The 57,047-nt window shown below is 38.9% G+C and carries 57 protein-coding genes, 1 tRNA gene, 1 other RNA gene and 1 pseudogene (1 of these 60 running past the window's edge); 32 read left to right on the top strand and 28 right to left on the bottom strand.

Features of this window, described 5'->3' with window-relative positions:
- The 4 genes from GSQ84_RS21595 to GSQ84_RS21580 all read left to right on the top strand — a co-directional run.
- Positions 1-160, top strand: partial view of a hypothetical protein gene (locus GSQ84_RS21595; protein ID WP_158799453.1) — the 3' portion only. 56 nt of this gene lie to the left of the window's left edge; the window shows 160 of its 216 coding nt (coding positions 57-216); its start codon lies beyond the left edge, outside the window; it ends in the stop codon at positions 158-160.
- Between the two features lie 70 nt (positions 161-230).
- Positions 231-671, top strand: a complete 441-nt coding sequence (locus GSQ84_RS21590) for a DoxX family protein (protein ID WP_158799452.1) — start codon at positions 231-233, stop codon at positions 669-671.
- Between the two features lie 148 nt (positions 672-819).
- Positions 820-1,242 carry a YtxH domain-containing protein gene (locus tag GSQ84_RS21585; protein WP_158799451.1) on the top strand — a complete coding sequence of 141 codons (423 nt, stop codon included), beginning with the start codon at positions 820-822 and terminating at the stop codon, positions 1,240-1,242.
- Positions 1,243-1,308: 66 nt separating this feature from the next.
- Positions 1,309-1,674 carry a MauE/DoxX family redox-associated membrane protein gene (locus GSQ84_RS21580; RefSeq protein ID WP_158799450.1) on the top strand — a complete coding sequence of 122 codons (366 nt, stop codon included), beginning with the start codon at positions 1,309-1,311 and terminating at the stop codon, positions 1,672-1,674.
- Here the strand turns inward: GSQ84_RS21580 and GSQ84_RS21575 are convergent.
- The 7 genes from GSQ84_RS21575 to GSQ84_RS21545 form a co-directional block, all read right to left on the bottom strand.
- Positions 1,638-1,958, bottom strand: coding sequence for a hypothetical protein (locus GSQ84_RS21575; protein ID WP_158799449.1), 321 nt, complete (start codon positions 1,956-1,958; stop codon positions 1,638-1,640). The genes GSQ84_RS21580 and GSQ84_RS21575 overlap by 37 nt on opposite strands.
- A gap of 2 nt (positions 1,959-1,960) precedes the next feature.
- Positions 1,961-2,677, bottom strand: coding sequence for a pirin family protein (locus GSQ84_RS21570; protein ID WP_158799448.1), 717 nt, complete (start codon positions 2,675-2,677; stop codon positions 1,961-1,963).
- Between the two features lie 94 nt (positions 2,678-2,771).
- The gene (locus GSQ84_RS21565) at positions 2,772-4,643 is read right to left on the bottom strand and encodes a TonB-dependent siderophore receptor (RefSeq protein WP_158799447.1); all 1,872 of its coding nucleotides are present in this window, start codon (positions 4,641-4,643) and stop codon (positions 2,772-2,774) included.
- Between the two features lie 68 nt (positions 4,644-4,711).
- Positions 4,712-5,401 carry a phosphatase PAP2 family protein gene (locus tag GSQ84_RS21560; RefSeq protein ID WP_254070946.1) on the bottom strand — a complete coding sequence of 230 codons (690 nt, stop codon included), beginning with the start codon at positions 5,399-5,401 and terminating at the stop codon, positions 4,712-4,714.
- Positions 5,398-6,030: a DsbA family protein gene (locus GSQ84_RS21555; RefSeq protein ID WP_158799446.1), complete on the bottom strand. Its 633-nt coding sequence runs from the start codon at positions 6,028-6,030 to the stop codon at positions 5,398-5,400. Before GSQ84_RS21555 ends, GSQ84_RS21560 begins: the two co-directional genes overlap by 4 nt.
- Before the next feature lie 147 nt (positions 6,031-6,177).
- Positions 6,178-6,750 (bottom strand): NADPH-dependent FMN reductase, encoded by a 573-nt coding sequence (locus GSQ84_RS21550; protein WP_158799445.1) that lies wholly within the window; start codon positions 6,748-6,750, stop codon positions 6,178-6,180.
- A gap of 151 nt (positions 6,751-6,901) precedes the next feature.
- On the bottom strand, positions 6,902-7,921 hold the full coding sequence (locus GSQ84_RS21545; protein ID WP_158799444.1) for an aldose epimerase family protein: 1,020 nt from the start codon (positions 7,919-7,921) through the stop codon (positions 6,902-6,904).
- A gap of 183 nt (positions 7,922-8,104) precedes the next feature.
- On the opposite strand from GSQ84_RS21545, the gene GSQ84_RS21540 reads away from it, so the two are divergent.
- The 3 genes from GSQ84_RS21540 to GSQ84_RS21525 all read left to right on the top strand — a co-directional run bounded on the left by GSQ84_RS21540 (position 8,105) and on the right by GSQ84_RS21525 (position 10,929).
- On the top strand, positions 8,105-9,256 hold the full coding sequence (locus GSQ84_RS21540) for a galactokinase (RefSeq protein WP_158799443.1): 1,152 nt from the start codon (positions 8,105-8,107) through the stop codon (positions 9,254-9,256).
- Positions 9,257-9,271: 15 nt separating this feature from the next.
- A complete protein-coding gene (locus tag GSQ84_RS21535; protein ID WP_158799442.1) occupies positions 9,272-9,805 on the top strand; it encodes an RNA methyltransferase in 534 nt (177 codons plus the stop codon).
- Positions 9,806-10,758: 953 nt separating this feature from the next.
- Positions 10,759-10,929 (top strand): hypothetical protein, encoded by a 171-nt coding sequence (locus GSQ84_RS21525; protein ID WP_158799440.1) that lies wholly within the window; start codon positions 10,759-10,761, stop codon positions 10,927-10,929.
- Positions 10,930-11,018: 89 nt separating this feature from the next.
- Here the strand turns inward: GSQ84_RS21525 and GSQ84_RS21520 are convergent, their stop codons facing one another.
- Positions 11,019-12,485, bottom strand: a complete 1,467-nt coding sequence (locus tag GSQ84_RS21520) for a glutamate synthase subunit beta (protein ID WP_158799439.1) — start codon at positions 12,483-12,485, stop codon at positions 11,019-11,021.
- 2 nt (positions 12,486-12,487) lie between these two features.
- Positions 12,488-16,999: a glutamate synthase large subunit gene (gene gltB, locus GSQ84_RS21515; RefSeq protein ID WP_158799438.1), complete on the bottom strand. Its 4,512-nt coding sequence runs from the start codon at positions 16,997-16,999 to the stop codon at positions 12,488-12,490.
- Between the two features lie 1,258 nt (positions 17,000-18,257).
- Here gltB and ffs point away from each other — a divergent pair.
- Both ffs and fsa read left to right on the top strand, forming a co-directional pair.
- Positions 18,258-18,357: signal recognition particle sRNA small type (gene ffs, locus GSQ84_RS21510), an RNA gene on the top strand.
- Between the two features lie 102 nt (positions 18,358-18,459).
- Positions 18,460-19,134: a fructose-6-phosphate aldolase gene (fsa, locus tag GSQ84_RS21505; RefSeq protein ID WP_158799437.1), complete on the top strand. Its 675-nt coding sequence runs from the start codon at positions 18,460-18,462 to the stop codon at positions 19,132-19,134.
- Between the two features lie 59 nt (positions 19,135-19,193).
- Here the strand turns inward: fsa and GSQ84_RS21500 are convergent, their stop codons facing one another.
- Positions 19,194-19,691 (bottom strand): HAD-IIIA family hydrolase, encoded by a 498-nt coding sequence (locus GSQ84_RS21500; RefSeq protein WP_158799436.1) that lies wholly within the window; start codon positions 19,689-19,691, stop codon positions 19,194-19,196.
- A 312-nt stretch (positions 19,692-20,003) separates the two neighbouring features.
- Between GSQ84_RS21500 and GSQ84_RS21495 the strand changes: the two genes are divergently transcribed.
- The 4 genes from GSQ84_RS21495 (at position 20,004) to GSQ84_RS21480 (ending at position 22,804) form a co-directional block, all read left to right on the top strand.
- Positions 20,004-20,076: transfer RNA gene (locus tag GSQ84_RS21495), tRNA-Lys, on the top strand.
- A 247-nt stretch (positions 20,077-20,323) separates the two neighbouring features.
- Complete coding sequence (locus GSQ84_RS21490) at positions 20,324-21,550, top strand: site-specific integrase (RefSeq protein ID WP_158799435.1); 1,227 nt, start codon at positions 20,324-20,326, stop codon at positions 21,548-21,550.
- Between the two features lie 91 nt (positions 21,551-21,641).
- On the top strand, positions 21,642-22,142 hold the full coding sequence (locus GSQ84_RS21485) for a hypothetical protein (RefSeq protein WP_158799434.1): 501 nt from the start codon (positions 21,642-21,644) through the stop codon (positions 22,140-22,142).
- A complete protein-coding gene (locus GSQ84_RS21480) occupies positions 22,100-22,804 on the top strand; it encodes a nucleotidyl transferase AbiEii/AbiGii toxin family protein (RefSeq protein WP_158799433.1) in 705 nt (234 codons plus the stop codon). Before GSQ84_RS21485 ends, GSQ84_RS21480 begins: the two co-directional genes overlap by 43 nt.
- Before the next feature lie 201 nt (positions 22,805-23,005).
- Here GSQ84_RS21480 and GSQ84_RS21475 read toward each other — a convergent pair whose 3' ends face one another.
- Positions 23,006-23,545, bottom strand: coding sequence for a DUF3885 domain-containing protein (locus tag GSQ84_RS21475; RefSeq protein ID WP_158799432.1), 540 nt, complete (start codon positions 23,543-23,545; stop codon positions 23,006-23,008).
- Positions 23,546-23,603: 58 nt separating this feature from the next.
- Positions 23,604-23,924: a hypothetical protein gene (locus tag GSQ84_RS21470; protein WP_158799431.1), complete on the bottom strand. Its 321-nt coding sequence runs from the start codon at positions 23,922-23,924 to the stop codon at positions 23,604-23,606.
- A 384-nt stretch (positions 23,925-24,308) separates the two neighbouring features.
- Here GSQ84_RS21470 and GSQ84_RS21465 point away from each other — a divergent pair, with 384 nt between their 5' ends.
- The 3 genes from GSQ84_RS21465 to GSQ84_RS21455 are packed head-to-tail and all read left to right on the top strand — an operon-like array spanning position 24,309 to position 26,360.
- A complete protein-coding gene (locus GSQ84_RS21465) occupies positions 24,309-25,208 on the top strand; it encodes a HEPN domain-containing protein (RefSeq protein ID WP_158799430.1) in 900 nt (299 codons plus the stop codon).
- Positions 25,209-25,219: 11 nt separating this feature from the next.
- Positions 25,220-25,972: a hypothetical protein gene (locus GSQ84_RS21460; RefSeq protein WP_158799429.1), complete on the top strand. Its 753-nt coding sequence runs from the start codon at positions 25,220-25,222 to the stop codon at positions 25,970-25,972.
- Between the two features lie 10 nt (positions 25,973-25,982).
- Entirely contained in the window at positions 25,983-26,360 is a 378-nt protein-coding gene (locus GSQ84_RS21455) for a hypothetical protein (protein ID WP_158799428.1), read from the top strand.
- A gap of 40 nt (positions 26,361-26,400) precedes the next feature.
- Here GSQ84_RS21455 and GSQ84_RS21450 read toward each other — a convergent pair whose 3' ends face one another.
- The 6 genes from GSQ84_RS21450 to GSQ84_RS21425 form a co-directional block, all read right to left on the bottom strand.
- Complete coding sequence (locus GSQ84_RS21450; protein WP_158799427.1) at positions 26,401-27,396, bottom strand: DUF5712 family protein; 996 nt, start codon at positions 27,394-27,396, stop codon at positions 26,401-26,403.
- A gap of 3 nt (positions 27,397-27,399) precedes the next feature.
- Positions 27,400-27,948 carry a BfmA/BtgA family mobilization protein gene (locus tag GSQ84_RS21445; protein ID WP_158799426.1) on the bottom strand — a complete coding sequence of 183 codons (549 nt, stop codon included), beginning with the start codon at positions 27,946-27,948 and terminating at the stop codon, positions 27,400-27,402.
- Between the two features lie 12 nt (positions 27,949-27,960).
- A complete protein-coding gene (locus GSQ84_RS21440) occupies positions 27,961-28,275 on the bottom strand; it encodes a hypothetical protein (protein WP_158799425.1) in 315 nt (104 codons plus the stop codon).
- Positions 28,276-28,277: 2 nt separating this feature from the next.
- Entirely contained in the window at positions 28,278-28,538 is a 261-nt protein-coding gene (locus GSQ84_RS21435; RefSeq protein ID WP_158799424.1) for a helix-turn-helix domain-containing protein, read from the bottom strand.
- Positions 28,539-29,037: 499 nt separating this feature from the next.
- Positions 29,038-29,343, bottom strand: coding sequence for a helix-turn-helix domain-containing protein (locus GSQ84_RS21430; RefSeq protein ID WP_158799423.1), 306 nt, complete (start codon positions 29,341-29,343; stop codon positions 29,038-29,040).
- Positions 29,344-29,401: 58 nt separating this feature from the next.
- Positions 29,402-30,562, bottom strand: a complete 1,161-nt coding sequence (locus GSQ84_RS21425; RefSeq protein WP_158799422.1) for a hypothetical protein — start codon at positions 30,560-30,562, stop codon at positions 29,402-29,404.
- A 290-nt stretch (positions 30,563-30,852) separates the two neighbouring features.
- On the opposite strand from GSQ84_RS21425, the gene GSQ84_RS21420 reads away from it, so the two are divergent.
- The 6 genes from GSQ84_RS21420 to GSQ84_RS21395 are packed head-to-tail and all read left to right on the top strand — an operon-like array spanning position 30,853 to position 37,526.
- Positions 30,853-31,158, top strand: coding sequence for a polyhydroxyalkanoic acid system family protein (locus GSQ84_RS21420; RefSeq protein ID WP_158799421.1), 306 nt, complete (start codon positions 30,853-30,855; stop codon positions 31,156-31,158).
- A gap of 34 nt (positions 31,159-31,192) precedes the next feature.
- On the top strand, positions 31,193-32,503 hold the full coding sequence (locus GSQ84_RS21415; protein WP_158799420.1) for a metallophosphoesterase: 1,311 nt from the start codon (positions 31,193-31,195) through the stop codon (positions 32,501-32,503).
- A 5-nt stretch (positions 32,504-32,508) separates the two neighbouring features.
- Positions 32,509-33,555, top strand: coding sequence for a GTPase-associated system all-helical protein GASH (locus GSQ84_RS21410; protein WP_158799419.1), 1,047 nt, complete (start codon positions 32,509-32,511; stop codon positions 33,553-33,555).
- 11 nt (positions 33,556-33,566) lie between these two features.
- Positions 33,567-34,601 (top strand): hypothetical protein, encoded by a 1,035-nt coding sequence (locus GSQ84_RS21405; protein ID WP_158799418.1) that lies wholly within the window; start codon positions 33,567-33,569, stop codon positions 34,599-34,601.
- A gap of 4 nt (positions 34,602-34,605) precedes the next feature.
- A complete protein-coding gene (locus GSQ84_RS21400) occupies positions 34,606-35,517 on the top strand; it encodes a hypothetical protein (protein ID WP_158799417.1) in 912 nt (303 codons plus the stop codon).
- A complete protein-coding gene (locus GSQ84_RS21395) occupies positions 35,514-37,526 on the top strand; it encodes a hypothetical protein (protein WP_158799416.1) in 2,013 nt (670 codons plus the stop codon). Before GSQ84_RS21400 ends, GSQ84_RS21395 begins: the two co-directional genes overlap by 4 nt.
- Before the next feature lie 294 nt (positions 37,527-37,820).
- On the opposite strand, the pseudogene GSQ84_RS28485 reads toward GSQ84_RS21395, so the two are convergent.
- Positions 37,821-38,186: pseudogene (locus GSQ84_RS28485) on the bottom strand (transposase); the annotation flags it as partial.
- Between the two features lie 238 nt (positions 38,187-38,424).
- Positions 38,425-39,483, bottom strand: coding sequence for a DKNYY domain-containing protein (locus GSQ84_RS21380; RefSeq protein WP_158799414.1), 1,059 nt, complete (start codon positions 39,481-39,483; stop codon positions 38,425-38,427).
- A gap of 400 nt (positions 39,484-39,883) precedes the next feature.
- Here GSQ84_RS21380 and GSQ84_RS21375 point away from each other — a divergent pair, with 400 nt between their 5' ends.
- Together GSQ84_RS21375 and GSQ84_RS21370 are read left to right on the top strand one after the other, a co-directional pair.
- A complete protein-coding gene (locus tag GSQ84_RS21375; protein ID WP_158799413.1) occupies positions 39,884-40,267 on the top strand; it encodes a hypothetical protein in 384 nt (127 codons plus the stop codon).
- 216 nt (positions 40,268-40,483) lie between these two features.
- Entirely contained in the window at positions 40,484-40,912 is a 429-nt protein-coding gene (locus tag GSQ84_RS21370) for a hypothetical protein (protein ID WP_158799412.1), read from the top strand.
- Between the two features lie 220 nt (positions 40,913-41,132).
- Here the strand turns inward: GSQ84_RS21370 and GSQ84_RS21365 are convergent, their stop codons facing one another.
- Complete coding sequence (locus tag GSQ84_RS21365) at positions 41,133-41,876, bottom strand: SDR family oxidoreductase (RefSeq protein WP_158799411.1); 744 nt, start codon at positions 41,874-41,876, stop codon at positions 41,133-41,135.
- Positions 41,877-41,969: 93 nt separating this feature from the next.
- On the opposite strand from GSQ84_RS21365, the gene GSQ84_RS21360 reads away from it, so the two are divergent.
- On the top strand, positions 41,970-42,416 hold the full coding sequence (locus tag GSQ84_RS21360) for a helix-turn-helix domain-containing protein (RefSeq protein ID WP_158799410.1): 447 nt from the start codon (positions 41,970-41,972) through the stop codon (positions 42,414-42,416).
- 395 nt (positions 42,417-42,811) lie between these two features.
- On the opposite strand, the gene GSQ84_RS21355 is transcribed toward GSQ84_RS21360, so the two are convergent.
- Positions 42,812-43,567, bottom strand: coding sequence for an SDR family NAD(P)-dependent oxidoreductase (locus GSQ84_RS21355; protein WP_158799409.1), 756 nt, complete (start codon positions 43,565-43,567; stop codon positions 42,812-42,814).
- 140 nt (positions 43,568-43,707) lie between these two features.
- On the opposite strand from GSQ84_RS21355, the gene GSQ84_RS21350 reads away from it, so the two are divergent.
- Positions 43,708-44,058: a helix-turn-helix domain-containing protein gene (locus tag GSQ84_RS21350; protein WP_158799408.1), complete on the top strand. Its 351-nt coding sequence runs from the start codon at positions 43,708-43,710 to the stop codon at positions 44,056-44,058.
- 66 nt (positions 44,059-44,124) lie between these two features.
- Here the strand turns inward: GSQ84_RS21350 and GSQ84_RS21345 are convergent, their stop codons facing one another.
- Complete coding sequence (locus GSQ84_RS21345) at positions 44,125-45,279, bottom strand: Gfo/Idh/MocA family protein (protein ID WP_158799407.1); 1,155 nt, start codon at positions 45,277-45,279, stop codon at positions 44,125-44,127.
- Positions 45,280-45,586: 307 nt separating this feature from the next.
- Here GSQ84_RS21345 and GSQ84_RS21340 point away from each other — a divergent pair, with 307 nt between their 5' ends.
- The 3 genes from GSQ84_RS21340 (at position 45,587) to GSQ84_RS21330 (ending at position 49,320) form a co-directional block, all read left to right on the top strand.
- Positions 45,587-46,546, top strand: a complete 960-nt coding sequence (locus GSQ84_RS21340; RefSeq protein WP_158799406.1) for an AraC family transcriptional regulator — start codon at positions 45,587-45,589, stop codon at positions 46,544-46,546.
- Between the two features lie 90 nt (positions 46,547-46,636).
- The gene (locus GSQ84_RS21335; protein WP_158799405.1) at positions 46,637-47,830 is read left to right on the top strand and encodes an MFS transporter; all 1,194 of its coding nucleotides are present in this window, start codon (positions 46,637-46,639) and stop codon (positions 47,828-47,830) included.
- A 257-nt stretch (positions 47,831-48,087) separates the two neighbouring features.
- Entirely contained in the window at positions 48,088-49,320 is a 1,233-nt protein-coding gene (locus GSQ84_RS21330) for an alpha/beta hydrolase-fold protein (RefSeq protein ID WP_158799404.1), read from the top strand.
- 80 nt (positions 49,321-49,400) lie between these two features.
- Here GSQ84_RS21330 and GSQ84_RS21325 read toward each other — a convergent pair whose 3' ends face one another.
- Genes GSQ84_RS21325 through GSQ84_RS21315 form a run of 3 tightly spaced genes read right to left on the bottom strand, consistent with a single transcriptional unit; the run spans position 49,401 to position 52,541 of the window.
- A complete protein-coding gene (locus GSQ84_RS21325) occupies positions 49,401-50,540 on the bottom strand; it encodes an alpha/beta fold hydrolase (protein WP_158799403.1) in 1,140 nt (379 codons plus the stop codon).
- Positions 50,541-50,563: 23 nt separating this feature from the next.
- On the bottom strand, positions 50,564-51,973 hold the full coding sequence (locus GSQ84_RS21320; protein WP_158799402.1) for an MFS transporter: 1,410 nt from the start codon (positions 51,971-51,973) through the stop codon (positions 50,564-50,566).
- 1 nt (position 51,974) lies between these two features.
- Positions 51,975-52,541 carry a TetR/AcrR family transcriptional regulator gene (locus tag GSQ84_RS21315; protein ID WP_158799401.1) on the bottom strand — a complete coding sequence of 189 codons (567 nt, stop codon included), beginning with the start codon at positions 52,539-52,541 and terminating at the stop codon, positions 51,975-51,977.
- A 192-nt stretch (positions 52,542-52,733) separates the two neighbouring features.
- Here GSQ84_RS21315 and GSQ84_RS21310 point away from each other — a divergent pair, with 192 nt between their 5' ends.
- A complete protein-coding gene (locus tag GSQ84_RS21310) occupies positions 52,734-53,003 on the top strand; it encodes a hypothetical protein (protein WP_158799400.1) in 270 nt (89 codons plus the stop codon).
- A gap of 181 nt (positions 53,004-53,184) precedes the next feature.
- Here GSQ84_RS21310 and GSQ84_RS21305 read toward each other — a convergent pair whose 3' ends face one another.
- The gene (locus GSQ84_RS21305; protein ID WP_158799399.1) at positions 53,185-53,634 is read right to left on the bottom strand and encodes a GNAT family N-acetyltransferase; all 450 of its coding nucleotides are present in this window, start codon (positions 53,632-53,634) and stop codon (positions 53,185-53,187) included.
- 390 nt (positions 53,635-54,024) lie between these two features.
- Between GSQ84_RS21305 and GSQ84_RS21300 the strand changes: the two genes are divergently transcribed.
- Positions 54,025-55,029 carry a hypothetical protein gene (locus GSQ84_RS21300; protein ID WP_158799398.1) on the top strand — a complete coding sequence of 335 codons (1,005 nt, stop codon included), beginning with the start codon at positions 54,025-54,027 and terminating at the stop codon, positions 55,027-55,029.
- A 75-nt stretch (positions 55,030-55,104) separates the two neighbouring features.
- Here the strand turns inward: GSQ84_RS21300 and GSQ84_RS21295 are convergent, their stop codons facing one another.
- On the bottom strand, positions 55,105-56,427 hold the full coding sequence (locus GSQ84_RS21295) for an amidohydrolase (RefSeq protein ID WP_158799397.1): 1,323 nt from the start codon (positions 56,425-56,427) through the stop codon (positions 55,105-55,107).
- A 265-nt stretch (positions 56,428-56,692) separates the two neighbouring features.
- Between GSQ84_RS21295 and GSQ84_RS21290 the strand changes: the two genes are divergently transcribed.
- Positions 56,693-57,010 carry an ORF6N domain-containing protein gene (locus tag GSQ84_RS21290; protein WP_216849010.1) on the top strand — a complete coding sequence of 106 codons (318 nt, stop codon included), beginning with the start codon at positions 56,693-56,695 and terminating at the stop codon, positions 57,008-57,010.
- Positions 57,011-57,047: the final 37 nt, after the last annotated feature.

The raw sequence follows: 57,047 nt of genomic DNA, 5'->3' as shown, positions 1-57,047 counted from the left end.
GGTAAAACCCAATACTTACCGCGTTTCGGCAGATGGTGTGCTCACAGGCCATATCAAAAAGGAAAATGGAGGCTGGATGCTCGAAGATGTGTCAGGGGAATTACTTACGGCCGAAAATGTACAGCTGATTGGCGAAAAATTGGACCATAGACGCAAATAATCAACAAAATCCTTTGATACAAAAATAATATCCCGTAAATTCATGTGATAGAACTAACCAAATATCAATCATGGATACACTCAATAAAATACGGGCATGGGGCGATCAGCACCATCCTAAATGGCTAGATTATTTAAGAATAGTTTTAGGTCTAACCCTCATCTGGAAAGGAGTAGCATTTGCTTTAAATCTTGCGGCTTTTACCAGCCTGATGGAAAACTCTGGCGTTGGCGCAGCGGTATCCATCAGTTTGATTGCACACCTGATCATCGCTTTTCACTTGATTGGCGGACTAATGATTGCACTGGGAACGCACACCAGGTTATTTTGTGTGTTAAACCTACCTATTCTGTTGGTCGCGGTGTTTTTCGTAAACTTACCTGCACATGTATTCCGTCCCTATTCAGAAGTATGGCTTTCCGGCCTGGTACTGGCGGGGCTCATCTGCTTTTTAATTGAAGGCGACGGCGTGCTGTCTATTGAAAATGAAAAACAGACAGTATCAGAATAACCCATAGTTTTTAAGCCATCATGAAAGATAATTTTATGGTGGCTTAATAAAATATATGCAGTTTTATCAATTATTTTCAGCGAAGAGTTAAATATGGACTGGTTTTTGAACTGTAATCATCACCGTTTAATCATAAAAACTATTTACCATGAACTACAAGAAACTATTGAATGAATACCTGGACAATCAGACTGACAAAACTCCTGTTGTAGTGGCTTTATTAGCTGGATTAGCAGTTGGTGCCGCCTTAGGTGTACTTTTTGCTCCGGCAAGTGGCACTGAAACCCGAACCCTGATCGCAGATAAGTCGAAAGACCTTTCAGATAGTGCGAAAGATAAATTGCAATCTTACAAAGAGAAAATGCAGGCCAGTGCCGATCATTTAGCTGAAACAGCGAAAGATAAATACCAAACTTATAGCGAAAAAATCCAAACCGGAGCTGATGATCTTTCAGATCTGAAAGATATTGCTGTAGAGACGATAAAATCGAGATTTAGTAAAGCTAAAGATGATGTAGCTGATGCTAAAGACGATCTGTCTGATGCCAAAGATGAAATTGTGAACGCATAGATTCTACCTATTGGTTAACATTAAAAAAACCGGCTTTATAGCCGGTTTTTTATTATCCTATGATTTATGAACACCCTTAGGTTAGTCCTTACCTGGATATTTGCATTGATCCTGATCATTGCAGGTATTAACCATATGATACATCCAGCAATGTATGCCTCCATGATACCAGACTTTTTACCGCTCAACCCGGTAAATTACTTTACGGGAGTGATTGAAGCCGCTTTGGGTATCGGTTTACTGCTGCCGGTAAGCAGGCGTGCAGCTGCTATTGGAACTATCTTGCTGATGATCTTTTTCCTTCCCTTTCATCTTGCAGATGTGCTGCGCGATGATCCTGCCATCGGCTCCAAACTGCTGGCCTGGATACGCCTTCCCCTGCAATTCGTTTTGATTTACTGGGCCTGGTTTTTGGTGCCCAGGGCTAAGTAGATTTCAGCAAAGAGTAATCCGCTTCCACCGCCATAGTGTTTAATCACCTTTATCGCAGGGCGGATGGTTTTCACCTCAGTACTCAATCTCTCTTCTTCCTCATCTGTTAAACCTGCACCAATCAATAGCACATCATATACTTTTTCCCTGCAGCCCGACAGTACTTCATCCACTCCCGAAACCCCGGTCGCCCTCCATAAAACATTTGCACGCAATAACCTGAGCACTACCTGTAAAATCTTTTCATTGGTACCTACTACCAGAATTTCAGTTTCGTTTTCCATAATTAAAATTCCATTGGAACATCCATGATCAAAAATTCTGCGTCTGTATTGGCAAATACGGTAAATCCTTCTGTATCCCAGATACCGTATCCGTCGCGTTTGTTTAACAACTGCCCATTGATCTCCACATCACCTTCCAGTACAAAGATATAAGCTCCGTTTCCTTTTTTATGGATCGTATACTCTATTTGATGTTTTTGTTCCAGGCTGGCCATGTTAAACCATGCATACTGGTAGATCCACACGCCCGCATCATCAGGGTTGGGCGATAACACCTGTACCAGCTGATTGGGAGTTGAAGTAATGTCGATTTTTTTCTGATCGTATCTTGGGGTTACATTTCGCTTATTCGGGAAAATCCAGATCTGAAGAAACTTAACCGGTAAACTTTTGTCTTTATTATCTTCGGCATGATAAATACCTGTTCCCGCACTCATCACCTGTATTTCGCCGCGCTCAATGGTGGCTACATTACCCATACTGTCCTTATGTTCCAGTGCGCCTTCCAGTGGAATGGAGATGATCTCCATATTATCATGGGGATGTTCACCAAAACCTCTGCCCCCATCAACTGTATCGTCATTTAAAACCCTTAAAGCGCCAAACTGAACCCTTTCAGGATTAAAATAACTGCCAAAGCTAAAGGTGTGAGAACTTTTTAACCAACCATGATCTGCTCCGCCACGAGTATTGGCTTTATGTAAAACTGTTTGTGCCATGCTGTTGTCTATTTATTGTTAAACAAATGTACACAGCATGGCAGCAAATCGTCTTACCATAGAATAAGAAATTAGGTAACCGCTAAAAAACAGATTAAAACGTTAGTTTATAACCTAAAGTAGCCCATACGCCCGGCATAGGAACTGCTCCTGCTTCGATATAAGTTACATCAAGCAGGTTCTGTGCATCTGCATATATACTGCTATGTTTAAAATTATAGCTCATTTTGGCGTCCAGCAGGGTATAACTTTTGTAATTGATACGCTCATTGTATTTTGCCGTCACTGTTAATGAAAGTACTTTCAAAAAGTCTGTATTCACCGTACCGGTTAACTGGTTCCTTAAAGTCTCAATTGCATATCGGGAGAAAGTAGCCAGTGGAATAGTTGTTTTTACCGTAGGATCAAGGTTGGTGTAAGCAAGCCCTACCCTCAGGCTATTAAAAGGATAAGCATTTTGCAACTGCCCGGTATTGTAATCTGCACTTAGCGTATATCCCGTTGAATTTAGCTGACCAAAGTTCTTAGGCTGCCATGGATCGGTTTGCAGATTTCTCACCCAGTCGATAAAACTGGTAATCCTGCGTTTAAACACACTGGCATTTAGCACAAAATGGGTTGAATTATATTTTAAGCCTCCTTCAGCATAACGTGATTTTTCTGGCTGCAGCTGATCATTGCCAATATTGGTAGGGCCTCTGTAATACAGATCTGTATAAGTAGGCAAACGTTCTCCGGTACCTACATTTACGAATACCTTCCAGTTGCCATAAAAATTATATCCCGCGTCAATCCCCGGTAATGCCTGCCAGCCGAAATCAGAATTATAATTCATATAACTGCCCACATTTACCAGCAGGTGTTTTACCAGGTCAAATTTGTATTCACCATAAATCCCGGCATTATCCCTGTTCCGTTTCCCCAAATTATTACTGTTGATGAGCTCTTTCCTGCCCTCCAGGCCCAAACCAAACTCTCCTATTCCGGTATCAAAAGTATTGTTCAGCTCGGCATCCAGCACCTGCGTAACATGGTGATTGTGGAATTGGTTGGGTGTTGATTTAATGTAGAGATAGTCATCTACATTATTACGGTAACTAAATCTGGGCAGAAAAGTCCAGAAGGAAGTCGGTTTAGTTTTATAAGCCACTGAGGCTAGTGCCGTATTGACTGTCTCTTCCGAATTTATATCACCCGGAGCCGAGTAAAAACCATTAGCACCATAATTGTTATGGGTATATCCGCCGGTAATATCCAGCTCGTCTGCTTTACCTACATTAATTTTACCCTGATAATAGTATTTCTGATTGTTGAATGCTGTATTAAAACGGTAGCCATTTCCAGCTTCCTGACCAGCAGAAAAAAGGTGGCTCGAGCCATTTAAAGCTAGTGTCCCTGAGGCGCGTACCCCATAACTCGCATAGGTGTTACCGGTCTGGTCGTCCTGTTTAAAACTGCTGCCCGTAAATACATTGGCAGTAACCCCGGTTTTAGTGACTGTTTTGGTGACGATATTGATGGCCCCGGTCAGCGCGTTGATCCCATAAATACGTGAAGCAGAACCTCTCAGCACTTCAATATGATCGATGTCATCAACAGAAATGGGCAGGTTCATCATGTTGTGTCCGGTCTGCGGGTCAGACACTTTAACCCCGTTGATCAGTACTAAGGTTTCATCAAACGTACCGCCATCAATACTGATATCGGCCTGCACACCACCGGGACCACGCTGACGTACATCAACTCCGGTTGCATAACTTAAGATGTCGCTGATGGATCTGGAAGGAAGATTTTTGATCTGCTGCTGATCTATGATCCAGATGTTACGGTTTTGCTGGGAAAAAGGAAGTTTCAAACGGTTTTCTTTAACCATCACTTCATTCAGGGTATTGGTGGTATCGCTTTGTGCCGACGCAAACAAGGCAGGCAGACAAAGAGATACCAGTAGAGGTATAATTTTCTTCATATTTGACTAAATTGCTGCGAATATAAGAAAATCGTAACAGGGTAGTTACAGTATTTTTTCCTGCCCGCTTAATTGGGACGCATAAAACGCATAGAAAACGCTGACGCTGAACCTAATACAGCACCTGCTGCTACATCAGAAGGATAGTGTACACCCAGGTACATTCTGGAGTATCCCACAGAACCAGCCCACAAATATGCTGGAGCAATTACATACCATTTTGAATAGGCCTGAGATAAAGCACCTGCTGTAGTAAATGCAGAAGAAGAATGACCTGAAGGGAAAGAAGTACTGGCAGGCTGATATACGGCATTGATCCGGATCTGTCCATGGAATGGCCTTGGCCGCTTTACAATCTGTTTAACCAGGAAAGTAAAAAGAAGGTTTACTGCCTGACTGCTGGCGATATAACCTGCATTCTGGCGGCTCACCCTATCATTGGCAATTACACCCTGCGCAAATATCCCGGCAGGAACTGCCAGGTTTACGAGGTTGTTGTATTTGGATACAAACAGGAAATAGCCGGTTTGTCCGGGAGTTCTGTGCTCGGACAGATCAATCATGATCCTGTCGTCAGTGCGCTGTATAAATCCCTCATTGCTCAGCATTGTCTGGATTTGCAGTTGCGTTTGCGTTGAGGGCTGGGATGGATTTTGTGTGCCCGTTTCATTACCCATCTGGGCAAATCCGTTAAAAGGTAAAACAGCTAAACAAGTTAGCTGCAATACCCATAATATGCGTGTTAATGTTTTGATCATTTTCCCCAGGCTTGTTCCATTGCGCCCAAAAATGTTTCAGGTGCCTGTGCACCAGATACGGCCAGTTTCTGGTCAAATACGAAGAAAGGAACGCCACTGATGCCAATCTGCTGGGCAATATGCTCATCAGCACGCACTTCATTGCTAAACTCAAAGCTGTTCAGCATCTCTTCGATAGCTGTTTTCTGTAGTCCGGCTTTAACGCCAACTTCCATCAATACGGCATGATCATCAATATTCTGACCATTGGTAAAATGGGCAATAAAAAGCTGTTCTTCTACTTCGTTATCTAAACCATTAAATTTAGCTAGCTGGATCAGCCGATGGGCATTGAATGAATTGGCTACTATGGCGTGGTCAAAATTAAAACCCAACCCCACTTCAGCAGCTACTCCGGTAATGTGCTCATGCATCTGCACCGCCCACTCCCGTGTCTGTCCTTTTTTCTGTGCGAGATAATCATAACTGTTCATTTCCGGTTTCGTTTCTGCATCCGGATCCAGCTCAAAGCTGTGCCACTCTATTTCTACCTGGTCCTTATGATGGAATTGCTCCAGTGCCATTTCGAACTTCCTTTTACCGATGTAACAAAATGGACATCTTACGTCCGACCATATATCTACTTTCATCGCTTGTGTTTTAAATTCATTTTTAAATAAGCTCAGGTTATTGCTTCAAATCACCACCAGTATTATTGGCTAATCAACCTGGTTAAATACGCTGATTAGCCAATATTGTTGTTCTGCGCTAAAACTATGGTCGGGCTTTCTTCCAGCTTAACCTTTATCCGCTTTAATCGTTTTTAACCCTTTTGTCCAGCGTACCAATTCTTTCAGCAAAGCACCTGCAGCTTTTACCGATGTTTCATTAGGTTCAAAAGTGTCATTTTCAGTAATGTGTTCAGTAAAAAAAGGAATGTTAACCATTTCATACAAAGGAACAACTTTAAAAGTAGATAAATCTGCTTTTAATGCATTTGCTGCCCTTGTACCTGCAGAAATACCTCCGTAACTCACAATACCGGCAGCTTTGTAGTTCCATTCCTGATAAAGAAATTCCAGTGCGTTTCTCAGCGGCGATGGATATCCAAAATCATACTCCCCTGTAACAAAAATAAAAGCATCGGCTTCTTCAATTTTAGCACTCCATTTTTTCGTATGGTCGTGCTCATATTTTTTCATTGCAGGATGATTGGATTCATCCATCAGCGGCAGCTTTAACTCGCCAAGATCTATGAGTTCCACGTCAAAACTTCCTGATTGTCTGGCAATGCCAGTGATCCATTCTGCTATCATTGGTCCTTTTCTTCCTGGTCTTACCGTTGCGCTGATTATTTTTAATTTATCCATGATTGCTATTTACAAGTTTAAACAAGTAATAAGAGATAATTGTTTATGTTATCCCCTATTAATTGATAACCAATGGCAGAACCATATGTTTTAACCACTTTTACAATTCTATGTTTAAACCAGGAACCAGTTACAGCGCTTTAAAGATTTCTTATTTACTTACCTTAAATACCGTAGTCTGGTGATAGGTCTGGCCTGGTAGCAATACGGTTGCCGGAAATTCAGGGATATTTATACTATTCGGATAATGCTGTGTTTCTACACAAAAGGCATCAAACGGATGGTAATCCTTTCCGCCTTTTGCATTGGCCACATCCAGGTATTTAGAAGTATAAAAGTGAGCTACCGGTTCTGTGGTAAATACTTCCAATTTTAATCCTGATGTGTGTTCCGTAGTTTCTGAAGCCATGCCAAATTCTCCATATTTTTTATCGAGGATATAACTCTGGTCGTAACCTTCTGCAGGATCCCAGTTCTGCCCTATCAGTTTACCGCCCAGGAAATCGTGTATTGTTCCTTCTACAGGAATCAATTTTCCGGTTACTACATAATCTGTATCCTGCTCCAGGTAATTACTGGCGGGCATGCGGTGATGATGCTGACCTACACTACCGCCATCTTTATTCAGGTTGAAGTAAGTATGGTGCGTCAGGTTAATAGCTGTAGCTTCATCCGTAGTTGCTTTATAATCCAGGATCAGTTCGTCTTCGTCTGATAATTTGAAGGTAAGCTGTACAGTAAGGGTACCAGGGAAGTTTTCTTCACCAGATTTACTGATGTATTGTAAGGTTAAACTTGGGTCTATCGTAGGCAGGATATCCCATACTTTTTTATCAAAGCCTGTATCGCCGCCGTGCAGGTTTTTCGTCATCTGGTATTCTTTGCCGTCAATAGTGAATTTACCATCTTTGATGCGGTTAGAGTACCGGCCTACCACCACACCGAGATAAGGATAATTGGCCAGGTAATCTTCATTGATATAACCGTCGAAGTCATCAAAGCCCAGTATCACATCCTGTTTTTCACCTTTGGCATTGGTGATCACAAATTCACTGATGATTGCACCGTAGTTATATATTTTTACTTTACTTCCGCGTGTATTGGTTAGCTCCACCGCGAAAACTTCCTTTCCATCAATAATTTTTCCCGTGCTAATTTGATTTTCTCTCATAAAACGTATATTGGTCTGCATTTATACTTAAACAATACTACAAATAATAACAGCCAATTTTAAACTGACCTGCTCTTATCAACTGATTTTAACTTAAAAAATGTATTATTATCCTAAATTGTTTTAAAAAGTATTAATTCAGTAACAAGATAAACTCAATATTAAGCAAACGAATATAACCTGATGAAATCCGAACTAGCCAAGAAATTCTTTGATACTTATGGCCTGCAGCCTGCAGCAACCTATTTTACACCCGGACGCGTAAATTTAATTGGCGAACATATTGATTATAATGGCGGACTGGTTTTTCCATGCGCTATCACTTTAGGTACCTGGCTTTGCCTTGCCCCTAATAATGACGGTGTGATCCGTTTTAAAAGTGTAAATTTCCCCGAAGATAAAGCTATCGACCTGGCACCCTCTTATACCAAAGATGGCAGTGGATGGTACAATTATCCCTTAGGCGTTTTTCATGAACTGCAGAAAAAATCGGTGATCCCGCAGGGATTCGACCTTTTATATTACGGAAATATCCCAATCGGATCGGGATTATCTTCATCGGCTTCCATTGAAGTGGTGACCGCCTTTGCCATTACCGATTTCCTGGGTTTAGATTACGACCGTCTGGAACTCGTTAAAATAGCAAAAAGAGTAGAAAATGATTTCATTGGCTTAAACAGCGGGATCATGGATCAGTTTGCTGTAGCTTTTGGTGAAAAAGACAAAGCCATTGTACTGAATTGTGATACACTGGAATACAAGATTGTTGATTGTGACCTGGGCGATCATTACCTGACCATCATCAATACGAAGAAACCAAGAGAGCTCGCAGAGTCCAAATACAATGAACGTGTGATTGAATGCCAGGCTGCTTTAAAAGCCCTGCAAACGGAGATTACGATTAATAATTTATGTGAACTGACTGCAGAGAAGTTTGCCCTGCATAGCCATGTGATTAAGGATGATACCGTATTAAAACGCGCTACCCATGTAGTACGGGAAAATGACAGGGTGATCCTGGCCGCTAAAGCTTTGGGCGAAGGTAACCTGGAAGAATTTGGCAGGTTGATGTATGCTTCTCATCAGTCGTTAAAATCACTATACGAGGTAACAGGCGTTGAATTGGATACGGTAGTTGAATTTTGTGCGGCCTATCCTGAAGTAACTGGTGCAAGGATGACCGGTGCCGGTTTTGGTGGCTGTGCTATTGCTATCGTGAAAAAAAGTGCAGTAGATGATTTCCGTGAAAAACTGACACAATATTACACCAACAGGATTGGTTATGCCTGTGAAGTATATGTGAGTGAAATTGGAAGTGGTGCAACCGCAATTTAATTCTATTTTTGCGCCATGCAGAAATTAAAGACAGCAGATTTAAACCGCGTAGGTATTGAAGAGTTTAAGGAACAGGAGAAGTTACCTGTTATAGTGGTTTTGGATAATGTACGCAGTATGAATAATGTGGGTTCGGCATTCAGAACTGCAGATGGCTTTTCTATAGAAAAGATTATCCTTTGCGGGATTACGGCACAACCTCCACATCGTGAGATCGAGAAAACCGCCATTGGGGCTACGGCTTCTGTGACCTGGGAACATGTCGAAGATACATTGGATGCTGTTAAACAGCTTCGTGAAGATGGATATGAGATCATTGCCATTGAGCAGGCTGATGAAAGTGTGATGCTAAATAAGTTTATACCAGATCAGGCAAAGAAATATGCGCTGATCTTTGGAAATGAAGTGAATGGTGTCAGCGACGAGGTCATGGCGGAGATTGATACTTGTATCGAGATTCCGCAGTTTGGCACGAAACATTCTTTTAATATTGTAATTTCTGCAGGGATTGTATTGTGGGATTTTTATGCGAAGTTGAGGTTGTCTTAATAGTGATGAGGTTCTGGCCTATCTTACTTGGCTTATCTTGCTTCTTAATTTATTCCGGATTCTCTTAACTTATACTTGCTTCGCTGAAAAAACAGGTATGCTCTTTTATTGCTGAAACCTTTGCCTGAAGGGGCAAAATTTCTAGGCAACAAAAGAGCACACCTGTTTTTTTTAGATCATCAATAGCGTTGGGCAGAATGTATGGGTACTAATATGATGAAACCAATACAGTCATCTAATTAAACTCATAGGGATGATCTCCAGCTTGGAGCAAAACTGTATGGCGAAATCATATGATGAAATCTATACATTCAAACGATGAAACTCATACGGGATTGTCGCCAGCATGGAGTAGAACTGTATGGCGTAAATCATATGATGAAATCTATACATTCAAACGATGAAATCCATACGGCAACCTGATCAAATTCTTATGGCTCAGCAGAACATCCCCCAAAACCAGTATTGGTTAAACAAATTCTTTTTTTTAGGGCATATCGTTTAGGTGTTGATTAATGCTTTACTAAAGATTTTACCCTTGTTAAATCCGCTATAACTCCTGATATATTGCAATTAACTTAAGGTAATAAATACTATCAGTAATACTTCGTTTTTTTAACACAAATCCACTTTTATTCAGTTGTAGACGCACAATTGCGAATTAATTAAGATCAGAAACGAACAGCTCTGCAATTTTTATAGACAGGGCTATACAGTAATTTCCGGGGCTTAAAAGAGGGACAATTGGTAACGCAAGTCTAACCAAATCAACATGTTTAACAAATTCAAAATATCAGAATTAGTCATTCTGATTCTGTCCATTGTGATCATATTCATTTCCGAATATTATTACATCGTTCTTAAAGAGCACGACCGGGCCATCTTTATCGGCTTATGGCCACCCACCATGATTATGCTGCTCGTTTATATTAATCAGAAAAAACAACAGTAACATGGAAAATCTAGACTTAATAGCCTACACCGCGTTAGTAGGAATTTCATTTGCTGTGTTTATCGTGTTAACTTTGAAAGAGTTCAATTACATGAACAAAAACAAATTCAAAAGTAAAACAAGAAATGCTGGTAAAACAGAAACTTTGGAGCAGGAACCATTACTGCCCTGAGTTTACCATTACCGTTAATAAAAAAAGCACCAGGAGACTCCCGGTGCTTTTTGGTTAGTGTTAACTATGTTTTGTTGTTATAGTTCTTTTTATGCGTAAGGGATACCGTCTTTGGTAGACAACTTACTTGATCCCATCAGGTACTCGTCGACTTTCCTGGCTGCCTCACGGCCTTCAGAGATTGCCCATACCACTAATGATTGACCCCTTCTCATATCACCAGCAGCAAAGATCTTTGCAATGTTGGTTTGATATTTACCTTCTTCGGCTTTTACGTTTCCTCTGGCATCCAGTTCTACACCTAATTTTTCAATCAGGCCTTCTTTTTGCGGATGTAAGAAACCCATTGCCAATAACACCAGCTGGCAAGGTAATTCACGTTCGGTACCGGCGATTTCTACGAAGTTCAATGGTCGGCCACTGCCGTCAATTTCCCATTTTACATCCACTACTTTCAGTGATTTCAGGTTTCCGTTTTCATCGGCAATATATTCCTTGGTATTTACACCCCAGGCCCTGTTGGCGCCTTCTTCATGAGAAGAAGTTACTTTCAGTAACATTGGATAGGTAGGCCATGGCATATTGCTGGTACGCGACTGTGCAGGCATCGGCATGATTTCAAACTGGGTTACAGAACGTGCACCCTGACGGTTAGATGTACCGATACAGTCAGATCCTGTATCACCACCACCAATCACGATCACGTCTTTTCCTGTAGCCAGGATGTCTTCCTGCTCAAAGCTGATCTTAGCAACCCTTTTGTTGGATTGTTTCAGGAAATCCATTGCGTAATGAACTCCTTTAGCTGCTCTGCCCGTTACGTTCAAATCACGCGGAATAGTAGATCCGCCTGCCAGAACGATCGACTGGAAGTCTCTCAGTAAAGTATTCAGTTCTACGTTAACACCAACATTGGAGTTACATTTAAACTCAATTCCTTCTTTTTCCATCAGGCTGATCCTTCTGGCAACTACATCTTTCTGCAGTTTAAAATCAGGGATACCGTAGTTTAATAATCCTCCGGGTGTATCGTCGCGCTCAAAAACCGTTACCTCGTGTCCTGCTTTATTCAGCTGGGCAGCAGCGGCTAATCCTGCCGGACCTGAACCAATTACCGCTACCTTTTTACCGGTACGGATCATTGGGGGTTCTGCTTTGATATATCCTTTTGCAAAGGCAATTTCAATGATGTGCTTTTCGATCTCCTCAATAGATACAGGAGATTTGTTGATACCCAATACACAGGCCGACTCACATGGGGCCGGACAAATCCTGCCGGTAAATTCAGGGAAGTTATTGGTGCTCAGCAAAATGCTGGAGGCCAGTTCCCACTCGCCTTTATATACGGCTTCGTTAAATTCAGGGATCACATTTCCCAGCGGGCAACCCGACTGGCAAAATGGAACGCCGCAATCCATGCAGCGTGCGCCTTCCTGTTTAACCTGCTCCTGCTCAAACGCAACAACAAACTCGTTGTAATGCTGTAAACGTGATTTTGCATCTTCTTTTACAGGAGCTGTTCTATCGAACTCTAAAAATCCAGTTACTTTACCCACAATTATGATGTTTTAACTTTAGTGCTTCTTTTTAATAAAACTGCTTTGTATTCTTTAGGGAATACTTTGATGAAATGTAAGGACTGTGCTGCCCAATCGCTTAAGATAAACTCAGCCAGCTTGCTCTTGGTTAACTGGATATGTTTAGTCAGCAAGTTCTGGATACGTGCATCATCATCTTCACTCAGCGGATCAAGATCTACCATTTCCTTGTTACATTTGCTGGCGAAATCTCCGTTCACGTTATAAATCCAGGCTACTCCACCGCTCATACCAGCAGCGAAATTGCTACCTGTATCTCCCAGCACCAGTACTTCACCACCGGTCATGTATTCACAACCATGGTCGCCCAAACCTTCCACTACTGCTGTTGCACCAGAGTTCCTCACGGCGAAACGCTCACCTGCTAATCCTCTCACATACAACTCACCGGAAGTGGCACCATATAAGGCAACATTACCGATCAGGATATTCTGTTCAGGAACATAAGTCACTTCGCGGAAAGGATAGATTGAAATGCGCGCTCCGGAAAGGCCTTTACCTACGTAATCATTTCCTTCACCTTCCAGTTCCAGGGAAATACCTCTTGCTGCAAAAGCACCAAAACTTTGTCCCGCAGAACCGTGGAATTTAAAGTTGATCGTATCAGCAGGCAAACCTGCACCTCCGTATACTTTAGACAGTTCGTTAGACAGCATGGTACCAATAGCACGGTCGGTATTTTTCACTTCAAACTCTTTGAAGACGATCTCTTTGTTTAACAAAGCAGGCTGAGCTGTTTTAATCAGTTCATGATCCAGTACATGTTCAATTCCGTGATCCTGTTTCTCTGTATTGTACAAGCTTAATCCATTATCAGGCGCTTTATACAGGATGGCAGAGAAATCAAGGTTTTTCAGCTTCCAGTCGGCCGCATCAGTTTCACGCATTTTCAGCGATCCTGCCTGTCCAACCATTTCTTCTATCGTTCTGTATCCAAGTTCTGCCATCGTTTCACGTAATTCCTCAGCCAGGAAATGGAAAAGGTTTACTACATGGTCCGGATCACCGGTAAATAACTTTCTCAGGTCAGGATCCTGGGTAGCAACACCAACCGGACAAGTATTCAAATGACATTTTCTCATCATGATACATCCCGCAGTAACCAATGCAGCTGTAGCCACACCCCATTCTTCTGCACCCAATAAGGTAGCGATAGCAATATCTCTTCCTGTTTTCAGCTGACCATCTGTTTGCAGGACAACCCTGCTTCTTAAGCGGTTTCTTACTAAGGTTTGATGTGCTTCAGCCAATCCTAATTCCCATGGCAAACCTGCATGCTGAATAGATGTAAGCGGAGAAGCACCCGTACCACCGTCAAAACCAGATACCAGGATCACATCGGCATGCGCTTTCGCCACACCCGCTGCAATGGTACCCACTCCTGCTTTAGACACAAGTTTCACATTAATCCTTGCTGCCCTGTTAGCATTTTTCAGGTCAAATATCAGCTGTGCCAAATCTTCGATCGAATAGATATCATGATGAGGAGGAGGAGAAATCAAACCTACGCCTTCTGTAGCGTGACGAACCTTAGCGATCCATTCATCTACTTTATGGCCTGGCAGCTGACCACCTTCACCTGGTTTAGCACCCTGTGCCATTTTAATTTGCAGTTCATCTGCGTTGGTCAGGTAATTACTGGTTACCCCGAAACGTGCAGAAGCAATTTGTTTAATCGCAGAACGCATAGAATCACCATTCGCCATTTTTTCATAGCGCAGTTCATCCTCACCACCTTCACCGGTATTACTTTTTCCGCCGATGCGGTTCATCGCGATAGCCAGTGTAGAGTGTGCTTCGTGGGAGATCGATCCGAAAGACATCGCTCCTGTAGCAAAACGTTTCAATATATTTTCAACAGGTTCTACTTCCTGTAAAGGAACAGAAGGGCGGTCGTAGGTAAATTCAAACAATCCGCGGATCGTGTAGGCTTGTCTGGTTTGTTCGTTTACCAGTTTACTGTATTGTTTAAACGTATTGAAATCATTCTTACGGGTGGAATTTTGTAATAAATGGATCGTTTGCGGGTTAAACAAATGCTGCTCCCCTTTTCTTCTCCATTTGTAATTACCACCTGTAGGCAGGATTGTATCCGGACGGGTATTTTTACCAAACATACGGCCATGTTTAATCAGGGCCTCACGGGCAATCTCATCCAATCCTAAACCACCGATCCTTGATACTGCACCACTGAAATAATTGTCGACCACACTTTTGTGGATACCCAATATTTCAAAGATCTGTGCACCATGGTAAGATTGCAGTGTAGAAATTCCCATTTTAGAGAAGATCTTCAGCAATCCGCTGTTTACCGCGTAGATATAATTCTGAATTAATTTTTCTTGTTTAATACCACTTTCCGCATCAAAACCAGTGATAGTTTCCAATGCCAGGTAAGGGTTAATTGCTGTAGCACCAAAGCCAATCAGACAAGCGAAATGGTGAACTTCCCATACGTCACCTGCTTCGGCCACAATACCCACTGCACCTCTATATCCTTTACGGATCAAATGGTGATGCACTGCAGATACTGCTAAGAGCGAAGGAATAGCCGCATGTTCAGAATCCAGGGCACGATCTGAAAGTACGATCACCTGGAAACCATCTTCCACAGCATCTACTGCATAGCGGCATAAACGTTCCAGGCCTTTAGCCAGTGAACCTGGTTTACCATCAGCCCTGAAATAGGTTTGTAATGTTTTCGACTGGAATACACCAGTGTCAATACTACGAACTTTCTCCAGTTCGAGGTTAGTGAGGATAGGATGTTTGATACCTACACAATGACAGTGCATAGCATCTTCTTCCAGCAGGTTACCATTGTTACCCATAAAGCCGGCGAGACTCATCACTACCTTTTCCCTGATCGGGTCAATTGGCGGATTGGTTACCTGGGCAAACAGTTGTTTAAAGTAAGAAGATAAATGCTGTGCTTTCTGTGACAGGACAGCCAAAGGAATATCGGTTCCCATAGAGCCAATAGGTTCTTTAGCTTCGATAGCCATTGGTTTTAAGATCAGGTCAATATCTTCCCTGCTATAACCAAATACCTGCTGATATTTAAAAATAGATTCCTGAGAAAGACCTGTAAACACCACTCTCGGGTCTGATAGTTCTTCCAGACGGATCTGGTATTGATTGATCCAGTCGCCATAAGGACGGCTGCTGCATACTTTAGTTTTAATCTCTACATCACTGATGATCCTTCCCTCTTCCATGTCCACTACGAACATTTTTCCAGGGGTTAACCTTCCTTTTTCAATGATCTGACTTTGGTCCAATGCCAATACACCAGATTCTGAAGCCATGATCACACGGTCATCCTGGGTAATTGCATACCTTGCCGGTCTTAGTCCATTTCTGTCTAAAGTACCGCCGATAATGTTACCGTCGGTAAAAGCAATTGCTGCAGGTCCATCCCATGGTTCCATTAAGGTAGCATGATATTTATAGAATGCCCTTTTCAGTTCATCCATATCATCGTTGCCATCCCATGCTTCAGGGATCAGCATCATCAGTACATGTGGTAATGAGCGGCCTGCATGCATTAATAATTCTACTACGTTATCCAGACAGCCGGAATCTGACTGTGTTTCATCGATAAATGGCAGCAGCATGTTTAACTCTTCAGCTGTGAAATACGTTGAAGCGAAAGAACGTACACTTGCACGGAACCAGTTCAGGTTACCCTGAAGGGTGTTGATCTCGCCATTGTGGGCGATATAACGGAAAGGCTGCGCCAGTCTCCATGAAGGGTTAGTATTGGTTGCAAAACGTGAATGCACCAGTCCAAATGCAGAAACTACACGTTTATCGCTGAGTTCTGTAAAATAGGTACGCACTTGCATGGAGGTCAGCTGACCTTTATATATAATTGTACGGGAAGAAAACGAGGCGATATAAAAATCTGTTTTAATTCCTTTTACAGTGTTCAGAATCGTTTTAGTCAGGTAATTCTTTAAAACGTATAACTTACGTTCAAAATCAGCACCAGCGGCAATATTTGTTGGGCGGGCAATAAATACCTGTTCCATTTCAGGTTCTACTGAAAGGGCCATATTACCAATATCCGTAGGATCTGTATTTACTTTTCTAAAACCTAAAACTTCAAGGTTCAGCTTTTCAGCTACGCGGTAAATAATCTCTCTGCACTCTTCTCTTTGTCTAACGTCTTTAGGGAGGAATAACATACCTACTCCATAATCACCTGACTGATTCAGGCTAAATCCTATCTTAAGACACTCATCGTATAAAAATTCGTGCGGAACCTGGATCATAATACCGGCACCATCACCTGTATTAATTTCGGCACCCACAGCACCCCTGTGGTCAAGGTTCTCCAAAATAGTAATGGCATCGGATATTATTTGCTGGGATTTTCTTCCTTTCACGTGAGCAACAAAACCAATACCGCAGGCATCGTGTTCAAAGCTTGAATTATATAAGCCCTGATTCTCTTCAATTTGTTCCATATAATAATGTATTCGAAAGACTAAGATAATCAAAAACTTTTGAAATTGTTAAGTTGATATTTTTTTTATGAAAAATAAAGAATCAATTAACGAATCAGGACATACCTTGACATATTTGTAAAAATAAGGTAGGAAATTTAACAGAAACATATTACCATTATTTAGATCGATTTTCGATTAGACAAGGATATGACACTATTTATCAATGTATTTTCAGGTGTAATAGCAATGTTACGCCACCTATATAATAAGTAACGAATTAATCATAGTGTATGGATCAAATGATTTTTTAATCTATTGGGATTTTGTTTTTTTTACCTTTTATTCTTACTGGCTATCCTGGAAGGCTTAAGAATTATAATATTTGGTTGTTCGAATCTGGTTTGATATTATCAGCGTCTATACATAGGTTCTACAGGGGGTTGACATACCTTTTAACTATGTCAACCCCCTTTGATCACCCTTTAAAACCCGGGTTAGTATCAAACTGAAGTCGAACTGTGTCCTGGGGATATTGGTTTACAGACTTGAGATGCTCTACACTGATTAGTCTATTATAAAAAAGAAAATTACTGATTAGGTTTTACAAATTGTTTTTTACCAGTGTTCGTTTACATTATGAGATTAAGTTCTTGTTTAAATCATCATTGGGTTAGAAAAGTTGCATAAATAAATCATGAATTTATTGAATAAAGTTAACTTGAAGGTCCATCTATAAATTATGCAATTGTTAACGGCTTGCCCGGGGACGGGTTTGACCATGCTTTGATCTACTCCACAATGACTCCCTTTTCCCTCCGCTAAAAGTCCGCCCAATTTAACTAGCTGAGCAGTGTGGACTTTCAACGTACTCATACGGACTCTCTGTGGACTCAAACAAAGCAAGCACCCTTCCAGAATCAATGAATATATTTTGAAAATCCATTTTCGGTTTCGTTATATTTAGTTCATACATAGGTTTGCTTTCGGACGTTGTTCTTTCGGCTATTTTAGGGGGTTGGTTCGGCTCTTACCCGAACCAACCCCGAACCAACACCCTACCAACACCCTACCAATCCCCTACCAACCCAAACCGAAGTCAAAACCATCTCAAAGTTGTGTCAATTTGAAATTTTTACCGGGTAAAAAATAAAAAATGTTCATTTTTATTGAACTCCAAAGAGCTAAATTTCAATCCATTATCATTTAAAGCGCAAAAAACCGCTAAAAATAGTTGTTTAGGCTTTTGTAGACTGAACTCTTTTGCTACATTTGCAGTGGGCAAGTCCTTTACGATCAGCTCCCTTTGAACTCCCCCAGGGCGGGAACGAAGCAAGGGTAGAAGGTTGTAGCGGTGCGATAAAGGTTGCTTGCCCATTTTTTATTTTTTTTCAGATTGACTATGCTTTCATTGCACAATCTTCCGTTCAAAGTATACGCCGATTCTATCCGCAGAGTATTTTTCCTTAAATTATATAATCATGAAATTTTTCATTGACACGGCTAACCTTGATCAAATTAAAGAGGCGCAGGACCTTGGTATCTTAGATGGTGTAACCACCAATCCCAGCCTTATGGCTAAAGAAGGTATCACCGGCGAACAAAACGTTATCAACCATTACAAAGCAATCTGTGCTATTGTTGATGATAAAGTAAGTGCTGAAGTTATCTCTACCGACTACGAAAATATCATTAAAGAAGGTTTGGCATTAGCTGCACTTGATCCGAAAATCGTTGTTAAAGTTCCAATGATCAAAGACGGTGTTAAAGCAATCAAATATTTCTCTTCAAAAGGTATCAGAACTAACTGTACACTGATCTTCTCTTCAGGACAAGCTTTATTGGCTGCAAAAGCAGGTGCTACTTATGTATCTCCTTTCTTAGGTCGTTTAGATGATATAGGTACTGAAGGTTTATCATTAATTGAAGAAATTCGTTTGATTTTTGATAACTACGGTTATCCAACTGAAATCCTTGCCGCTTCTATCAGAGGTCCATTGCACATTATCGGTTGCGCTAAATTAGGTGCAGACGTAATGACTGGTCCTTTATCAGCTATCTTAGGTTTATTAAAACACCCATTAACTGATAGCGGTTTGGCTACTTTCCTTGCTGACCATAAAAAAGCAGCTGACGCAGCTGCAGCAAAAGCATAATTAATTTTTTTTTAAAACCCCGGTCTGAATTTCAGATCGGGGTTTTTTATTTGATCAGGTTAAGCTCCGGCCAATACCGCTTTCACTTTTTCATAGTCGATCTGCTCATCAGGTGCGATTAAGATCCCCTTCACTCCTGCCCCGTTCGCAGCTTCTACATCCCTGGGCTTATCACCAATCATCACTGATAAGGAAGGATCAATATCATATTCAGCAATTGCTTCCAATAACATCCCTGGTTTTGGTTTTCTGCATTCGCATTCACCAGACACTGTTGGATGATGCGGGCAATAGTAAGCATGAATAATCTCCGCTCCCTGCTCTTCAAATTTATTAAACAGTATTTCGTGCATGTCTGCCAACGTATCTTCGGTATAACGCTTTAAAGCGATCCCTCCCTGGTTTGTAATCACTACCAGCAGGTAACCTTCATCGAATAATTTCTTTAATGGAGGGATTTGATATTCCAGTACTTCGAAATCTTCGATTTTGGTGATATAATCATAAATCTCGTGGTTGAGCACCCCATCACGGTCTAAAAAAATAGCTTTGTTCATTGTTTTGGATTTGTGGCCTAAAGATCAAAATATAATTCGAAGCGAAGCAAGATTGTGAAAATTAATCGTCAGGATTTGACTTTTCTGGGAAGAACATGATGAAATGGAGAAATGATTATGTGGGTTTAGCGGTAAAAAATGCGGTTTTTTAGACGGATTTAACGTTTATTTAACTTAAAATGTAATTAATCAGGCTTAGAATCAGCGGTATATAAGTTACACCGCATTTTTATTTGGAGTATAGATATGGTACTCCTATATTTGCATCACTTTAAAAGGAAACGATTAGAGTATTGTTCTACAAAGAATAATGATTCCGTAGCTCAGCTGGTAGAGCATTACACTTTTAATGTAGTGGTCCTGGGTTCGAATCCCAGCGGGATCACAGAGAATAGTATCAAAACTACGTAAAAGCTTGCAAATCAAATGATTGCAAGCTTTTTCGTTTACCGGAAAAGCCCAAAATATTCATTTAATCACAAATAAAAGGTGAGTAATTAGGTGAGTAAAATTTGGGATTATGTACTCACCAAAATCAATGTAACTTTCTGATTTATAGAAAGTTCACCCATTGAACGACTTGATACCTTTAGACTGCAAGGCTAACTTTGTTTAACCTTAAATCAGTCATTATGAAAACGACTTTCAGTTTGCTTTTTTATCTGAAAAAGCCAAAAGATTACACTACTGGTGCCGCCCCTATTTATTTAAGGATCACTGTTGATGGAAAACGTGCTGAACTTTCCGCTGGCAGGGAATGTGAACCGGAACTTTGGAACTCAAAAACCGGACACATGCGGGGCATAAAAGAAGAAACCAAAATTTTCAATGCCTACCTGGATAAGATCAAAGCAGGTCTTAATGCTGCTTATACCTCACTATGTTTACAAGATGAAGAAATAACTACCGAAAATGTTAAATGTAAGTATCTCGGCAAAGCTGAAAAATCGCATACCATTTGTGAAGCCATTAAAATCCATAATAAAAACATGGAAGCATTGGTAGGAAAGGAAGATTATGCCGAAGGAACGCTAAAAAGATTTGAGGTACTGGAAAGGCATGTTAAAGATTACCTTTTGTTTAAATATCAGAAAACAGACCTTAACATCAGGAATGTTGACCATGATTTTATAGACGGTTTTGATTTCTACCTCCATACCTCAAAGGATAACGGAACAAACACCGCAAGCAAGCACCTTAAAAATTTGGGTAAAATTGTCCGTATCTGCATGAAAAATAAGTGGATCAATAGTGATCCATTCTTTGGCTACAAGCTAAAATCAAAACTTGTACACCGGGAATACCTCACCAAAGAAGAGTTGCAATGTATTGCAAATAAAATCTTTACCACTGCAAGACTATCACAAGTGCGGGACTTTTTCCTATTCAGTTGTTACACCGGTTTATCTTATGCAGATGTACAAAAGTTAAAACTATCAGATATACGTATAGGGAACGATGGGGAAAAATGGCTCTTTGGTTATAGAAAAAAAACGGGTACTCGAGTGGCCGTTCCCCTTTTACCAGTTGCCAGAGATATTCTGGATAGGTATAAAGATCATCCGTTCTGTATCAACCACGACAGAGCTTTACCAGTTTCCAGTAATCAAAAGATGAACGAATACTTGGCAGAAATTGCCGTCCTTTCTAACGTTCCCAAAGTATTGGGCAACCGGATAGCAAAACGCACCTTTGCCACAACCGTAACCCTATTGAATGGGGTACCAATCGAAAGTGTTTCCAAGATGATGGGACATACTAATATTCGTACAACTCAGTTATATGCCAAAATGCTGGATGAAAAAGTAGGTAAAGACATGGCTCCATTGATGGAACAGTTTATCAATGTAGCTTCTTGAAATTAAGAAACAATAAAATCAATATTCACCTATAATTGACAAATATTTAAAAATATTAGGCATTTCTTTCTATTTTGGTTAATTTCGTTTAATGTTAAAAGAGATCAATAAAAGAGTTGTTGTTATACACTGGAAAAGATTCGCTGGAATAGACATTGATGTCTTTTCCAGCTTGAAAGGATTTTGCGATAGCTACCCTACTTATAACTATCATACATTAAACAACTACTTGTCTAAAAAGAAAATCCCGTTTGAAAATGACGAGATCAAGATTGAGCGACAACCGTTGATCAAGCAAGTGAGAAGACCAAATCTTCCGGAAGTATTGTTCTGGGATTTTGACTTCAATAAATTGGATTGGAACAGAAGTTATAAAACCATTATAGAAAGAGTGCTTGATAAAGGCAGTTCCGAAGAGTGGGAAGAAATGATCAAGTTTTATGGAAGGGAAAATGTAATTGATGCCCTTGAAAACGATATTACCTATCTTTCCGACATGACAATGGAAGCCGTTTGCGAGTATTTCCAGTTGACTAAAGAAAAGCTCAAATGTTATACAAAGAAACAGTTAAACCAGGGACACTGGATTTAATTCATCAGCTGATGAAAGATCAGCAGCTTAATTCGTTTTATCTTGTTGGGGGAACTGCGCTATCCTTAAGGATCGGACACAGGGAATCCATAGACATTGACCTGTTCACTTCCTCAGATTTTGATGGAGTTCAATTAGCCCACCACTTACAGCAGAACTATAATGCTCTGGTCAAAGGGCAAAAAAGCAATTACACCAGTGGTAGTATTGGTAAGGTTGATTTCGATTTCATTTCGCACAAATACCCTTCTATAAAACCCATTGAAACCATCGAAGGTATAAGGATGATGTCTAACGAGGATATTGCAGCCATGAAAATCAATGCCATAGTGAATAGCGGGCAAAGGATCAAAGACTTCATTGATATACATTACTTACTTAAGGAAATGCCTTTAGCTGATATAATGAATTACTATTGCAGCAAATATCCTGACGTTAATCCAAACGTGGCTAAATCCTCCCTATTATATCATAATGATGTTGATCTAACTGTTCCAGTGCTGTTAACAGACGGGAAGTTAAAATGGCTGGATGTGCAAAAGAGCATTTCAAAAGCTGTAATGGACTACAACAGTTTGCAAGAAAGCCGGGATCTGTTTGATAAATTGAAAGAAACAAAAAATACCCCTGATAAGGATCGTGGCAAAGGCTTGCGACGTTAAGCGTTCCTCTAGGTTCGTACTGTCCAGACCGATCAGCCAGAAACTAATGGCTACCACTCCGTAGAAGCCCAAAACGGGAACATGCGGGATGGAATGGCGCAATGGGGTTCCGTAGGCCGTAAATGTGGGGAGGGGGAGAAAATAGTCTTACTCAGCTTACCATCTCATTTGCCCTTTTTTAACTTAGTTCAAGATACTGTATCAGATTAGCCAATCATGAAATTTACTGGATAGATCTTCGCTAAACTTTCTACTAGCTGCATAGACATCCATTCCCCTATCATCATATATATTTATTACTATACTTCTTTCAAAATTCACGAAGTAGCATGTAATGTTAGAAGATGGTTCCTCTGCCATCTCGTAATTAATTATGGAAGTAGCAATTGGTGAAATTTGTGATTGTAAATATTTTTTGAAATGTAAATACAAAACCTCCTCCTCTTTTTGATCTCTAAGAACCAAATCGGCCTTTCCTAAAACTAATCTAATACTTTCGGAGCTTGACTCTTCGTCTTTTTGCCATAAAATGATCCGTAACCATATTGGTAAATCGCCAAAACAATATCTTAGTATAAGATTACTTCTTTCTGTTGCCTGATTGATTCTAGTTAAATCTTCTTCCTCTCCACCAAGTTCAAATCTTAATTTATTTATACCTAATGAACTTAAGGAAGTTCTATCAATGTCCCCAAATTTTTGAATAAATAAGTCCTCAAAGTTAATTACACTGTCTATCATTGATATCTACTTATGTACGATGATCACCTATTCATCGAAATAACAAGCTATATGCTGATTATTTTGCATGTTTATTTTTGTGTTGAGCTACCTTATTTATTATCGTCTTTTCAGTTTCAGCCTGTATAACATTGAATATTAAGTTAGGATCTACATTTAATATATAGGCCATTCTGAGAATTTCTGATACCATGAATTTTTCAGGATTTGCTAATTTCACAGAGTAACGTTCCGAATTAATTCCAAGTAGTTTAATAATCTTGGTTGGGTATAATTCTGCAATATCATACATCTTTTTGATTTTGCCAGTTTCAAATAATGCACCTATTGATAAAAGATCTTTTTCCGGATCAGTATTAATATGCTTCCAATTAGCCATATTCTAGAGTTTGAAACTAAAGTCGTTAATTGGATATTATTCATCGTTTAAAAAGAACTATTAGTAATTTAAAAAATACTTTTAGTTTGTTTTTGTATTGCTGTATTCGTAAGTTTGGATAATGATAGATTAAAAATTATTTTTAGCGTTTACTTCATTAAAATATTGAAGCATTCGCACTTCGAGTCTCGTCTTAGAAACCTGAGAAATTTCAACTGGATACGAGAGGTAAGTGTAGTGCTCACGTCATAGGCGTGAGCCTGCTTTCCGTATCCAAGGCTTCTCAGGGCCTCTAAGACGGTAAGTGGGTTTCACGCCTTATTTTTTTGTCGTCAACTTGCTTATTATGACTCATAATAGTGTAACCAACTAAAATGAGAATATATGGAAACGCACATTCTTTCAGCCACAGAACAGCAGGCAATCTATTTTAAAACCTTTATTCAACGCCTGGTAGATAAGTTTAAACCGTTACAGATTTTCTGCTTTTCAAAAACAAACCTAGCATCGGAAACCTCGGGCTGTTTCAAAGATCAGCACCAGACCTACAACTGCAATTATTGTTTACTCCTAGTCACCGCAACCAACACCCGCATTGATCATGAGGTGCAGGAATACGTTAATTTCCATTATCGGCATGGAGAGATTACTATTTTGTGTCATGGCCGGGATTCGATCTTAGAGGCAATTAAAGCCAATAACAGGTTTTTTATAACCGTTTATACTACTGGACAGCTTTTATACAGCCATGATGGGATGAGCCACTTTGATTTTACCGGGAAGCTTATCCCGATTCAATCTGCCTTCAAAGCACAAAAACACTTTGACCAGCGGATGCCACTGGCAGAAGGTTTTTTGCGGGGTGCTGGCGAATGCCTTGCCAAGCAGGATTATAAAGTTTCCACTTTCCTGTTGCACCAAGTGGTGGAACAATGTTGTATCCTGCTGCTGAGGGTACATCTGGCTTACCGATCTGAAATACACAATTTGTTAAGGATGTTACGCTTGTGTAATTCCTTTTCTGAAAAACCAATCCAAGCCTTTTTATCGGGAAGTACCGAAGATGAAAGGCTGTTCAACCTGCTGATGAAAAGCTACTCCGGCTCCCGTTATGGAAATGGGTTCTCTGTTACAGCCCAAGATGCCCAAAGTTTATATCACCGTGCCTCCTCTTTCGTCACTTTGGTTAAAGAAATGTGCGGTGCCAAAATTGAAGAATTGGAACATGAAGCCCTATTGTATAAAGAACTCAAAGGTGAAATTGAAGTCAAAACAGATTTATAAAGTGAATGGCGATGAGAAAGAAGAAAAATCAACTGATTAATATTCCCTTGGAATTTAAGGTGGCCTGTAGCCTATATAAAATTGATGTCGCTGAAGTATTGCAGATTTTTATTGATCATGTTACGGTCTATGATTTTATGAATCCTGATTATCATCAGGGATTTACAGAGGCTTCTCATTCCCTGATTTTCTGTATCAAAAAAAAGGGACAAACCCGTATTAGGAGTTCAGCAATGAAAAAATGTAAGGAGTTATTCTTTAGGAGTATCCATCAAATTGAAATTCTTGTCCGTTTGAAAAAAAGAGGCTGGAAAACTGCCACCAAACGCAATTACACCCGCTATTTTGTCGAGAACATCTTTAATGCCATGGAGAGGCTGCATGCCCCGTCAGATATACTCTACCTCGATGAATACACTACTCTGAAATTGAGCAAGGATTTTTGTGTCCTTTGTGAGTTATATGATTGTTACCCAAAAGAGTTTCTTGAATATTTTATGGGTTATATTTCTGTAGCCGATGCGCATGCCTGTGACAGGATAAAAGGCTACACCAATTTTATTTATTCTTTTTTCTTCCTAATCGCCAATGGCTTTGGCCGAAGTTCAAATATCAGGATTGAGCTACTGGACTGGGAGCTTGATTTCTATGAGCGGATGGAAGAACTCCGCTTGGAAGTTTACATTATCCGTGACCTGCAAAAAAGAGCGGATACCTTAAGAGATTTTTATGTAATACATTATCAAACAATGAACCCAAACTAAACCTACACCTATGGAAACAACAATTCATTTAACACTGTCAGAAGATTTTGAAACCCTTTGTGCGATCTATCAGATTCAGCCGGAATATTTTATTCAAACCTTCATTGATCAGGTATCCCTGCCTGAATACTATAGCGATCCAAGTAACAGTAACCGATGGGGCACCTTATTTTTTCTTCACTTTGTAGAAACAGAATTATCCCACTACAATGTGGACAGAAAACTGGAAGACCGTTTTTTGACGGCCTTTAACCAAGCGATGAAGTATAATTTCGATGCGCAATCATCCACGTGCGAAACCTCTTTAGCCACTGGAAGGAATATTATGCGGCAATGGCTAAAAGCAGTTTTAGCAGAGCGTACAAAGTACATTACCGATAACTTATAATTATCTGTTTAAGGTATACGAAGTAATTTCAGGTGAGCATTCATCGTCTTACACCTTGACTTTGATCCTGATCTGGTTCCTGACCATTTTTCTTTTTTCGCCTCCTGATCGGTTCTTCAGGGTCTGGCTGTGGTGCAACATATACAGGCTCCATCAGGATGCTGAGTAAATCGGCACCGAATTTACCTGCCGTGCCGATCATTTCCCCGATACTACCAAATAGTCCTTCCGTTATACCTATGCTCAGGTCTTTAAGAATTTCAGGGGATTTAGACTGATGGTTTTGAATACGGTCTAAACTCTGCATTTGCGCTTTTTGTTCGTTTGTCCCATTTTTCATGGTATTGGCATAGGTTAAGGTATCTTTCAGCCCCCTGTCAAAATCAAAGAACGTATCAAACAGATTTTCGCCGGATTGTTTAAAAGCAGTGCGGTTAAACTCACCCAATTTTGCAGAATGTTCCTTGTTCTTTCCTTTAGAGGTATTCTGCGGACTGAGCTTAATGGTATTGCTGATGTCTTTACGGCTAACAATGATCTGGATGTGATCCTGTCGTCCCTCTTTGCGTTCCCCTTTCTGCTTGGTTCTGTCCTTCACTTCCTTGTCGGTATGCTGATAATAGCGATAATTCTCATGCTTGGCATACCAAAGCAGGTCTTTATTGCTGTCAATACCCGGTCTTTTAAAGTTTTTGGCATATTCATCCATGACCTTCACGGCATATTCTTTTAGCTTTTCCTTTACGCCCTGCTCGCCGTAGGTCTGGTACAGGTGTGCAAGTTCCTTTTGGCTGGGGCTAATATTAATGAGAAAAAACTTACTATCGTTACGGCCAAGCTTGGCAATGTTGCGGTCAATCTTCATTCTGACTTCCTGCCTGGTAATTTCCTTACCTGTACCATTAAACCAATTTTCCTGCCCTAAATCCCGGCCTTTTTCAATGGGTAAACGGTTCTCTTTTTCCAGATAGTTGACCAACGCCCCGCTGCTGCCTTTGTTATTTCCTGTTTCCGATGCGGTGATATTGATAAACATAAGCTATAAGTTTTGGAGTGATTGCCTGACATGGGTTTGTAGCTCTTCCTTTTTTACATTGGATGTAGGCCAGCCTAAAGTTTCCCTCTGATTGATGTAGTATTCGAGTATCTTTTTAAAGCTTGATTTTAATACCGCTTTTTCCTCCATTTGGGTGAGTATTTTGGTCATGCTTTTTTCAATACTCCCCACATGTGACGAAACCAGAGCGGTCTTTTTTGCTTCTTCGACCAGATGCCCCGATATGGTTTTAAAGTGGGTCGTATGTTGTTTTGCAATGGTGATCAATTCTCCAGTGGTGGTAAAGATGGGAAACAGGAAATCACTTTCCTGTTTCTTGATGAAAGCAATAATCCTGTTATTTCCATTGACCAGCTCTTTTTTGAGTAGCTCATCATTGAAGTCCAAAGGGTCTTTCTTGCTCCGATAGAAATAATCTACTAGCTGTACAATGACCAGTTTTTTCGTCCTGCCTAATTTTAAAGCAAGTGTTTCCAGTTTTTGATCGGTGGCTACCGGGTAGCGCACCGATTTGATATTGACATCTTTCATTTTCTGCCGTGTTTACCTTTTCTCTGTTTTAACAATTAACCTGACCTGACTGCCCCTTTGGGGATGCCATGAAGGGATATATTCAATATATCCATAGTCCATTAGGTCTTTGATATTCTTGTGGTAGGTGGCTATTGACCTGATACGGGAGAACCGCATTAACTTTGGCCTGCTCACCTGAAATGACATTTCCGGCGCATCACTGTCGCTGTAATAAAACAAGGCCATCAGCAGGCTGATATGGCTCGAATAGAAACGGTCTTCTAAAGCTACCCGTTCAAAGTAACCGCTAAGGGCATGTTCCTGTATATGCTTGTAATTTCTCATCTTTATTTTCCTTTCAATAATTTTTCAATCTCTGCTTTGCTGTAGAACATCGTACCGCCGATCTTTCGGAATGGTAGCGTACCGTTGACCCGTAGGTTTTGTAATGTTCCGGGTGATATGTTCAGCATCTTTCTGACCGCTGCGCTTCTTAACCAGTCGGTAGTCTCGTTCTGTTTTCCCTGTCCGATGACAGTTTTCATTTCTTCTAAAAAGTCCATCTTGAACTGCTTTAAATCTTCCAAAGTGATAATGTCCATTTTCATAATTGTTCTCCTTAATATATTTCGTCCTTTAATTGATTCATATTGATGATGTTATATATCTACATATCTGGTATACCCGTCAGTATACCAGATATGGCCTCCCAAGGGCTTACAAAGCCCACAAGTATCCCCGGAGGATACTTGAAACCCCTGTAGCGATAGCACAGGGCAAGCAAGTAGGGCCACTGCCCAACTTCCGCTTGCTCAGTCCCCGAAAAAGGGGACTGACTGCATAAACCGCCTTTCTACCGCTATAACCGTCCTCCGATAAAGACCACGAGCCCAATTAACTATCCTGAATTAAATGGCTGTGCCCATCGTTTTTGATATACATAAACTCATTGTTGCTGGTTATACCGATATACTTTGTATACTCACAGAGTTATATGGATATATAGCCAATTGCGTAGCTAGATAGGCGGCTTGTTAGTGATGTTATATCTGGTACTGTATCTACTATTAACTTCCTATACCGATATAGAGCTATACAGATACCTGATTATGCTGGTGGTGGGTTTTCTTTGGAAGGTGCATGTTTGTTTTCTACCCAATCCAGCAACTTCTTTCGAGAAAACAGCAGTTTACCTGCCATCTTTGAATAAGGTATTTTGTTCTGTCTGACAAGGCCGTATAAAGTAGGCCTTCTGTAATTGATTAACTTGGCTGCTTGTCGGGCATTAAGCAACTGGTCTGTTTCAGGCATTCTAATATCATAGTCACCCATAACATTCCTAACAGACTTTTCCATGAGGCCGGAAAGTTCTTCGGTCGTTAATGCTGTAAATAGGATTTTCTCTTTCTCCATAACTTTTCATTTATGAAGGCAAAGAAATGGCTAAAAAACAGATAGAACCGTAATGACATTAATGTAATAATTTATGTTTTTTAAGTATGCGAGTCATTTCTTCGATATGAGGGTTAACAAATTTACTGTCATTCAGTATCTCCATTCCTTTTTGGGTATGGGTAGACATGACGCTTTTGATACTTTCTGCTTCGGAACCAGAAAATACCGGAAAATGCTGTTTTAAGATAGTAGCATATTCGATCAAGTTTGCACTGCGATTATATTCGTGGTTCAAATTATAGGTACTGTACATCAATGCATTCAATACGTTGCGCATATCGCCCCTTGATGTACGTTTAAAAAAACGAGTTTTTGGAAGCTTAAAGTTTTCTGGAAATGCCTTTGAACTAAATGCAGAACCTAAGAAATCAGCTAACTCTGTACCACTTAAAGCAGCTTCCTGTATACCTCTACTGGTATTTATTGGTGCGGTGATGACCAGCCATAGTGCCTTAACTTCTTCCAGATCACACATCAGCTCTGTGCGGATTAAATTATCTGCTTTAGTTTCTTGTGATTCATCCATTTGTTCTATTAGACTACTGTTACTTTCCGGTATTTTTTCCTTCTCTTTAGCTTTTGAAACCTCTAATACCTTTATATAACTGTCAAAATGCAGGCGTAATCCAGGACTTCCTCCTGGTACAGTGCTACCCAGATTATTGATTTCAATAAAGCCTCTAAATAGACTGGCTTGCAGATAGCCCAAATTATAGAATAAATTCTGATCGAGGTCACCGTCAAAATAGAGAAAATCAAGGCAGTGCAAGCAAAAGACGTTCAGGTATTGTATCTTTGGCTCATGCGGGAGAGACGGATACGATACGCCCAAATTGACCTCGAATGTTTTGATACCCTCATTGTAGCCATTTAAAAAACGATCCTCAAAGATTTGCTTTTGATCCAAATCCCATGTAACGTAATACTCAGAAGTATATTCATTAACGGTGCTTTCGTTCATGTTCAAAAACTCGAACAGGTCTGTATCGCTGATAAAGTAAGCATTGCCGTTTCTTATTAATTCCTTAAAAGGAAAGTAGCCCAGCTTATCGATCAGGTCGAAACGGCTGTCTTTTCTGCCTAGATCACCTGATTTCTTATGAATAAAAGGCACTTTCATATCATCATAAATATGCCCCGAATAAGGACTGAAGTTTTTAAGATGATGGAAAAACATAGGCTTTTTAAGTGAATATTCAAAACTAACTAAAATAACTCGGGCATCAAATCTGTAAAAGGAAATATAGACACCTCATAGTTGAAATAATCGATCGCAGGCCTACTTCAAATTTAGAATAACATGATGATTATCGTTCTGTATTTAAACTTTGATTTTCAAACATCATAAACGTGCGGATGAACATTTATATTTTTTTGTGTAAGTTTACGGCAAGACCAAATAATATACATTGCTGAATATGATTACATGGTATTAAGTAATCAGAGATAAAAGAGAGGAAACTATCAATGAGGCTAGTAGAAATTAAATTGAATCACGAACTTGGCCAAAAAAGTGCGTTAGAGAGAATAAAGATGTTCTTTTCAAGTGTACCAAAAAAATATCAAACAGAAATATCAGGATTTGAATCCGCATGGACAGGTAGTAATGGTAATTTCAAATTTAAGATTGCAAAGACCGAAATTAGCGGCAACTTAACTGTGGAAAATAACCTTGTCATCATAACTAGTAAGATTCCATTTGCATTTATACTTTTTAAAGCTAAAATCGAAAAGATTGTAACTGATAATGGGCTAGAACTTCTGAAAAAATAATAACTATCATCAAAATAGCAAATTAACGCCTCAAATGGGTCTCAAATTACTTCATATCTCCGACATACATTTTAAATGCTTTGATAAGCACCAATACTTAGACTTAGACAAGGATATTCAAAGCGAGGTAGAATTTGATTTGAAAGATCTGAAAGCTAAATATGGCAAAATTGATATAATTTTAATTGGTGGCGATATTGCATTCTCAGGTAAAGAAGAAGAGTATAAAATCGCTGACCGGTGGATAAAGAAAATTTGCAGTATAACTGGCTGTGAAGAAGAAAATGTCCTTACAGTCCCAGGTAACCATGATGTGGATAGAGAAAAAGTATCTGTCATGGTTAAAGATGTTCATCAGCAATTTAAGAAGCTAAGAAAAAGGGTCGACATAGACAGTAAAATATGGGAGTACATTACTAATCCAGAGTCAGCAAAAACATTATTAAGCCCACTCACCAACTATAATACATTTGCTCAGAAATATGGATCTATTCCCCAATCGGATAATGTACTATTCTGGGAAAAAGAATTTAATATCGACAATTCAATTTTAAGAATACGTGGTGTGAACTCTGCATTTGTCTCTGACGAAAGTGACGATGAAAATACCTCGAAATTAATCCTTGGATCTACTCAAAGTAATTTTGTTAGAAAAGAAGGGGTCATTAACGTTGTTCTTTGTCATCACCCCCCTCAATGGTTGTATGACGGAGAAGAAGCACAAATAGATTTTAAATCCCGGGTAAGATTGCACTTGTTCGGTCATAAACATTCATTCTCGACAGAATTAGTTAATGATTGTTTAATTTTGTCGGCTGGTGCTATGCAACCTTCTAGGCGTGAATCGGGTTGGGAACCGCGATATAATATAATAGAATTGACTATTCCATTAATAACACAGAATCCCACTTTAAACATTAAGCTATTTGAACGAGTTTGGGATAAAGAAAAAAGAAAATTCAAAGCGGATTGTGTAGATGGAGATCGTCTTTTTGAAGAATTTAATTTAAATTTAAATAGTCACGAAGTTACCGAAACAAAAGTTCCTAACAAAGAGGAACTTAAAGAACTAATAATCACTCCAATGGCTGAGCCAGTAATTGATATTAATGCACCAGATCCTAAACGAAAATTGGCCTATATATTTTTGGGGTTGCCATACCATGTCAAACTAAAAATAGCAGTTGAATTAGGTTTGATCGATGACACAGATAGAGACTTGGAAGAGGTTCAAAAAGCCAAAGCTTATTTTAAACGTGCATCAGATAAAAACTTGTTACACGATCTATGGGAAAAAGTGGCCAAAGCATCAGGAATTACATCACATAACCCATTTACTAAATAGAACTTATGTTATTAAACTTACCAAAATGGTATCGTATTGCAACAGTGGAATCAATTGGCGAAGATGCTTTTGAGAAGCGTTCTTTAGCAATTGAAACCATCGTCACAACAAAAGACTTACAATTTTTATTAGATTGTATTAGGCTATATCTTGATAAACCAATCAAAAATCGGGAATTCAATAAAGAACTTTTTTTAGCAATTAGCTCTTCCGATGGAATGTTTATAGAAGATAATGGTTCTTTAGAAAACAGAGTAATAGCAGGTGCAATAATTTCCGAGGCTATTTCAAAGAATACAATAAACAGTTTAAAAATTGCAACAGCTTTAAAGTTAGGTATATTCGGAGTTGAAAAGAATTCAATATTGAATATTGATATAGTTCAAAGTGCCATTGATTATTTAAATCAACGTGCAGAATCGGTACGAGAACCATCTAATTACACTCCTGCTATACTAAAATATCAAATACTAGGTGAAGATCCCCAAAGTTTAGAAACGTTAACAGCTCACATAAGAAGTCAAGCAGTTTATTTAAAGAGTATGGCAACAAACATAGAAAAACAACGCCACGAATATTCTACTAGATTAAAAACTCTTGAAGAGGAATCAAATATCCATTGGTGGTTGTTTAGAGAATTTAGCAAAATCAAAAATGTTGCGGTAGCCGAATTAATTCCTGAACAAGCTCCATTTGTTTTAGCATTAGAATTAGGGAAGCTTTTTATCAGCCTACCACAACCTAACAACGCTGAGAGTTTTTTAAATAAGATTTTATCTAAGATTACTAATCTTCCTAGTGAATTTTCAATAAAAAATGCCATAGATATTGTATTTAAAAATTTAACATCGGTAGTAGAAGAAAAAAGCACTGATATTTATGGTAACCTAAGTCCATTGTACTTTGCATACTCAAAGGCCATTGAATCTGGTGGAAATGAAGCATGGACTGCTATATTTATAAAACAAACATCTATTAGTTCAGAATATAAATGTTCTGCTTTAGAGATGTCATTACAATTTTTAAATGAAACCCTCTTATATGAATTTTAATTACAAACATAATGGCCATTTGTAACGAAGAGGGATGTCAAGTCTTAATGACAGGCAAATGTATAAACAATCTGCAAATAGATAATTGCCCACATTATTCTGACGTTAAAGGCTTTGATAATAATTCACAACTTGAGTTTGATGAAGATAAGGATGTAGTGATTGGAAAGATAGAGGTTAATAAAAATGTTATTGATGTCTATTCTGGTAAAGCATTAAATTTAACAGAAGTAAATAGAATTTCAAAGTCATCTCTAACCCGATTAGTAATATTAGCCGGATTGCCTGATGCTGGCAAAACCACTATGCTTTTAAGTTTAATGCACTTATTTCAGACTAATACTTCATTTGAAGGTTTCTTATTTGCAGGTTCTGAAACTTTACTAGATTTTGAAGAGAAAAGTCACCCATCCAAAATTGCCTCGGAAAAATTGGATGATGATACAAACAGAACTCCAATAGGGCCACCAACTTTTCTGCACTTAAAAGTAGCACAACAGACTGACGTAAATAATACGATTGATCTGTTATTTACAGATATTTCTGGTGAATTGTTTATTGCTTTGAAAGACTCTTCTCAAGATGCTAAAAAATTTATAATTTGCCAAAGAGCTGATCATTTTGCATTGTTTTTTGACTCAGATAGAATAACCACTTTAAAAGAACGAGCAAATGCAAGAACTTCTGGTTTAGGGATTATTAGAAGCCTAAATGAAAGCGGCACCTTGTTACCTCATACTCATATCCAAGTAATTTTCTCACGATGGGATTTGTTTAAAAATAAGGGAGATCAGAAAATTCATAATCAATTTATAGATTTATTAAAAACTGATATTTCATCACAATTTGGAAAATTATATGACATTACTTTTTTTGAAGTATCAGCCCGACCAAAATCAGGAACATTGCCATTTGGTTTTGGAATAAACAAAATTTTTCCATTATGGGTTACAAAATCAATATTAGATGGCAATACACTTCACGAAACATCTTCTAATGAAAATAATTTGACAAGAGAATTTTCACAATATAAATTCAATAATTAAACCTATGTCTTCAGAGCAATTAAACAGCTGTATGTTTATTGGATTACCAAATTCTGGTAAGTCTTCATTTATAGGTGCGTTGTGGCATGTAGTAGAAAGTGGGGAGATTGATTCACTTTATTCCATCACCGTTCAACCTGACGATAGAGAATATTTAAACAGTTTACGTTCTAGTTTCCTTGACTGCAAATCAGTTGAACGAACAAAAACTGAATCTGTAAAAAAAATTGAACTTGAAATCAAAGATAATACTAATGGACAAGTAATGAACTTTGTCTTTCCTGATTTATCAGGTGAAACATACGAAAGTCAATTTGAATATCGAAAACTAACTATTGACTACATTGACCAAGTGTCTGGATGTAATAGTATAATGTTGTTTGTCAACCCCGACTTCATTAAAAAAGGACATTTAATATTGAATGTCGACGAAATGCTTGATTTTAAAGATTCTTCAAATAATTTAGAGATCAATGATAAAGGTAATATTCCAGGTAAACAAATGAAGGAAGATGCCGAGGTGAAGTGGACTCCAAAACTTTGTCAGTCACAGGTTGTTCTTGTAGACCTACTTCAAATTATTTCAAAGAACATAAAATTACCATGCAAAATAAACATTATCGTTTCTGCCTGGGATGTTATTGTTAACCTTCCAGATTTTGGGGTGCCAAAGCTTACACCGTCCGAGTGGTTTATTGAAGAATTGCCTATGCTCTTTCAATATTTGATTTCAAATGCTGAAGCATTTCCTCATAAAGTATTTGGAGTTAGCGCACAAGGCGGAATTTATTCCGAAGAAGATGACGAAAATCTTGAATTACAAGGGAAACTTAAACAATCAGAACGAATTATAGTTCAATCTGAAAAAAGCGTAACTCATGATATAACTGTTCCCCTTAAGTGGCTTTTTGAATGAATAGTAACTCTATAAATTTTGATCAAACATTGCATGGTTATATTGACGGGCATACTTTAATTGCTTCTTCTATAGAGCTTCCATCTGAGGTAAAGCGAATAATGTTATTATTAAGCGATATGTCTGGGAGTCGTATGGAAAAGGGCTTCGAAGAATATATCACTGGTTACCCTATCAAAGAAATTAATATGTACGCCATGGCGAAAACATGGTATGCACCGGAAATGAAACGTCCAGGCTGTGTTTGGACTCATACACTTCTCATGGATTTTCAAGACGTTCCAAAAATAGCCAACGTCCAAAAGTTATTATCTCTGTTTGTGCGTCCCGAAATACTCGAATTAAATAAAGAATTGTATTTAAGGAAGCTTGCTGTGAATACTGAAATTAACGATTTTAACCCTGTTTCAACTAACTTATTGGATCAGCAAACAAGATCGCTGCTAAAAAATTTATACAATGATGCGGACAAATCCTTATTAGTAAGGTCTTCAACTGCTGAGAATTTCGAGGAACTGATTTTGATGATATGGAGACAACAATGGCCAAGATTAAAAAGAAATTTCAGTTTTTGTACAGGTGCAATATTCCCACGCAATATAAAGGGGGATATATTAGATCTTCAAATTATACCTAATAGTTCAGAGAAGTTCCCCTCAATCATGAATGAAATAAATGTAATGGATCTAAATGAGAGCAAAGTTGATACATCCGAGAATTGGCTTAATTTCATTACAACTGATCTATTTTCCCCATCAATAATTGCACATAATTTCCTGAATTATTTTGGATCAGATGTTAGCATTAAAAGAAAGGCTTTTAAAGCCTTAATAGAATGTTATATTTTCTTTTCAAATGAAAAGCCAATTTTAGAAAAATCTATCAGTTTTTTGGCAACGCAATATCCATCACCAAAAGAGGCCTCTAATCTTAAAAATTCATTGTTAAACAGGGTGCCAACTTCATTTGGCAATATATTGCCATTGTATGATGAAACAGCCATTTTATATCATTTAACAATTACAGAATACTACAAAAATTTTGATTACGAAAAATTAAACTATAAAACTAGATTTATCAGTTTGTTCCAAAATTTAGATGAACAAAGTGTTAAAACGTTAAAAAGTATTATAAGGAAAGGTCCAAATGCAAATGGAGAAGAAGTTATAACTGAACTCGCAGAAATTCTTAGTGAAAATAAATATTTGAATTCAATTTGGTCAGATAAACAGCTTTCATCTGTATTTATTGGATTAAATCCAAAATTAACCTTCAGCAATAATTTTTGGCTAACTAATAACAAAAATCAGATTGAAATAATAAATCAATTAAAAAGATCGAATATTGGAAAATTCGGTTGGCAGAAAATACTAAATATCTTACTAGAAATCAATTCATCAATCGATCCACATGTATTCGAAAATCAGGATGTACTTATAGAGAGTGCTATCCTTGATTATTTAAATAAGCATGAAACGACTGATATTGGTAGAAACTGGCTTAACTATTTAAGAAATAATCCCGCAGAGGTCTTGGAGTGGTTCACATCCAATAATAATATTAGACCAAAAGTAATCGAACTAATTGTGATTTTGTTAAATCCTAATTCTAATTTAGTACTGAAGTACGGACTGCATTCATGGGTTGAATTTTTCAATCAGATTGAAAAAGATAAAAGACATTTAGTAAAAATAGATGTTCATGTATTTTGTGTTGCACTGGCTTTTAATATAAATAATGTCGATGCTCAAAAAATATTTGAATCGTCTTTTGAAATAATATATTTTTCTTTGGCAACAGATAGTTTGGATTACAACTTATGGAAAAACCTTGAAGTGCATACAAAGCCGCTGAATTTCTGGAAGGATTGGGACAAATGTAAAAAAATCGTAAATGCAGTAGTTGATTTTTATGTGAATAATAATTGGTCAATAAATCAGTTATTATTAAACATACATAGTAATGATATTAAAGATAGGATTTTGCAGAAATACAAAAAACGAAAATAGAATAATTTATAAGTCTAATTTAATAATTTAACTTTTGTTTGTAAAAACATTTCAGTAAATTAGTAACTAGCAATTGGAGCTAAAACGTATTGAAAAAAATGGTGAGCGATTAGGTGAGTCGAATTGCAAAACCGGTATAGATAGTATTTAAACAGTGATTCTTAAACTGGGTTCAAATCCCAGCGGGATCACAAGATTCAATATCAAAACGTATAAACCCCTGTAAACACTATGTTAACAGGGGTTTTGTTCTTTTAAGGGTGCCATAATGCACATATTTTCTCATATCAGTATTTACGCATAAATTTGAGTAAGCCTGTACAAGAAAAATTCAATGTTCCTTATCCCTCGAAACTGTGCTCTGAATGCCTTTAATTTAGTATTAAAAGATTCAGCAGTAGCGTTGGTCGATCTGTTATCAAAATAGTTTAATATGGTTTCATAATGATTTTGAATGGATCTGGAAATTTGTGTTGAAAGACTCAAAACCTGATGTTCTTAAGTTTCATGCCATTTAGCTAACCTGGCCAGTCCATATAATTTGTCCTTTGTCTTCTCAAAGATATTGCTCAAAGCAGTAATGAGCTCGTGTGCCTTTTTCAGATCGGGGTAACGTTCAAACAGCAAATCAGCTCTTTCCTTTTGATTGTCGGTCCAGTGTTCTGGACGTTTTTAGAGCACATAGCGGCTTCTCGTCATTGATTGTTTGAAGGTGTCGCCATTGTTCAGGAACTCCGGTTGACAAAAAAGGTTTGCTCCCGAATTCATAGATGTAGAACAGTACGTCAAAAATAGTCAAAGATTGAACGAATTATTGGGGTGTATTCAACCACTCAAAGGGATGGAACGCCTGTTTTCTGAATGAAGCCCGTCTTTGCTTGCGCCAAATAAACGATAATTACAGTTTCTGGCCCGTTTTATAGTTATACCTGTTACCAAGTTTATCTTTGTATAAGGTGTCTGATTCTGCAAAACTTTGAACGTCGACCCCTTCCAATGGGGCTGTTTTGTAGAAAGCATTTTTAACATCTTTTCCAAAACCATATTTAAGTGGGGTGTATGTGTTTACATCAGCTCGAGAAACTATTTGACCTTCATAGTAAACATTTTTCTTATCTTTTGAATATCGGTCGTTTGAGAAATGGGATTGTTGCCCCTCTTCCTTAACGGGCTTAAATAGCTTAAAAGAACTTATATCGACGCGGTCGTACTTAAATTTTTCACCGTATGAAACGACCGTCTCATTGTTCACACAGATGACATTCTGATTTATACTGCTTACTTGACGAATGGTATCAAAAGTACTAGTCATGAGTTTCGGGTCGGGATGGATGTAAACGAAGTATATGTTTTTCCCGATTTTTATATATTGATCGTTTATGGATTTAGAACCCCCAGGATTCGGCATGACAGATTGAAAATTTCGGAAATCAGGGCTAATGTAAATGGAATCTTTATCTTCCGAAAACACGGTGTTTATGAAGGCAAACGTTTTACGGTCGACGTTTATCATTTTCCAATCAAGGAAATAGTGGTTTTTATCTCGTGCCCACTGTCCTTTGCCTTTTAAATTTTCAAAAGTTTTTGGATCCGCATTTTTTATGATGATGAAACCCAATGCTTCATCGATATAGTAAGCGTGAAATTGATCTTTTGGTATTTCATTTTCGATATAAAAAGAGTTACGTCGAACATGTTTTTGTGCTTGACCTTTATAAAATACGAAGTTCTTATCCTCTGCAATATTGCTGGAAAAAATCTTAAAAGTTTTTACATCTGCTTGCATAGTATCAACTCCCAACTCAAACCAATTGCCACTTTGGCAAAAAAGTATTTGCTGGTCTGAAGTGATAAAATAAGAATCCGATTTTTTCTGGTCCACTAATCTGCCGAGGTTTCTGCAGGAAACAAACGTTATCAGTATAATGCTCGTTAAAAGAATGGAGTGGTTTTTCATCAATATAAATTTGTGGTTCAAGTAAAGACGTAGTAATTCCCCTTTGACTTAGATAGTAGGAGGCTATTGTTTTTGCCGGCTCCACTTTAATTTTCCAATTTGCTTCCAGTTACCTGTAAACGATGCAAATAGCAGTTCAAGTAGAACTTCTATATATATAATAATCTTAGATTATAAATATATAAATTAAATGCCATTTGTAATAAATGAACAAAATAAAGTGCTAATTTTTAATTCTCATGAAAAACGTTATTACAATAACCTTTTGCTTGAATTCCTTAATTGCATTTAGACAAAGTAAATGGAGTTTATATTAAAGATTTAAAAACCGGATGTAAGGTGTGGGATGAAAGGCATAGTATTTGCTTATCAAATTCTTTTAAACTTAAAATTATTTCATATGAAAAAGATCATTTTACTTTTCGTATTGCTTTGTACTGCTTTTTTTTCAAAAGCAGATCAACTCCAGGCTTTAACACAAGCACAAGCTGAGGCTGCTGTTACATACCTTAAAAAAGAACCTATTATTATTTTGTGGTGCAGTTGTTGCGATAATGAAACACCTAAAAAAATCACCGTCAACGAAGTGTTTTACAAAAAAGATAGTGATGGAAAGTATTATTCGGTAATATTAAAGGGTAAGGATGAAAGTGGGAAGGAAGTTGAAGAATATTTAGACCTTGCTTATGTATTTGTGAAAAAAGGTAAAAAAGCGCGAAGCTTGGGTAAGGTATTAAAATTTGAATGCGACCCTTGTACAAAACCATTTGACTGGCAGGTTTAGGTTATAATAATACCTTTGAGTTCGTAAAAGTATATAAGAAATGCTTTAATCAAAACTGAGATAATTATACGCAGCAACAAAGCCACTTTTTACAGTACGTTATATTTTCAGGCTTCAAATGAATACTGGATAAATACAGCTATCTAAAACAGCACTGCACTTGCTCCCATCTATCATTCCTCATCTAATCCAAACTATGGCTAAACCCAATTTGCTATGGAAAAAGCTAAGAAGCTAAACGATTCGATTAAACAAGCTACAATCTCATTAGCTGCTAACGTGAAAAACACCCAACTTCAACTTGATAACATGCAAAGAAGAGTTGATGTTGCCAAAAAGAGTATTAATACAGTTTTAGATGGTTCAATAGGGACAAAATTACCGATAAAATCAAGTCAAGTGCTAACCGATATTAAATCGACACTTAATCAAATATATAATATAAATATTGCTGCGTCTAACGACTTTAAAAATCCAGTATCTGCAGCATCGCTTTCTAAGGATCTGGCTACAGCTAAGAGTAAAGAACGAGAAGGTTTTCAGGACTTAGTTGATGGCAATTTTAAGGGAGCAGCCCTTGCATTTCAGAGTGCAGAAGATGCTTATAATGGCTATCATTGGGTGTATGAACTGCGCGATTGTTAAAAAATTTAAACAGCATTGGAGTACCTAATCGAAGAGATAAAAACGCAGCAATATCAGTTATCGTTTCGAACTACTCAAAAGGTGCTCCAACCGACCTAATTGATAAATTAAAACAATTAGACGGAGGATATCATCCATCGATATTTAAATTTATACTCAAGAACTGGAGAAAGCGACAAATGCCGCTTCCTTTTATCCAGTATAATAGAATTTAGCCTTTTTATTTTAATGCGTAGGTATGGTAACCACCATCAACTGCAATTTCTGCACCTGAAATATAGCTTGCGGCATCAGAGGCTAGGAACAACACTGTTTTTGCAATCTCATCGGGATCGCCAAGCCTTTGCAATGCGGTAGAACCAGCCAAATGAGCTTCTGCTCCTGCAGGCATTACATTAATTAAAGCCGGTGTTTTAATAGGCCCCGGACTAATGATGTTTACGCGGATTTTTCTTCCTGCTAGCTCGTTAGCAGCAATTTGAGCAATTTTATTCAGTGCACCCTTAGTTGCAGAATATATACTTGCTCCCAAATTTGCAGCTGTTGCCACAGCTGATGAAGTGAATATTACTGCTGCCCCATCGGCCAGATAAGGAATCAATTTTTGCAATGTGAAAAAATGCCCCTTTACATTGGTATTGAATTGTGCGTCAAAATTTGCTTCGGTAACTTTTTCTATGGGCTCAAATATTCCCACTCCCGCATTCAGGAAAAGGACATCTATTGTGTTTCCAGTACCTGCAATCGCTTTTTCCAGAATCTCAATTTCTGCAAGTTTCGAAGTGTCTGATACCACAGTATTCAACTTCGGGTTGTTTATTTCTGCGCTTGCGTTTTGTAGATTGTCGGCATTTCTTCCTGTAATCCAAACGTTTGCCCCTGCACCGATAAATGCTTTTGCTGTTGCTAATCCTATTCCTGTTGTGCCGCCTATGATAACGACGTTTTTATTTGTGAATTCCATAATTAAATTTTAACTATTTTTGTGATCTGTTTTATGAACTACAAATGTATCAAATAGTAGTTCTAAAAACAAACTACTTTTAAGTATGACATTATGAAAACAATCGAGAGAAGATCACCGTGCCCAATTAATTATTCTGTAGAAATTTTCGGTGATAAATGGATGCTGTTACTCTTGCGGGATATAATTTTTGAGGGTAAAAATTCCTTCCTGGAATTTCGGGCATCGGCCGAGAAAATATCTTCGGCTGTACTTACCGAAAAGCTGAACATGCTTTTAAATGAAGGGATAGTTACCAAAGTAACCTCCCCAAAAAACGCCTCGAAATTCCTTTACCTGCTAACTGAAAAGGGTATCGAACTAGTGCCCTTAATGGTGGAGTTTCTTGACTGGGGCTCCAGGCACAATCCCCACGGCGGCCCCAAATCATTCCTTGACCAAATTAAACAGAATAAAAAGAAAGCGATTATTGAACTACAAGAAAAATTAAAAAGCCAGCGTCATTCCTATTTAGAAAACCCAGTAAAACCTTTCTTATAAGGTTTCCAAGATGGATTTACCATGACATTGAATTACCTGGACGAATTATTGGCTACATTATCAAGAGAATGATTTATGTTTTTAAAACTTTTGTCAAAGCCAAAAAACCGGTTAAGGGGTCAATTTGCATATTAACAAGATAGTTTCAGGTAAAAGATGGAATTTTGATTTTTAGGATCGTGATAAGATTTTATCATGTCAATTAGGTTTTGTCCTTTGTTTTAAATCCGTTATTTTCTTGCAATTATCAATGAAGGTGTTCGATATTTGTTCCATATGATGCACAAGAAAAGTATAATAACTATAAAAAAGCTTGCAAATCGATGATTGCAAGCTTTTTTGTTTATCAGGCAGCTCAGAGGAATAATAAAATTCCCCGGAAAACTCCTGAACTGTTAATGGCGGAACCCGCCAGAAACATCTATGCTGGCACCTGTTACCCAATAAGCTTCATCTGAAGCTAAAAAGGTGATTACAGATGCAATGTCCTGCGGCTGGCCCATTCTGCCTAAGGGTGAAGTTGCTTTAATCTGTTCTTCAAAACCTGTTCCCATAACTAAGCCTGTGTTATGAATACCTTCAGTTTCAGTGGCCCCGGGGTTAACCAGGTTCACGCGGATTCTTTTAGGCCCCAATTCCCTTGAGAGCGTTGAGGTCAAAGATGCTACAGCTGATTTCGATGCTGCGTATATACTCCCTCCGGCAGCCGCATTATGAATAACTACTGACCCTACATTGATGATCACCCCTCCCTTCTCTGCAAATGATTTTACAGCCTCCTGGTTAGTTAATACCGTTCCCAGTACATTGGCATTAAAATGCCAGTGAAACATATCTTCTGTGACCTCTGTAAAGGGTTCATATTTATATACCCCGGCGTTGTTGATTAATATGTCAAGATGCCCGAATTCTTGGAGGGCCAACTTAAATAGCTGTTCAACGTCTATTTTTTTCGAAATATCAGCTTTTACAGCTATTGCCGTGCCTCCATTACTTTTTATCTTTTCTACAACTTTATTTGCGTCTTCGGCACTTGACACATAATTGACAACCACCTTTGCGCCTTCAGAAGCGAGCGAAACTGCCGTCGCAGCCCCTATACCCTTAGATGCCCCCGTAACGATTGCTACTTTTCCATGTAATCTTATCATACTTTATTTATTTATCGAGCAAAAGTATTGGCAATGGTCTAACCATACAAAAAGTCAGGCACATACTATTTAGTTCGTGCTACACATCAACCCGGATGTTTTATCTTCGTATAATAAATTGAAAGAACCCTAATTACCCGATGAGAAAAATACAATCAACAAATTATGAACACCAGGAAGCGTTAGCTGTCGATTGTGGCCTGACTTATGCCATGTTACTCCTTTCGGGCAGATGGAAAATCAATATTTTATGGATGATAAAAAATGGTGTGAACAGGTATGGCCTGCTTAAGTCTAAAATCGCGGGTATCTCCGAAAAGATGTTAACAGAGCGTTTAAAAGAACTTGAAAATATAGGCCTTATTAACAGACTGGATTTTCAAACGATACCTCCGCATGTGGAATACTCTTTAAGTGAGGCGGGATTATTGTTGTCACCTATCCTGGAAGCTCTCACCGAATGGGGCGATCAAGTTAGACCTATACGCTAAGTGAGCCGGGATTATTGTTGTCACCTATCTTGGAAGTTCTCACCGAATGGGGCGATCAGGTTAAACCTATATGATAATATTATGGCCAGTCTGTGCTGCCTCATAAATGGCCGCGATAATAGTCAAATCTTTTAACCCTTCTTCTCCGGTAATGTGTTTAGGAAGTGGCTTGTTTTCCAGAATTACACTACAAATGCCATCGAGCTGTGTTTGCTGCTGATTGATAACCGGAAAGTTAATTTCCCCGTTAGATGTTTTTCCTTTAAAAGGGCCAAAGCTCAATGCAGGGCTTAATTCAAAAGAGCCTTCATCGGCGGATGCATAAAACCTATCCGCATTAAACCCCACTGAAGTGTTACAGCTGGCCATTGCCCCGCTGGGGAAATGCATTTGCCAGGAAATACTTTCTTCTACCTGGGCAAAACGTTTAGCGTCATTCACGTGTCCAAACTGTGCGGTCACGGCTACGGGCTCTTCGCCCAAAACATAGCGGCTGGCCTGTATGCAGTAAATGCCCAGATCCATCAACGGGCCACCACCAGAAAGTTTTTGGTTGAGTCTCCATTCGGCATGGCCGCTAAAGTCTACTGATTGTGCAGGTTTGGTCATATCATATGTCTTATAGCCAAGGGCCGCTTCTATATATCTCACTTGGCCAAAAACTTTATCCTGTCCCAGCCTTTTAATTTCGAGGTGTGTTGGCTCATAATGCAGGCGATATCCAACAGCGAGCTGTACACTTGCATCGTTACAGGCTTTTATCATCTCTCTGCAATCCTGTGGAGAAGTTGCCATTGGCTTCTCTGTAATAACATGTTTACCCGCCTTTGCCGCTCGTATAGTAAACTCTTTGTGCATACCGTTAGGCAGGGTTATATACACTAGGTCGATATTCTTGTTGTTGATAATGTCATCAAAATTAGTGTAGTTATATATATTCTTTTCAGGGATATTGTATTTGGTTTTCCAAGCCTGAGCCTTTGACAATGTCCCTGTTACAATACCCGATAAAGAGCAATATTGTGTACTTTGAAGTCCGTTGGCAATGGCTTCTGCATAGTTGCCCAAGCCGCATATTGCCACGTTAAGCTTTTTGCCGTAATATAAGAGCGGCGATTCATTTAGCGGAACCATAAATGAAGGGATTGTGCTTATAACGGCTGCCGACCCGACACCTATACTGAATTTATTTACAAACGACCTGCGCGATATATTTTTCATAATCTTTGTTCTAGTTTATAGTTATAAGTAGAGATTAATGGTAATATGTTACAAGACAAGAAATATAAATTTCTGACTTTGTAGCTGTTGGAGGAGATCAACAATATCATATTGCAGAATAGAATCAATCGCGAACGAAATTTAAGATTTAAATTTATTATTTGATGTCCTGGTTGTATTTTATACATCAAACTACAAAAAAGATTGCAAATCAAACGATTGCATATTTCTTGTATTCAACTTGCGAAACATATCAAATCATAGCAGGGATTTTTGCTTAAATTTGAAATAGATTTTTAGATCATGCATGGCAAAGAAAAATATACAAGCTTACATTCCCTGGCTTGATAAAATCAGTGACTTCTTCGACACCTTCAGGATCGGGAAGGCAGAGAATAATTTCTTTACCATTATGCGGATGGAAGACCAGGCAAAAGGCAAATTGTTGTTCATGCCGCTCTTTCGTGGAAATTTTTTCCGGCTCGTCATTTGCAAAACACCAGGGCTTCGGCTCCTGTTGCCCGAAGAAACCGTCAGTACTTCCTCAAACTGTATCTATTTTACCTATCCGGGCAAAATAGAAAGTTGGCAACGTGTGGAAGCCATATACGGCTACCTTGTTTGTTTTACACCTGAATTTGCGGGAATAGATCCTCTGAAACCCATGTTTGAAAAAGACTTCCCCTTTTTCATGAACGGGGCCAATTCAATTTTGAGATTGTCGCAGGAAGATATGGATACCATAGGGCATACAGCCGAAACACTGCTCAGCGAAATGAAATCCGGTCATGCCGATAATTTTGAAATGATACAATCTTTGTTAAAGGTGCTGCTTATTCACATTCGTCGCCTGTACCATAAAGATAAAGAGGCAAAAACAGATTTTCAGTTAAAGCAGGCATCCTTGATGATCAGGTTCAGAAAAGTGTTGAATACTTATGCTGTCGGTGCCCCAGACAAAGGAAAAGAACGAAAGCCAACTGTAAGAAATATTGCAGGTGAACTACACCTCACACCCAGTCATTTGAACTTCCTCGTCAAAAAATATACCGGGCACACCGCTTTATACCATATCAATGAAAAGATAGTACTGGAGGCAAAAAGCTTGTTGACACATACGGGCCTACAGGTATCGGAAATAGCTGATTTGCTGCAATTCAACGAAGCAGCTTACTTCAACCGGTTCTTTAAAAAAATGACCGGCATTACGCCCACAGCCTACCGCGATGATGCCCTTCAGCTCATGCGGCGACCTCTTGATAGCTAAAATCGATAAAAAGTCCAATCATTGCCTGAATAGGTATAAGCCATATTCTTTTCATGTTCCAGAAATTTGGAATGTTAAACAAAGAAAAGAATGAGCGACTTAAATAAAAGCGGCCGAACGGCTGCACAAGTATCCATGCTGCCAGTCTATATCCTATCACTGGCTACTTTTATTATCTTTTTCCAGGGCTTTATGGTGGCACCGCTGCTGCCCATGCTTTCCGAACAGTTCGGCACTACTGTCCGGCACGTCAGTTTTATCGAACCCGCCTACTTGCTCGGGTATGGGCTGTTCACATTGGTGTATGCACCGCTTAGCGACCGCGTCGGCAGGTTCCGAATTGTTGCTTTTTGCCTCGTTATGTTTTCCTTGTTTACACTGTTGACAGCTTTTGTAAACGGAATCAACCAGATGATTTTCCTAAGATTATTGACAGGCATCGGTGCTGCCGGTATCGCCCCTACTACCATTAGTTGGATCAGTGATACCTATCCCTACGAAAAACGAGGCCACGCTCTGGGAATCTTCTTTGGCAACATGGCAGGTGGTACGGCGTTCGGGTCCAGCGCCGGGGCATTAATTACTTCTGTAATAGGCTGGCAATGGCTTTTTGTAGGGGTCGCAAGTATAGGGCTGGTCATTTTTGCCCTGATATTGATACAGCAAAAGAACATCTTCGGAAAAAAGGAAACTGTGGTAAAAACCAGGGATAATATTTTGCTGTCTTTCCTTAGTATCTTGTCGACCGGAAGGGCAAGGCGTACCTATTTTTATGTATTGTTCAACGGTATGTTCCATGGTGGAATTTTTGCCTGGCTGGCTTATTTCTTCTATAAGAATTATGGATTGAACGAATTTCAGATCGGTCTTGCCTTGTTAGGTTATGGTATTCCAGGGCTATTTTTAGGGCCATTGTTGGGCAAGCTCGCCGACCGCTATGGAAGAAACAAGATCATACCTTTAGGCCTGTTCCTGGGGGCAGTCACCGTGCTGCTGCTAAGCCAGAATTTCAGTCTTGCCGCTTCCTGTGTTTTGGTGGCATTCCTGTCTTTTGGATTTGATTTATCCCATCCCTTGTTTGCTGCTATCGTCACCACATTCAGTTCCAAAAAAGGCGCTGCTACAGGGCTTTTCGCTTTTTTTCTTTTCTCAGGTTATGGCCTTGGAAGCCTGGGATTGAGCCTGATTGTCAATATCGGTCTGGAAAGTTCATTCCAGCTATTTGGCGCTGGTCTTTTGGTTGCAGCGGTTTGTTCGATATTTGTTTTCAGGAAAGAGAAGTAATAACAAAGTATTCCACAATTGGATCAGGAAAAATTTTAATGCGAAAAATGGACAAGAAAATAACTAAAGTTTATTATTATTTCCATCTATGTTACAATATTTCCAATGAAAATTTAGTATCTTCGTTTTAATAAAGCAACAACTGGACTGATCTTCAATTTCCGATTAAATATTCAAATCCGAAAAGGAGTACTCAAAATAATCATTTCCTAATATTTAGGAGAAAGATATGAATAACAGCAAACCATACTTCTTCAATGAAAAAATTAATTCTTTTAGTTTTTACTGCATTTTTCTCACTATGTGCCCTGGCTCAAAAGGACAATAAAGTGACCATCGGAACAATTGATAGCATCCAATCAAAAATTCTGAATGAACAAAGAAAAATTTGGGTATATGTACCTAATAGTTGGACCGCTGATTCTAAACAAAGATATCCTGTAGTATATTTATTGGATGGTGATGACCATTTTAATTCAGTAGTAAGTATGATTCAGTACCTCAGTCAGGCAGGCGGTAATACTATTTGCCCCGAGATGATTGTAGTTGGCATTCCAAACACGGACAGAATAAGAGACCTGACACCAACACATGTAAATGCTGCCCCACCCTATACCGACAGTTTAATGTTAAAGACAACAGGGGGTGGCGAACGTTTTGTTTCATTTATTGAAAAGGAATTGATACCGCGTATTGATTCCCTATATCCAACGCAACCTTACAAAATATTAACCGGACACTCATTTGGAGGCCTGACAGTGATGAACGTTGCAATAAACCATACAAAATTGTTCAACTCCTACATTTGTATAGACCCAAGCATGTGGTGGGATCAAATGAATTTGTTAAATACAACAAAGAAGGCCCTAAGAGAAAAGAACTTTTCGGGTACCACTTTGTATTTAGGAATTGCAAATACCTTGAGGGAGGGCATGGATATAACTAATGTCCGGAGCGATACATCTAAAGGTACCAGGCATATCCGTGCAATTCTTAATTTGGATCAATATATTAAAGAGGAAAAGCAAAACGGGTTAAGGTATGAAAGTAAATATTATAGCAATGATGACCACGGATCCGTATCCTTAATCACAGAATATGATGCATTGCGTTTCATTTTTGACAGGTATCGTTTTAAACTTTCCCCTAAAGACTATACAGATTCGACAGTAGACGTAGCAAATAAATTCGTAAAACATTATCAGGAAGTATCAAAACTGTTGAGTTATAAGATTTCCCCACCTGAAGATATAGTAAACAACCTGGGGTGTGATTTTTTGGAGCAAAAGCAATACGCCAAAGCTCAGGGATTATTTAAAATAAATGTTGCCAATTACCCTGAAAGTTATAATGTCCAGGATTCTTATGGCGACTATTTCCTGGCAATGGGCGATAAATCAAAAGCAATTGAATATTTCAAAAAGGCTTTGGCGATAAAAGAAAATGCAGTATCCCGGAAGAAATTAAATGCATTATTGTCAGAGAAATAAACGTTATATTATCCATAATAATTGGACATGGTCGCCTGATCATTGGCGACCCTAAATCAAAAAAATGCAGCTTATTTATGTTATTTTAGTCCATTCAATTTAATCCATGAGCGTATGGTCTCAGTAAGCTCGCTTTTACGTTCCAAAGGCAGCCAGTGCCCTGAAGGCTGGTCGATTATGGTAAGATTTGAACAGGCGTTTCGCATAGGATCTCCGACCCTGCTCAGATTGATATTGGAAAAAGGTTCATATTCGTCATTGACAAATAAAACGGGCTGGCTCAGCTTACCTTTGTTAACCGGGGTGTTGGCGTAGGCAATGTTGGCTTCATCGTTCAGATAATATGAATTGCATGGACGGAATCCTGTTTTTTTGAATGCTGTAACCAGCGTGTCAAAGTCAGGTTGCGGCCATAACGTATAATCGGGATCCATGGCAGGTGCCCGGTGTGCGGCACCATAACGCCCGCCATTAACGGTCACCTCTGCTGATGGGGACAGTTTTCCAACTGAGGCAGGGATGCCTTTCCTGTAGATAGATGAAAGTGTTGCCTGTATATCAACCTCCATATCGCTTAAGGCCTGATCAAAATGGGTCAGGTAAAAACGCCAGTAGTCCCATTGCCCGTCCGGATATTTATCGGCAGGATAAAGGGTTCGGTCAAGCAGCGGTATCAAATTTGGCAATGCCCAGCCATTTGGCAAATAAGGTACAGATATAAGCACTACCCCGCGGCTGATCTTTGGGTAATGTGCGGCAATGGATCCTGCTACAGGGCTTCCCCAATCGTGCCCAACCCAAATAGCAGCTTTTCCGCCCAGGTGAGCATGGAGCTCTGCCATATCATCAACGATTTCCTGAATAGCGTAAGCTTCCTTTGCTGCGGGCACCGATGAATCACCATAACCACGCAGATCAGGTGCAATGCATCGCCATCCTTCTGCCGCAAAAGTTTCCATTTGTGCACGCCAAATTAGGGCGATCTCCGGCCAGCCGTGCAGGAAGATCATCAACGGGCCATCGCTTGGTCCGGCTTCCCAGTAATGCGTTGTAATGCGCTTGGACGTAAATAAATGCGAAGTTAATACCGGTACTTTTCCAAATGTATACGGTGTTTGATTATCGTGATGAGCTGTATTTGCCCCAAAACTTAATTTGCTTACCAGCAGGCCCGCTCCAACGGCAGCTCCGGCTTTAATGAAATTCCTTCTTGATGTCATGGTGATATCGTTTAATTTTTTTTTTAATCCACGGCCAGCGGGACATTTTGATTGACGGCTTTTCCATCGGGCAATAGGTATAACATCAGGGCTACCATTACAATACAAACCAGTATCGCCGTAATCCCTGCACTAAAAGCGATTTGCCAGCCTTGTTTTGAAAAGTAAAAGAATATACCGCCGATTATACTCACGCCCAATGCAGATGCGGTCTGCTGGAAAGTGGAATATACACCCGCTGCCGCACCGGCAAATTCAGGTGGTACACTCTTTAACACAATATTTAACAGGGATGGCAGCACCAGTCCGTTCCCCAGGTTCCAGACGCACATCAGTGAAATAATTAACCAGGTACTTGCCCCGGGTTTCCAAAGTTCCATTTGCAGGATAAAAGCCAGACCCATCAAAAACACGCCAGCCTGCAACACCCGCTTGCCGAATTGTATGATCAATTTAGAGGCTACAATAGATGAAATCGCGAACAGGATACCGGGTAAAATAAAATATAAACCGGTGTGCAAGGCCGATATACCCAGGCCATTTTGCAGGTAGACTGCACTCACCAGCAAATAAGAGGTATGCAGCATAAAATGAAACAGCACCGCAAGTAAGCCGATATTAAAATCTTTTATTTTAAATAACCGCATATCCATCAGTGGATTTCTTTTTTCTGCAAGTTTCTTCTTTTGATCATAAATAAAATAAGCAAATACGCCAAACGATAATAATAACAATCCAATACTCCATAATGGCCAACCAGCTTCACGCCCTTGTGTTAAGGGATAAATCAAACAAAACAGGGCCAGTGTTAAAATCAATATCCCCGCATAGTCAAACTTGCCGTTTTGTTGCGGCTTAGTTTCCGTTACATAGCGGTGCGTAGCCCACAAGGTGACGATACCTATCGGCAGGTTGATAAAAAATATCAATCGCCAGCCTTCAATGACCCAATGGGTATCGGAGAAATAACCACCTAATACCTGCCCGGTAATTGCTGCAATGCCGAGTGTAATGCCAAACAGGCTGATCGCTTTTGCCCGTTCTTTCGGGTCAGTAAAAAGCACCTGTATAAATGCAATGGTTTGTGGTACCATAAATGCGGCACTAACACCCTGAAAAAACCTGGTGATATTTAATTGAAGCGGGGTAGCCGACAAACCACATAAACAGGACGCGATGGTAAAACAAAGCATTCCCCAAAAAAACACTTTTTTGCGTCCGAAATGATCGCCTGCCCTGCCGCCGGTAATTAGAAAAGCTGCATAACCGAGGAGATAACCTGCAATCACGAGTTGAACTTGTGCATCTGTGGCATGTACACCTTTCTTAATAGCCGGAATGGCGATGTTAATAATGAATACGTCAATTACCGAAAGCAGCGGTGCGGATAATACGATAATCAATTCCAGCCATTTATTTTTAATTTCTTTCATTTCAAATCAGTTTTTGAATAATTGATTTGGCCGATTGTAAATCATCTGCCTGTTTAAATACGGAGGCTGCTACAATACCCCCATCCAGCATCATGAATATCAACTCGGTCAATTCTTTGTCTGTTAAAAGCTTTTGATGTCCAGAATTAACTACTAGCATTGATATATAATCCCGGAGGTGCTGTTTTGCCTTTTGTATCTCTGCTAATACCCGTTCATCGCTCATACCAGCTTCGTCATTCGCTTTAATAAAACGACAGCCACCAAACCCATTCTGTAATTGGCGTTCACGATGATAGTCGAATAGCGTGAGTAATTTCTCTTTAGGGTCGGCTACTTTGTCGACATCGGCTTCAAGTTTATCAAACCAACGCTCATGTATGCGCTGCAAATAGGCCACTAACAGATCAGTCTTTGATCCGAAATGTTTATACAAAGATGCTTTGGCAATGTCAGCCTCTTCAATTACCTGGTTGATTCCTGTAATATTGTAGCCCTGTTCAAAAAACAGTCTCTCTGCTGTATCCAGAATTTTATCAACTACTACTTGTCCTCTTTGCTTGATCATATAGCAAAGGTACACATTAAATAGACAGATCTGTATATTTAATGCAATTAATAATCATATATGCCCTCGCCCTGCTGCAGGGAGACTGCTATTGTAATTTCAATAATAAAAGTAATATCAGTAGATTTGCCGCCCAATAAGCAAATAGCACTTAAGGCGCTGAATACTGTAGACAATCACAAAAAAATATAAATGGAAAAGAACGATTTTGCATCCATCTGGCTGGCTGAAAGCGGAAACCCCGCTATAGAGGAATTAACACAGTTGAATCTCGACGTTGCCAGTAAAACCTCAAAAACATTAGCCGCTAAAAATCTTTCAGCAAATGAACTTGCTGTCTCTCTTGACATCAATCCAGACGAAATCAATAGATGGCTGATGGGCAGACATTCTTTCAGTGTAAAGATTATTAATGAAATTTTAGACACGATGGCGGCTTATTCTGCAAAGTCAATTAGTTAAATATTTCGCATGTATGCCCGCATGATCACACAGAAAGCTTCATGAAATTGAGGCTTTCTGTTTTAAACAAATTTGTATTTATTTAGATTCCGGATGCTGCCGGATTAGCCATTTTGATAACTTATCTCTGAGGATGTTGTAAACAGATTAAACTTGATGTTCAAAAAATGGAACATCAAGTTTAATGGAAACTTTTAAGTTGCCAATCCTCAATTGTCATCTCAAATTTAACTTCTTTTAAACCGTTTTGGCCAACTTCTTTCCAACCCAGTTTACGATAAAAACCTAGTGCCCTGGTATTAAATCCCGTTCCCAACCATATTTTTTCATGAGTTTGTTTAAAATACCAGTCCATCATTAAATCATGAAGATATTTACCAATCCCCAAACCTTCATCTTCGGGTCTTACAAACAAGGCCCAAACATTTCCTTCCTTCAAATCAACGATAGCAAACCCAGCGATCTCTTTATTCATCAATTCACAAACCCATCCTTTACCTCTCACAGTGATGTACTCTTTACAGTCATCATCTGTAACCTGATTTGGGTTTGATAACCTATTCTCTTTCACAGCATTTCTAACAAGCTGTATGTTCTTTTTATCAGAAATCAAAGCCTCCCGGTAAATCATACTCGTAAATTATTCAGCAAATTAGAAATAAAATCATGTTTTTAAATTTGATAGACTGATTATTTGATTGCTATCACCTATAAAAGTATTTGATAAAGATACCAGCAGATTCATAGAGATACCTCAAAGAAAATCGAAACTTCTTGCATTTAAATAAAGTTGTCTTTTTTTAAACTTGATGACTAAATGCATTTAAAACCGAAGAGAAAAATGAAGAAAAGACTCAATAACGTTGTTCTTAAAGAATCTTCGGAACTATACACAACAAATATGCTTGATAATGAAAGTTTTAACACAGGTCTTTTTCGCTCCGATATAAAAAAACCCAGGCTTTTTACTAAAATGCTGCACACATAAAATGTTGTCAATAAAGTGGTATTTTTAAAAATTATGATGAAGACATTATTTTTGGTTTTTTTTTCAGCCGCTTTTTCTAATTTCGGTTTCGCACAACAGAATTACGCGCCTGCATCGCCTTTACCTGTTAAGAATTTAGCCATATTTGGCAGAGGCTTATATCCGGGCAATGATACAACCTATCGGTTATTGAAACACAGCGGGTTTACTACTTTGCTGTTATCCAGCTTCTATATTCACGCAGATGGAGACCTGTATTCCGGTGATTCTCATCAACCCATTATTCATAACGGCAAATGGGTTGGAGATCCTTCTTATGTGAGAAGGGTGCTTGATCTCAAAAAAAAATCTTCTATATCCCGTATTGAAATCCTATTAGAAGGACGCTGGTATGGGCAGCCGCCAAACACATTTGATTTTATTCGCGACTGGTATGACCCATCTAAGACGGTGCCAGGAATTGTGACCGGAATTGGTAAACAGAGTACGTTATACAATATCTGCAAAGTATTAAAAGAAGTGCTGAACGCCGATGCGTTTTGTATTGATGACGAGTCTGTGTATGACAGCCCTTCTATTATTGCGATGGGCAAGATTGCGGCAAGTCTAAATATGCATATGACATTATGCCCATTTAAAGGATATACTTATTGGGGCGAAATTCTTAAATCATCCAACGTAAACGTTGTAGACGCCTTGTATTTACAATGTTATGATGGTGGGATAAAGAACGAAATAAAAGACTGGGTACAAGCACTTAAAACAAAGCAGCCTATATATCCAATATTTATGGTACGTGGTTCATTTAACACATGCGACAGTTATAAAGGAAGTAAATCAGCAACAGAGATAGAGACCCAGCTGAAAGAATTTAAGAGAGATTATCCTGAAATAACTGGCGCAGCGATATGGCAGATGGAGGATTTGAAAAATTTTGTAAAGATGGGATGTGCTGTGAAGGAACCGACGTCGGGAACTGCGAAAACTGTAGCCGATTTTTTGAGTCAGTTGAACAAAACGTTGAAAAGCGGATTGTAGTAAACACCAGTCCTTCCCATTTTAAATAACCTGCCATTAAATTCAAATTTCGAGTGTTTATTGACATCTATCCCATTATCCGAAAACTACATTTCCATTATGAATGAGTGAGCTAACAGGTGACACTCTTGAAACCGCTTCTGCTGAGCAGCTGGCATCCATCAGTACCACATTGGCCAGATCCCCTGCTTTTGGCCACTGCCTGTTTCCTTTATCATCCAACGGAATGATATTCCCGGTCGCCAATTTTAAAATTCTGGAAAGATCATACTCCGTGCGGTATCCATAGATTTGTGCAGCAACATTGGCTTTTTGTAAAATACTACCTGTTCCAAAAGTACTCCAGTGATCAACAATACAATCGTTACCGGCGATTACTTCTACACCATGTTTGTATAAAGCTGGCAGAGGCATAGGATTTCCAGACAATGGGATGGTAGATGCAATGCCAATTTTTGCCGCACCAAGCCGCTCTGCTATTTCATCTGTTTTATTGATATCAAGATATCTAAGTGCAAAGGCATGGCTAAGGTAGGTCTTGCCCTTTAATACCGGGTTTTCATTTACCTTATCAATCAGATATTCAATGGTTTTTAGTCCGGAATCACCCGGTTCATGCAGGTGGATATCTATACCTTTTCCCTGATCCAGCGCCAGTTGAACTACAAAATCCATTGGTTTTTCTATGCTGCCGTCAATTGACGTTGGATCTAGTCCGCCGATAAAGTCTACGCCCATTCGTGCTGCTTCTTTCATCAAACCTTCAGTTTTGGTATAAAAGATTCCGTGCTGAGGAAAAGCTACCAATTGAGCTTGAAAAGATGATTGTTTATTTACAAGGGCTGCTTCTAAGTGTTTTAATGAATTTAAACCAGAGGTAGGTTCTATATTGACATGTGATCTTGCATAGCTAGTGCCATACGACTGCAGTAAGCCTATCAATTTTTCCGAACGGACTGTAGATGTCTTTAACAGTTCCGGGATCACTTGCTGTTCGTAAGCGATCATATCTTTTACCGTTTTGTTTTTTTTCAGGTGTGCCTGCCAGGGAAGTCCATAAAAGGTTTTATCCAGGTGGATATGCATATCCTTAAAAGCAGGGAGCATTAATAATCCTTTGGCGTCTATTGCCTTTGCATGTATATCGTTTGGTAAAACTTGCTTAATTTTTCCTTCTTCAATCTCTATGGTGAAAAGCTCTGTTTTTGTTTGGATAACCTCACCCTGATCATAAACAAAGCCGGTTTCCAGTCTCACATTTTTCAGTCGCAATGTTTTGCCTGCATAGTTTTCTGTTACTTTTTCTTCTGCAGCAGCCGTAGAAAGTATACACGTACTGGCAAGTAAAATAGATGAGTTCCTGATAAAGTCTTTTCTTGAAATTGGTTCTGTTGCCATTGCTGAATTTATTTGTTACAAAGAAAGCATTTCCAGACTTGTTTTTAGGGTTGTATTTATCAAAAAAATTGTACTATTTACAACTTTTTTGATTTTATCCTTATTATTTGAGAATATAATTAGCAAATCTTTAGAGAGATACTACCACAATAACTCCTTTTACATCCAAATACCACATTATTTAAAAAATGGCTAACACTTATTCATAGAATAGAAATAAATTTAAGGTTTCATTTTCTAACAATTTCTTAAATTATTTTTTAACATGGATGACTTAGCAAAAAGCATATTAATTCCCGCGGAAATAGTAATGAATAAAATATTCCTGATCCGGGGTATGAAGGTGATGCTGGATAAAGATCTTGCAGAATTATACCAGGTGCAAACGCGTAATCTGAATCAGGCGGTAAATAGAAACTTGAAACGATTTCCTGAAGAAGACTTTATGTTTCAGCTGACAGATGATGAGTTCAAAAACTTGATGTTCCAAAATGGAACATCAAGTTGGGGCGGTACCCGTAAGCTACCTTACGTATTTACAGAATTATGTAAAGCTTTACATAAATCAGTTTATGTAAGCTAAAAGATTATGTAAAGTACTGCCTGGATACAGCGATAAG

Source organism: Pedobacter sp. L105, assembly GCF_009765875.1.
GTDB lineage: Bacteria > Bacteroidota > Bacteroidia > Sphingobacteriales > Sphingobacteriaceae > Pedobacter.
The sequence above is the reverse complement of the archived record's forward strand: the minus strand, read 5'-3'. Positions and strand labels throughout refer to the sequence as shown.

What these genes read in the sequence shown, in the direction of transcription:
- GSQ84_RS21590 (WP_158799452.1), top strand. Translation starts at nt 231, where the DNA reads ATGGATACACTCAATAAAATACGGGCATGGGGCGATCAGCACCATCCT.
- GSQ84_RS21585 (WP_158799451.1), top strand. Translation starts at nt 820, where the DNA reads ATGAACTACAAGAAACTATTGAATGAATACCTGGACAATCAGACTGAC.
- GSQ84_RS21580 (WP_158799450.1), top strand. Translation starts at nt 1,309, where the DNA reads ATGAACACCCTTAGGTTAGTCCTTACCTGGATATTTGCATTGATCCTG.
- GSQ84_RS21575 (WP_158799449.1), bottom strand. Translation starts at nt 1,958, where the DNA reads ATGGAAAACGAAACTGAAATTCTGGTAGTAGGTACCAATGAAAAGATT.
- GSQ84_RS21570 (WP_158799448.1), bottom strand. Translation starts at nt 2,677, where the DNA reads ATGGCACAAACAGTTTTACATAAAGCCAATACTCGTGGCGGAGCAGAT.
- GSQ84_RS21565 (WP_158799447.1), bottom strand. Translation starts at nt 4,643, where the DNA reads ATGAAGAAAATTATACCTCTACTGGTATCTCTTTGTCTGCCTGCCTTG.
- GSQ84_RS21560 (WP_254070946.1), bottom strand. Translation starts at nt 5,401, where the DNA reads ATGATCAAAACATTAACACGCATATTATGGGTATTGCAGCTAACTTGT.
- GSQ84_RS21555 (WP_158799446.1), bottom strand. Translation starts at nt 6,030, where the DNA reads ATGAAAGTAGATATATGGTCGGACGTAAGATGTCCATTTTGTTACATC.
- GSQ84_RS21550 (WP_158799445.1), bottom strand. Translation starts at nt 6,750, where the DNA reads ATGGATAAATTAAAAATAATCAGCGCAACGGTAAGACCAGGAAGAAAA.
- GSQ84_RS21545 (WP_158799444.1), bottom strand. Translation starts at nt 7,921, where the DNA reads ATGAGAGAAAATCAAATTAGCACGGGAAAAATTATTGATGGAAAGGAA.
- GSQ84_RS21540 (WP_158799443.1), top strand. Translation starts at nt 8,105, where the DNA reads ATGAAATCCGAACTAGCCAAGAAATTCTTTGATACTTATGGCCTGCAG.
- GSQ84_RS21535 (WP_158799442.1), top strand. Translation starts at nt 9,272, where the DNA reads ATGCAGAAATTAAAGACAGCAGATTTAAACCGCGTAGGTATTGAAGAG.
- GSQ84_RS21525 (WP_158799440.1), top strand. Translation starts at nt 10,759, where the DNA reads ATGGAAAATCTAGACTTAATAGCCTACACCGCGTTAGTAGGAATTTCA.
- gltB (WP_158799438.1), bottom strand. Translation starts at nt 16,999, where the DNA reads ATGGAACAAATTGAAGAGAATCAGGGCTTATATAATTCAAGCTTTGAA.
- fsa (WP_158799437.1), top strand. Translation starts at nt 18,460, where the DNA reads ATGAAATTTTTCATTGACACGGCTAACCTTGATCAAATTAAAGAGGCG.
- GSQ84_RS21500 (WP_158799436.1), bottom strand. Translation starts at nt 19,691, where the DNA reads ATGAACAAAGCTATTTTTTTAGACCGTGATGGGGTGCTCAACCACGAG.
- GSQ84_RS21490 (WP_158799435.1), top strand. Translation starts at nt 20,324, where the DNA reads ATGAAAACGACTTTCAGTTTGCTTTTTTATCTGAAAAAGCCAAAAGAT.
- GSQ84_RS21485 (WP_158799434.1), top strand. Translation starts at nt 21,642, where the DNA reads ATGTTAAAAGAGATCAATAAAAGAGTTGTTGTTATACACTGGAAAAGA.
- GSQ84_RS21480 (WP_158799433.1), top strand. Translation starts at nt 22,100, where the DNA reads ATGTTATACAAAGAAACAGTTAAACCAGGGACACTGGATTTAATTCAT.
- GSQ84_RS21475 (WP_158799432.1), bottom strand. Translation starts at nt 23,545, where the DNA reads ATGATAGACAGTGTAATTAACTTTGAGGACTTATTTATTCAAAAATTT.
- GSQ84_RS21470 (WP_158799431.1), bottom strand. Translation starts at nt 23,924, where the DNA reads ATGGCTAATTGGAAGCATATTAATACTGATCCGGAAAAAGATCTTTTA.
- GSQ84_RS21465 (WP_158799430.1), top strand. Translation starts at nt 24,309, where the DNA reads ATGGAAACGCACATTCTTTCAGCCACAGAACAGCAGGCAATCTATTTT.
- GSQ84_RS21460 (WP_158799429.1), top strand. Translation starts at nt 25,220, where the DNA reads ATGAGAAAGAAGAAAAATCAACTGATTAATATTCCCTTGGAATTTAAG.
- GSQ84_RS21455 (WP_158799428.1), top strand. Translation starts at nt 25,983, where the DNA reads ATGGAAACAACAATTCATTTAACACTGTCAGAAGATTTTGAAACCCTT.
- GSQ84_RS21450 (WP_158799427.1), bottom strand. Translation starts at nt 27,396, where the DNA reads ATGTTTATCAATATCACCGCATCGGAAACAGGAAATAACAAAGGCAGC.
- GSQ84_RS21445 (WP_158799426.1), bottom strand. Translation starts at nt 27,948, where the DNA reads ATGAAAGATGTCAATATCAAATCGGTGCGCTACCCGGTAGCCACCGAT.
- GSQ84_RS21440 (WP_158799425.1), bottom strand. Translation starts at nt 28,275, where the DNA reads ATGAGAAATTACAAGCATATACAGGAACATGCCCTTAGCGGTTACTTT.
- GSQ84_RS21435 (WP_158799424.1), bottom strand. Translation starts at nt 28,538, where the DNA reads ATGAAAATGGACATTATCACTTTGGAAGATTTAAAGCAGTTCAAGATG.
- GSQ84_RS21430 (WP_158799423.1), bottom strand. Translation starts at nt 29,343, where the DNA reads ATGGAGAAAGAGAAAATCCTATTTACAGCATTAACGACCGAAGAACTT.
- GSQ84_RS21425 (WP_158799422.1), bottom strand. Translation starts at nt 30,562, where the DNA reads ATGTTTTTCCATCATCTTAAAAACTTCAGTCCTTATTCGGGGCATATT.
- GSQ84_RS21420 (WP_158799421.1), top strand. Translation starts at nt 30,853, where the DNA reads ATGAGGCTAGTAGAAATTAAATTGAATCACGAACTTGGCCAAAAAAGT.
- GSQ84_RS21415 (WP_158799420.1), top strand. Translation starts at nt 31,193, where the DNA reads ATGGGTCTCAAATTACTTCATATCTCCGACATACATTTTAAATGCTTT.
- GSQ84_RS21410 (WP_158799419.1), top strand. Translation starts at nt 32,509, where the DNA reads ATGTTATTAAACTTACCAAAATGGTATCGTATTGCAACAGTGGAATCA.
- GSQ84_RS21405 (WP_158799418.1), top strand. Translation starts at nt 33,567, where the DNA reads ATGGCCATTTGTAACGAAGAGGGATGTCAAGTCTTAATGACAGGCAAA.
- GSQ84_RS21400 (WP_158799417.1), top strand. Translation starts at nt 34,606, where the DNA reads ATGTCTTCAGAGCAATTAAACAGCTGTATGTTTATTGGATTACCAAAT.
- GSQ84_RS21395 (WP_158799416.1), top strand. Translation starts at nt 35,514, where the DNA reads ATGAATAGTAACTCTATAAATTTTGATCAAACATTGCATGGTTATATT.
- GSQ84_RS21380 (WP_158799414.1), bottom strand. Translation starts at nt 39,483, where the DNA reads ATGAAAAACCACTCCATTCTTTTAACGAGCATTATACTGATAACGTTT.
- GSQ84_RS21375 (WP_158799413.1), top strand. Translation starts at nt 39,884, where the DNA reads ATGAAAAAGATCATTTTACTTTTCGTATTGCTTTGTACTGCTTTTTTT.
- GSQ84_RS21370 (WP_158799412.1), top strand. Translation starts at nt 40,484, where the DNA reads ATGGAAAAAGCTAAGAAGCTAAACGATTCGATTAAACAAGCTACAATC.
- GSQ84_RS21365 (WP_158799411.1), bottom strand. Translation starts at nt 41,876, where the DNA reads ATGGAATTCACAAATAAAAACGTCGTTATCATAGGCGGCACAACAGGA.
- GSQ84_RS21360 (WP_158799410.1), top strand. Translation starts at nt 41,970, where the DNA reads ATGAAAACAATCGAGAGAAGATCACCGTGCCCAATTAATTATTCTGTA.
- GSQ84_RS21355 (WP_158799409.1), bottom strand. Translation starts at nt 43,567, where the DNA reads ATGATAAGATTACATGGAAAAGTAGCAATCGTTACGGGGGCATCTAAG.
- GSQ84_RS21350 (WP_158799408.1), top strand. Translation starts at nt 43,708, where the DNA reads ATGAGAAAAATACAATCAACAAATTATGAACACCAGGAAGCGTTAGCT.
- GSQ84_RS21345 (WP_158799407.1), bottom strand. Translation starts at nt 45,279, where the DNA reads ATGAAAAATATATCGCGCAGGTCGTTTGTAAATAAATTCAGTATAGGT.
- GSQ84_RS21340 (WP_158799406.1), top strand. Translation starts at nt 45,587, where the DNA reads ATGGCAAAGAAAAATATACAAGCTTACATTCCCTGGCTTGATAAAATC.
- GSQ84_RS21335 (WP_158799405.1), top strand. Translation starts at nt 46,637, where the DNA reads ATGAGCGACTTAAATAAAAGCGGCCGAACGGCTGCACAAGTATCCATG.
- GSQ84_RS21330 (WP_158799404.1), top strand. Translation starts at nt 48,088, where the DNA reads ATGAAAAAATTAATTCTTTTAGTTTTTACTGCATTTTTCTCACTATGT.
- GSQ84_RS21325 (WP_158799403.1), bottom strand. Translation starts at nt 50,540, where the DNA reads ATGACATCAAGAAGGAATTTCATTAAAGCCGGAGCTGCCGTTGGAGCG.
- GSQ84_RS21320 (WP_158799402.1), bottom strand. Translation starts at nt 51,973, where the DNA reads ATGAAAGAAATTAAAAATAAATGGCTGGAATTGATTATCGTATTATCC.
- GSQ84_RS21315 (WP_158799401.1), bottom strand. Translation starts at nt 52,541, where the DNA reads ATGATCAAGCAAAGAGGACAAGTAGTAGTTGATAAAATTCTGGATACA.
- GSQ84_RS21310 (WP_158799400.1), top strand. Translation starts at nt 52,734, where the DNA reads ATGGAAAAGAACGATTTTGCATCCATCTGGCTGGCTGAAAGCGGAAAC.
- GSQ84_RS21305 (WP_158799399.1), bottom strand. Translation starts at nt 53,634, where the DNA reads ATGATTTACCGGGAGGCTTTGATTTCTGATAAAAAGAACATACAGCTT.
- GSQ84_RS21300 (WP_158799398.1), top strand. Translation starts at nt 54,025, where the DNA reads ATGATGAAGACATTATTTTTGGTTTTTTTTTCAGCCGCTTTTTCTAAT.
- GSQ84_RS21295 (WP_158799397.1), bottom strand. Translation starts at nt 56,427, where the DNA reads ATGGCAACAGAACCAATTTCAAGAAAAGACTTTATCAGGAACTCATCT.
- GSQ84_RS21290 (WP_216849010.1), top strand. Translation starts at nt 56,693, where the DNA reads ATGGATGACTTAGCAAAAAGCATATTAATTCCCGCGGAAATAGTAATG.